The organism is Pelagerythrobacter marinus (genome assembly GCF_009827515.1).
Taxonomy (GTDB): domain Bacteria; phylum Pseudomonadota; class Alphaproteobacteria; order Sphingomonadales; family Sphingomonadaceae; genus Pelagerythrobacter; species Pelagerythrobacter marinus.
The window spans coordinates 110513-164975 of sequence record NZ_WTYO01000002.1 but is presented as its reverse complement, the minus strand read 5'-3'; the positions used below and the strand labels follow the sequence as shown (position 1 = coordinate 164975).

Here is a 54463-nt window from a genome sequence, read left to right as displayed (position 1 = left end):
GCGGTCCCCTGCCCGGCATTGTCGTAGAGCGTGGCGAAGGCGCTGGCGAAATGCGGGGCCACGGCCAGGATCTCGGCCATCTCGTCGCGGTCGATCGCGAAAGGGGCGAAGCGTTCGTCGGCAAGGCGCCGCGCGAGGCCGTCCACCCCGCCGACATTCTCCGCCTCGCGCAAGCTGCGCGGATCGAAATCGAACCGCTCGACCACCTGCATCATGACGCGCGCGGTCAGCGGGCGCTGGTTGCGTTCGATCAGGTTGAGGTAACTGGGCGATATGCCCAGCTGCCCGGCCATGGCCGCCTGGGTCAGCCCCTCGCGCCGCCGCAACCGGCGCAGGGCCGGGCCGGCAAAGACCGCTTCATCCGCCATATGTAAATACCTTTACAACTTTACACTTCAGATTGCCACATTCAGCGCAATTGGACAACAAAGTGTGTAAGTTTTCCTGTCCGCTCCGCTTGTCGGCTGCCATCAAAGGTCCCGAGGCGACCGCCGACATTTTCAGGAGACCGAGACGTGACGTACCAGGGCAAGATCGACGAGTTTCGCAGCACCATCGGCAGCCGCGGCGCCCCGTGGGATGCGATCGATCCCGAGTCGGCGGCCCGGATGAAGATCCAGAACCGCTTCCCCACCGGGCTCGACATCGCGCGCCATACCGCGCGGATCATGCGCGAAGACATGGCGGCCTACGACGCCGATCCCGCCGCCTACACCCAGTCGCTGGGTTGCTGGCACGGGTTCATCGGCCAGCAGAAGATGATCTCGATCAAGAAGCACTTCGGCAGCACCAAGGGCCGTTACCTCTACCTGTCGGGCTGGATGGTCGCCGCGCTGCGCAGCGAGTTCGGGCCCCTGCCCGACCAGTCGATGCACGAGAAGACGAGCGTGCCCGCGCTGATCGAGGAGCTCTATACCTTCCTGCGCCAGGCCGACGCGCGCGAACTGGGCATGATGTTCCGCGATCTCGATGCCGCGCGCGAACGCGGCGACGCGGTCGAAACCAAGCGGCTCGAACACGCGATCGAGAACCACGAGACGCACGTCGTGCCGATCATCGCCGACATCGACGCCGGCTTCGGCAATGCCGAGGCGACTTACCTGCTCGCCCGCAAGATGATCGAGGCCGGGGCCTGCGCGCTCCAGATCGAAAACCAGGTGAGCGACGAGAAGCAATGCGGCCACCAGGACGGCAAGGTCACCGTCCCGCACGAGGACTTCCTGCAGAAGATCCGCGCGATCCGCTATGCCTTCCTCGAACTCGGCGTCGAAGACGGGATCATCGTCGCCCGCACCGACAGCCTCGGCGCCGGCCTGACCAAGCAGATCGCCTATAGCAGCGAGCCGGGCGACCTGGGCGACCAGTACAACGCCTTCCTCGATTGCGACGAGGTGGAACCGGGCTCGATCGGCAACGGCGAGGTCCTGATCACGCGCGACGGCAAGCTCATGCGGCCCAAGCGCCTGCCGAGCAACCTCTACCAGTTCCGCCAGGGAACCGGCGAAGACCGCTGCGTGCTGGACTGCATCACCGCGCTCCAGAACGGGGCCGACCTGCTGTGGATCGAGACCGAGAAGCCCCACATCGGCCAGATCGGCGGGATGGTCAGCCGGATCCGCGAGGTGATCCCCGATGCGAAGCTGGTCTACAACAACTCGCCCAGCTTCAACTGGACGCTCAACTTCCGCCAGCAGGTCTACGACGCCTGGGCGGAGGAAGGCCGCGACCTCTCGGCCTACGACCGGGACAAGCTGATGAGCGTGGATTACGACGGCACCGACCTGGCTGCCGAGGCCGACGAGCGCATCCGCACGTTCCAGAAGGACGCATCGCGCGAGGCAGGCATCTTCCACCACCTGATCACCCTGCCGACCTATCACACGGCGGCGCTGAGCACGGACAACCTCGCCAAGCGTTACTTCGGCGAAGAAGGGATGCTCGGCTACGTCCGCCAGGTCCAGCGCGAGGAGATCCGCCAGGGCATCGCCTGCGTGAAGCACCAGAACATGGCCGGGAGCGACATCGGCGACGACCACAAGGAGTACTTCGCCGGCGAAGCCGCCCTGAAGGCCGGCGGCGAGCACAACACGATGAACCAGTTCGCGGCCGCCTGACCGGCGTTCGCAACCCGATCGCGGCGGCACCGTCCCCCGCCGCCGCGACACCGCCTGAAGGAGAGGCACGATGACGACCACCGAAGCCCCGCCCCGCGAACCGGGCCGCGCCCGCGCCCTGTTCTCGACCGCCGATTTCAAGCTCCTGCGCGCCGCGCTGGCCAGCCACGCCCGCACGGTCGAGGATCGCGACGAGCTCGCCCGCATCAACGCATTGCACCACCGGCTCGGCACCTACAGCTGAGCCTGCTCACAGTCTCCTGGGGAGGAGAGCACGGCCGTCGGGGTCCTTCGGGGCTTCGGCGGTCGTCTTGTATCGGCGGCGGGTGGCGGCGGCCCGCGTTGCGGCGATCTTAACCTTTCCCCCCTAGGCGGACGCAATGGCACGTCGCGCACGCCCGACCGGACTGAATGCCAAGGTATACAGGCACTTCGCGGTGATCACCGTGTGCCTGACGGGCACCCTGGCGATCTTCGCCGACGGGGAGAACCGCGCCGCGGTCGCCGAGACGATCGACGACCGCGAGGAGCAGACCCGCCTGGCCGAGGCCGAGGCCCGCAAGTACGGCAAGCCCCGCCTGATCAACGCCGCCGGGGCCCGGCCGCGCCAGCGCCCCGCGCGTTTCGACCACGGCGATGCCGGCGGCGAGTTCGGCGCGCCGATGGACCGGGTCGCGGTGACCGAACTGGGCAGCGGCCGGCAGCCCGCCCGCGGCGGCGGCGCGGTGGGCGGCGCGGGGGCCGGCCCGGTCGTCGATTACACCGCGCTGGGCATGACGCGCGCGGAGTTCGAGAGCCTTTCGCCGAGCCAGCAGCGCGCCCTGCTGGAGCAGCTGCGGGACCGCCGCGCGCGCCAGGCGCGCGCCCTGCTCGAACGCTCGGCCGAACGCGGCGGAACCCGGCTGGAGCTCTAGCGCCCCGCCCCGGCGCCGCTCAGCCCCCCGCTGCCGGCATCAGGTCGAGCGTCGCCGCGGTCAGCGCCTCGGCCGCGGTCGCGATCACTTTCTCCGCGTCGGGCGCCCAGAACGGGCTGTGCAGCGAAGGCAGCGTGGCCTCGCCCCGCTGCGCGGCATCGAACTGTTCCTGCGGCACGCCGCCGACCCAGAAGATCAGCGACTTCACCCCCTCGGGATCGGCGCGCAGGTACTGGCTGAAGTCCTCCCCGCCCATGACCGAGGGCACCTGTTGCACCCGGTCCTGGCCGAAGCGTTCGCGGAAGGCGGCCATCACGTCCTCGGTGAAGTCGGGCGAGTTGTAGGTCGCCGGGGTATAGGGTTCCTGCACCGTCACCTCCGGCATCCGGTCTTCCGGCATCCCGGCGGCGATCGCTTCCCCGCGCGCGATCCGCGCGATCCCGTCGAGCAGCAGCTTGCGCGATTCGTCGGTGTAGGAGCGCACGGTGAGCTGGAGCCGCGCCTCGTCGGAGATGATGTTGTGCTTCGCGCCCGAATGGAAGCTGCCGACCGTCACCACCGCCGGTTCGAGCGGGCTCGATTCGCGGCTGACCAGCGTCTGCAGCTTCATCACGATCGCGCTGGCGAGCACGATCGGGTCGCGCGTCGTGTGCGGATAGGCGCCGTGGCCGCCGACGCCGGGGATGACGACGTCCACGCTGTCCACGTTGGCCAGCGCGAAGCCGGGGGAATAGCCGATCATCCCGGCGGGGAACTGCGCCGCGTCGTGGAAGGCGATCACGTAATCGGGCTTGGGGAAGCGGGTGTAGAGGCCGTCCTCGATCATCGCGAGCGCGCCTTCGCCCAGTTCCTCGGCCGGCTGGAGGATCATGACCAGCGTGCCCGACCAGCTATCGCGCCGTTCGACCAGTTGCATCGCCGCGCCGTACCAGGCCGCCATGTGGGTATCGTGCCCGCAGGCATGCATGACCCCGGTCTCCACGCCCGAGGCCGGTACCGCGACCTCTTTCGAAGCGAAGGGCAGGCCCGTCTGTTCGACCACCGGCAGCCCGTCCATGTCCGCGCGCAGCATGACGGTGGGGCCTTCGCCGTTCTCCAGCACGGCGACGACGCCGGTGCGGCCGACCTGCTCGGTCACGGTGAAGCCCAGTTCGCGCATGCGCGCCGCCAGCTTGGCCGCGGTCTTCACTTCCTGGAAGCTGAGTTCGGGGTGGGCGTGGAGATCGCGGTACAGTTCCATCAGGCCCGGCATGTCGGCCGCGACCGCGTCGCGCAGTTCGTCGGCCTGGGCCGGGACAGCCATCATCATGGCCCCGGCAAAGAGCGAGACCCGTGACGCAAAACGCCTTGCACGTTTGCTGGAAATGCCTGCGATCATTGAACGATTCCCTCCTGCTCGTGACCTTTCGCCCGGCCTGCCGCGCGCGCCGTGACCTTTCGTCCCCGCCGCGCCTGCCGCCGCACCGCCCCCGGGGGCGACCCCCGCGGGCAACCCCGGAGCTGCAACCATTGCAGATCGCGCGCGTGTAGGAAAGCGGTCGCGCTTACATCCCGTAAGTCGTCACCAGCAGGACCGAGAGCGTCGCCACCATCAGCAGGACGAGCGGCACGCCGGTGCGGATGTAGTCTTTGAACTCGTAGTTCCCCTCCGCCATGATCAGCATGTTCGTCTGGTAGGCGATCGGCGTGGCGTAACACAGGTTGCACCCGAACAGGACCGCCAGGATCAGCGGTTCGGGCGGCAGGCCGAGCTGCTGCGCGATGCTGAAGGCGATCGGGGTGCCGACCGTCGCCGCGGTGGCGTTGGAGGCGAAATTGGTCAGGAACGTCACGAAGAGCATGATCGTGGCGAGGACCGCGGCGGGCGGCAGGAACTGCAGCCCCGATGCCAGCGCCTCGCCCAGCCAGGCCGCCGCCCCGCTTTCGAGCACGATCCGGCCGACCGCGATGCTGGCCGCGACCAGCACGATGACCTTGGCCGACAGCGCGCGGCCCACGCGGTCGAACTTCACGCAGCCGGTCACGAACATCAGGATCGCCCCGGCCAGCGCCGAGATGGCGATCGGCAGAAGCCCGATCGACGCCAGCCCGACCGAACCGAGCATGATCGCGCCCGCCAGCACCGCCTTCGAGCGGCGCGGAAGCTCGCGCATGCCCTCCAGCGTCAGGAGGCTGTCGGCGCGGGCGAAATCGTTGAGATCCTCCCCCAGTCCCATGACCAGCAGGACGTCGCCTTCGGCGATCCGCAGGTCGCCCCCTTCGCTGTAACGGTCTTTCTCCCCCACAAGCCGGTCGGGCCGGTGGATGCCGAGCACCGCGACGCCGTAGAGATCGGCAATGCCCGATGTCGGCAGGGTGCGGTTGATGAGGCGCGAATCGGCCGTGACCGTCATTTCGACGACCGCGATATCGGCCCCGGTTTCCGAGGAGCGCCGCCGGATCCGGTCGAGCACCCAGGCCGGGGCGACTTCGCCCTTGAGCGTGCGCATCGCCTCTTCCAGCGCCTCGTGCGTGCCCGAGATCGTCAACTGCTGCTGCGGCTGGATCGGCCCGGCGGGCGCGTCGTGGAAGGCGATGTCCGCCGGCAGCCGCGGGAGGATGGAGGCGAGGACCTGGCCGTTCAGCGCGCTGTCGTCGCCGATCCGCAGGCGGGTCTGGAACCGGCGGGGGACATAGGCCTCGGCCACCGTGTTGTCGCGCAGGAGGCGCGGCATGACGAGCCAGAGATAGGGCAGCGCGATCAGCGAGGCGGCGAGGACGATCGGCGTGTAGTGGAACACGCCCATCGGCGGCATTCCCAGGTCGCGCGCGATCGAGACGACGAGGATGTTGGTCGACGTGCCGATCGTGGTCGCCATGCCGCCGATCAGCACGGCGGCGTTGAGCGGGATCAGCGTCTTCGATGCCGGCATCGCCCCGCGCGCGGCGAGGCTGACGAAGATCGGCAGGAGGAGGACGAGAACCGGCGTGTCGTTGACGCCCATCGACAGGGCGAAAGCGATCAGCAGCGATACCAGCAGGCCGAGCTGGACGTTGAGCTTGAACACGCGTTCGAGGAACCGGGCCGCCGGCTCCAGCGCGCCGGTGACCACCAGCCCGCGGCCCATGATCATCAGCGCGCAGATCGTTATCAGCGCGTAGTGGCCGAAGCCCGAGAAGGCGAGTTGCAGCCCGTCGGTCGGGCCCGTCCCCTCGAGCGGGAAGAAGTAGAGACCGACCGCGATCACCGCGATCGTCAACAGCGAGATGATCTCCACCGGCATGCGCCCGCGCGCGAAGGCGACGAACATGACGACCGTGATCGCCATCGCCGCAATCGCGTGGAAAGAAGGAACCCCCGGCAACATTCGCTGCCGAATTCCCAGAGGTGCGCCGCAATATCAAGCGAATATCGCCGATGCGGTCTGTCGTGGAGTGGGGAGATGCCGGGCAACGGGGCTACGGTGTAAGGTGAAAGTGGCGGCGGGCCGCGCGTTATTCCGATGATGCCCAGGGTAAGGGTGCAGGAATTCCATGGAATCAGCGCTTTGCTGATGTCCAACTTATCTGGCGGCCCGCGGTAAGCCGCCGCAAGCAGCAAGCCGATGCCCAACTGTCTGCGTGTGCGATTTCGCCCATCGTCAGACCGGAAACCGAAACGCCGCCGTTCCCGCAGACAGCGATGCTGGTCTTTTGACCGAAATCGGGTGGCTTGCGGACGGGACTCAATTCCGTGGGTGACAATGACGAGGAATAAGGGAGATCTAAGGCCTGGTTGGGCACCTAAGCTAGGGCAGTCCTAACTCGATTGCATCCTTAGCCGAGTGGATGGACCAACTCCCTTCTCCACTTTTCATGATATTTTCTACACAGTCGGACTCTACATCATTCATTTCGTCCCAAAAAACAGCAACAAACGGACTTGAATGAAGGCCTTGAGAAGGGACGAAGTGCAATTCGATTACACCGCAATTTCTCAGTTTTTTGCCTATAGATGCTACACCTAACTCATAAGCGGAAGCTGAATGGTAATATTCTTCCGATTTCTCACCATCGAAAAATAAGATGACTGTCCTTTCTTCATGGCTTTTTTCTTGAGACAGAAATTCTCCGACAATGAAAGAAAGAGTGCTCGCTGCCGCACCCAGTGTAATTCCAACAAGAAGTCGCCTCATTCCAAAGCCCCCACGGAATCTTGGACACGTTGTCTCTGCCGATAGCTTGAAGTTGACGCCTTCTGATTTGTCCGCAAAGTCGTCGCTAGCGGAAATCCGGCATTTAGCCCAGGTTGGAGCGATTCTGCCAACACGCGGCCAGATCAAGGTTCGACATGGCTGCGCCTCAAGTCGATTGCCCAACCTTTAGAAAACGGGCGAAAGATAGGGCGACATCAAACTCTGGTGCCCCTGGCCGGACTCGAACCGGCACTTCCGTGGAAATTCGATTTTGAGTCGAACGCGTCTACCAATTCCGCCACAGGGGCACTGGTGCGGGAGAGCGGCGGATAGCCGCGCGCGGGCCGGGGTTCAAGCGGCAGCGACGCGCGCGCCCCGCGGCGCCGCCCCTGCCCGGGCGGCGCGGATCGTCAGGCCTTGAGCGCGCCCGCCAGCAGCTTGTGGAGCTTGGAATGGAGCGTGTCGTTCGCGGCCAGGACCTGCTTCGCGTGGATCGGCTGCGTACGCCCGCGATAGTCGCTGACGAAGCCGCCCGCCTCGCGCACCAGCAGGCAGCCGGCGGCGGTGTCCCACAGCGCGAGGTCGCTTTCCCAGAAGCCGTCGAACCGGCCCGCGGCCAGCCAAGCGAGGTCGAGCGAGGCCGCGCCGTAGCGGCGGATGCCGGCGACCTGCGGCCCGATCGCGGCGAAGATCCGGCCCCATTCGCCGAAATCGCCGTGGCCGCCATAGGGAATGCCGGTCGCGATCAGCGATTCGGGCAGGCGCGAGCGCGACGAGACCCGCAGGCGCGCGTCCTGCAGCCAGGCGCCGCGCGATTTCTCGGCCCAGAACGTCTCGTCGGTGATCGGCTGGTAGACGACCCCGGCCGTCACCTCTCCCCAGCCCGAACCGTCCGGCCCCTTCCCGTCCAGCGCAGGCTCCTGCACTGCGATCGAGATCGCGAAGTGCGGAATGCCGTGGAGGAAGTTGCTGGTGCCGTCGAGCGGATCGACGATCCAGCGCGGCTTGCCCAGATCGCCCTCGATCGTGCCGGCCTCCTCCATCACGAAGCCCCAGTCGGGGCGGGCATGGATCAGCTCGTCGTAGATCGTGCGTTCGGCCGCGCGGTCGGCCTTGGAAACGAAGTCCGAAGGCCCCTTGCGGCTGACCTGGAGGTGCTCGATCTCGCCGAAGTCGCGGCGCAGGCGGCCGCCGGCCTTGCGCGCGGCGCGCTCCATTACGCGGATCAGTCCGGAAAGGGCCATCGTCTTGTCAGTCCTGTCAGTCGAGCGCGATCTGGATCGATTGCGCGGTCAGTTCGATTTCGCCCCACCCGCTCGATATATTGGCATAGTCGCCGTCGATCGTGGCCGAGTAGATATCGGAATAATCGACCTCGCGCCCGTCTTCGGGCCGGGCCTTGCGCAGGCGAAGGTCGTCGAGGTCGGCGAAGCGGATGAAGCCCTTGCGATAGCAGCCGTCCTCGCCGTCGGCGGGAGCCTGGTAACGCGGGTGGGCGTCGAGCAGGTGGAAATCCATCTCCAGCGTGAGCGACTCGTCGTCGTAGATCACGCCGAGGATATAGCTGGTGGCCAGGTCGATCCCGGCCAGTCTCGGATCGCCCCCTTCGCCCATGTCAGCCCGCCTTGCCCACGTAAGTGCGTTCGTAGACGTCGACCACGATGCGCGTCCCGCTCTCGATATGGGGCGGCACCATCACGCGCACGCCGTTGTCGAGCACCGCGGGCTTGTAGCTGGAGGAAGCGGTCTGCCCCTTCACCACCGCGTCCGCTTCGACGATCGTCGCCTCGACCTGTTCGGGCAGCGCGACCGAGATCGGCTTCTCCTCCCACAGCTCCAGCGTCACCTGCATACCGTCCTGCAGGAAGGCCTTGGCCTCGCCCAGCAGGTCCGACGGCAGGTGGATCTGTTCGTAGTTTTCCTGGTCCATGAAGACCAGCATGTCGCCGTCTTCGTAGAGGTACTGGAATTCCTTGGTGTCGAGCCGGACGCGCTCGACCGTGTCGGCGCTGCGGAAGCGGACGTTCGTCTTGCGGCCATCCTGCAGGTTCTTCATCTCGACCTGCATGTAGGCACCGCCCTTGCCGGGCTGCGTGTGCTGGATCTTGGCGACTTTCCAGATGCCGCCTTCGTATTCGAGGATGTTGCCGGGACGGATGTCCACGCCGCTGATTTTCATGGTTCAAGGAGCCTTCGTCTGATGGGCGGAGCAGCCCGCCCGCAATCGCGCGCCGCGCCTTAACCCAGCGGCCCTGTTCGGGCAAGGTCGCTGGCGCGGGGGCGGCGCGAATGCTAAGGGGCGCGCCGATGCCCCGTTCCTCCGCCATTTCCCGCGCCCCGCGCGCGGTCGTCGCCGGCCTGGCGATCGCCGCCGGCGCGCTTGCCGTCGGGCCGGGCGCCGCCGCGCCGGGGGGCAAGCTCGGCACGCTGCCGCACGGCATCTACCGCTGCGCCACGCCCGGCGACGCGGCGGGCCAGCCCTGGCGCCCGATCGCGGGGGACGCGTTCGCGATCAACACCGCCTCCACCTACCGCGCGCAGGGCGACACCGGGACGTACCTGCTCACCGGCGACAGCGTGGTCTTCACGCGCGGGCCGTTGAAGGGGCGGCGCTTCGTGCGCACCGGCACCGGGACCCTGCGCGAACTGGGCGCCAACGGCGTGCCGGGGCGCGTGCGCTGCGTGCGCGGGGGGGGTCGGCCGGCCCTGAAACCCCGCGCTAGCGCGCGCCGGTCAGCAGCGGATAGGGATTGATCGCATTGGCCGGCTCCCACCACTCGGCATCGGCGGTGGTCCGCAGCATCGCGAAATGCAGGTGCGGCGTCTCGCCCGAGGCGCTGCCCGTGCTGCCGACCGCGCCCAGCCGCTGGCCGCGCCGGATGCGCTGCCCCTCGGTCAGGCCGGGCGCATATTGCTGGAGATGGGCGTAGTAGTAGATCGTCTCCCCGTCGGTGGAGCGGACGTAGATCGTGTTGCCCCCGGCCTCGGAGCGGAACAGCTTCTCGATCGTGCCCGGCGCGGCCGCGACCACGCTGGTGCCTTCCGGGGCCATGATGTCGATCGCCTCGTGCAGCCCTGCGCCCTCGTCGCGGCTGTCGGTAAACGTGTCGCTCAGGTCGCGCGCGCGCACGTTGAGCACGGGAATGATCAGGTCGCGCGTCGACGTGCCGGGCGTCGCCGCCGGGGCCGGTTCCAGCGGCGCGGCGCGCAAGGCGCCGCCGGCCGGGCCCGCCAGATCGTCGGTCGCGACCGGTGTCGGGCTGGGGCTCGGCGCGGCCTCGGCCGGCCGGGTCGTCTCGCGCTGCCCCTCGCTGTCGGCGAGTTCGATCAGGCTGCCCCCCGCGACGATCCACACGGCGGACGTCAGCGTGGCGGTGACCACCACGGTGAGGGTGCGATCGAGGAAGTCGAGGGCCATAGCCACTTGGAATAGCACGCTTTCGGCGCGGCAGCCATAGACCTGACACACCCCGCCCGCGGGCCGATCAGTCCCCGCCGGCCGCCGCGATCGCGCGGTGGAAGTCGCCGACGGCCGCGCCCGGATCCGCCGCGCCCCAGACCGCGTGGCTCACGGCGAGGAAATCGGCCCCTGCGGCGACCAGCGGGGCGCAGTTGCCCGGCGTGATGCCGCCGATCGCGACGCAGGGGATCTCGAACAGCGATTGCCACCAGGCCAGCAGTTCCGGCCCGGGCCGGTGCTCGCTCGCCTTTGTCTCGCTGGGGAAGAAGCTGCCGAAGGCGACGTAGTCGGCCCCGGCCTCCCCCGCCTCCATCGCCAGGTGCTTCGACGCATGGCACGTCACCCCGATCTGCGCCTCGCGCCCCAGCGCCTCGCGCGCCTCGCGCGGGGAGCCGTCGGCCTGCCCCAGGTGCACGCCGTCGGCGCCAAGGCGCCTGGCCAGCGGAACCGAATCGTTGACGATGAAGGCGCATTCGCGCGCGGCGCAGATCTCCTGCAAGGGCGCGGCGAGGCGCGCGGCCTCGTGCTGGTCGATGCCTTTCACGCGCAGCTGGAACGCGGCCACCGGGCCGCCGGCGAGCGCGGTTTCGAGCCGGGCCGGAAAATCGCCCCCCACGTCGAGGGGGGAGATCAGATAGAGCTGCGTGGGCGGGTTGGTTGCTGTCATGAGGCGGCTAGGTAATGGCCCGGCACGGATTCGTCACGCGTTCAGGCACCCGAAAGGGCGGCTGCGCGTTATGGCCGGCATGGCTGCCGCAATCTCGCCCTTCGCCGCCGCACCGCTCGCCCTCGTCGCCTTGGCGCTGGGCGGGTGCGTGCTCGTGCCCGATGCGCCGAACGTCGAAGGCACCCCCGCGCCCGAAGGGCACGGCGTGCCGATCGACCGGCCGGTGCGCGTCGGCGACCTCGTCGTCACGCCCAGGGCCGTGGTCGAGGACAGCCGCTGTCCCGAAACCGCGCGCTGCGTCTGGCCGGGGCGGCTGATCGTGCGGACGCGGATCGACGGGGCGGGCTGGCGCGACACGGCCGACCTGACGCTGGGGCAGACATACGGCACGCACGGGCGCGTCATCGCGCTCGTTTCCGCGACCCCCGGGCGCCAGGCCGAAAGCGAGATCGAAACCCGCGCGTACCGCTTCGTCTACGCGGCGCGCTAGCCCGCGCGGATCAGGCCATGCTGGCGGCGTGGATCCGGTCGATCGCCGCGCCCAGCGTCGCGTCGAATTCCTCGTCGCTCTGCGTCGCGCGCAGATCCTGCAGCAGGCCGCGGCTGAAGCTGGCGATCATGCCCGGGTTCTGCGCCAGCTTCTCGCACGCCTCGTCGGTCGAATAGCCGCCCGACAGCGCGACGACGCGCAGGACGCGCGGATGATCGACGAGCCCGGAGTAGAGCCCCGCCTCGGCCGGGATCGAGAGCTTGAGCATGACCTTCTGGTCCGCCGGCAGGGCGTCGAGACCCTCCTCGATCGCTTCGAGCAGGATCTTTTCGCCCTCGGCACGGTCTTCGGCCTTGATGTCGTATTCGGGCTCGATGATCGGGACCAGCCCGGCGGCGAGAATGCGCGCGCCCTCGGCGAACTGCTGGCGCACGATCGCCTTGATCCCCGCCGGTTCGTTGCGCTTGATGACCGAACGCATCTTGGTGCCGAAGATCCCCTTGGCCTTCGCGCGTTCGAGCAGGCTTTCGAGGTCGGGCATCGGCTTCATCATCTGGACGCCGTTCGCTTCGTCCTCCAGCCCCTTGTCGACCTTGAGGAAAGGCACGATCCCGCGTTCCTTCAGCCGGTCGGGCACCGGCTTGCCGCCGCTTTCGCCGTCCATCGTCTTCTCGAACAGGATCGCGCCCAGCACTTTGCCGCAGCCGAAGCACGGGCTTTCGACGATCCGGCTGCGCATGGCGTGGATCCGGGCAAACATCTCGTCCTCGTTCGACCAGGAATCGTCGGAAACCCCGTATCCGCGCAGCGCCTTCGGCGTGGAGCCGCCGGACTGGTCCAGCGCGGCGATAAAGCCCTGCCCGTTGGCAATGCGGTCGGTCATTTCCTGGTGGTTCATCGACAGTGTCCTCATGTCCGGTGCATACGAATGCGTCGGGCGGGCTTTAGCCAGCCCGCCGGGCCGCCGCAACCGCGCGCGGACCGGCGGCCGGCCGGCGTCAGTCGCGCCGCCCCGAAACCTTGCGAATAATGCCGTTGAGCCGCAGGACCGGCTGGCCGTCGGCCGTGACCAGCCCCTGGACGAAGACGGTCTTTCCCCCCGCCCGCACGACTTCGCCGCGCGCTTCGATCAGCTGGCCCACGCGCGCGGGATCGAGGAAATCGGCCCCGAGATGCAGCGTGACCCCGTGGCTGCCGCCCATCGCCTTGCGCGCGATGGTGAAGATCGCCGAATCGGCGAATGTCATCAGGCAGCCGCCGTGCATGAAGCCCGCGCCGTTCATGTGCCGCCGCTCGGCGCGGAAGGCGGTGACCATCGTCCCGTCTTCCAGCTCCTTCTCGTAGAACGGGCCGGTCCGCTCCTCGAAAGGATCGCCCTGCCAGCGCCACCACCCGGCCCACTCGCCTTCGGTCACCTCGACCAGGCCGTTATCGTCGCCGACAACCGGTGCTTCGCTCATCGCGTCTATCCCCGCCGGCTCAGCGCGCCAGGGCCGCCACGCCGGGCAGTTCCTTGCCTTCCATCCATTCGAGGAAGGCACCGCCGGCGGTCGAAACGTAGCTGAAGCCATCGGCGACGCCGGCGTGGTTCAGCGCCGCGACCGTGTCGCCGCCCCCGGCGACCGAGGTCAGCGAGCCGTCCTGCGTCAGCGCCGCAGCGGTCTTCGCCAGGGCGACGGTGGCGGTGTCGAACGGCTCGGTCTCGAACGCGCCCAGCGGGCCGTTCCACACCAGCGTGCGGCAGGTCTTGAGCACGTCGGCCAGGGCCTCGGTCGCCTGCGGGCCGATGTCGAGGATCATCTCGTCCGACCCCACCTCGTGCACGTTGCAGGTGCGCAGCGAAGGCGGGTTGGCGGCGAACTCGGTCGCCACGACCACGTCGTAGGGCAGGTGGATCGTGCAGCCGGCATGGTCGGCCTTGTCCATGATCGCATTGGCGGTGGCGGTCAGGTCGTGCTCGCACAGCGACTTGCCGACATCGACGCCCCGCGCGGCGAGGAAGGTGTTGGCCATCCCCCCGCCGATGATCAGGTGCTGGACCCGCCCGACGAGGTTTTCCAGCACGTCGAGCTTGGTCGAGACTTTCGCCCCGCCAACGACCGCGGCCACCGGGGTTGCCGGGTTGCCGAGCGCCTTGTCGAGCGCGGTCAGTTCCTTTTCCATCGCCCGCCCGGCAAAGGCGGGCAGCAGGTGCGCCAGCCCCTCGGTCGAGGCATGGGCGCGGTGCGCGGCGGAAAAGGCGTCGTTGACGTAGAAATCGCCGAGCGTCGCGATCGCGCGGGCGAAATCGGGATCGTTGGCCTCTTCCCCCGGCCAGAAGCGAACGTTGTCGAGCAGGCCGATGTCGCCGTTGCGCAGGATCGACAGCGACTGTTCGACCACCGGGCCGGCGACTTCGGAAATGAACATGATCTCGCGGCCCAGCACCCGCTCGACGTCACCCTGGACGAAGCTCGTGCTCAGGGTCGAGTGGCGTTCCCCCTTCGGACGGCCGAAATGGGCGAGCAGAAGGACTTTCGCGCCCGCGTCCGCCAGTTCGAGGATCGTCGGCATGCTGGCTTCCACCCGCGTCACGTCGGTCGCGGAGCCATCCTTCATCGGCAGGTTGAGATCGACCCGCACCAGCGCGACCTTGCCGGTCACGTCTCCCAGGTCGTCGAGCGTCTTGAATTCGGGCATTCGGCGAACTCCGGTCCTTGCCCCCGGTTGCGGACAGGGGCTCGCGCACGGCGGCGCGGGGTGGAAGGGCACTGGTGAAACGTTGCGGGCGGCGGCGGGTGCCCTTCCGCCGGCCGCCGGCCGGCCCCTCCCCCGCGATCGGGGGAGGGATCGTGCCTTACAGCAGGCCCGCCATGACACCGGCGGTGTCGATCATGCGGTTGGAAAAGCCCCACTCGTTGTCGTACCAGCTGACCACGCGCGCCAGCTTGCCTTCCATGACCGAAGTCTCGAGGCTGTCGACGGTCGAGCTGGCGGGGTAGTGGTTGAAGTCGCTCGAGACCAGCGGCTGGTCGGTATAGTCGAGCACGCCCTTCATCGCCCCGTCGGCCGCGGCCTTGAGCGCGGCGTTCAGCTCCTCCGCGCTGGTGTCGCGGCCCGGCGTGAACACCAGATCGACGAGGCTGACGTTCGGCGTCGGCACGCGGACAGAAGACCCGTCGAGCTTGCCCTTCAGCTCGGGCAGGACCAGGCCGACCGCGCGCGCGGCGCCGGTCGTCGTCGGGATCATGTTCTGCGCGCCGGCGCGGGCGCGGCGCAGGTCCTTGTGGATCTGGTCCAGCATCCGCTGGTCGTTGGTGTAGCTGTGGATCGTGGTCATGAAACCACGCTCGATCCCCACCGCGTCGTTCAGCACCTTGGCCACCGGGGCCAGGCAGTTGGTGGTGCAGCTGGCGTTGGAAACGATGTCGTCGTCGGCGGTCAGCGTGTCCTGGTTGACGCCGAACACGATCGTCTTCGACACGCCGCTGGCCGGGGCGGAGATCAATACGCGCTTGGCGCCCGCCTCGATATGGGGGCGGCTGGCCTCGTCCGACTGGAAGAAGCCGGTGCATTCCAGGACGATGTCGATCCCGTTCTCGCGGTGCGGCAGCTTGCCCGGCTCGCGCTCGGCCGTGACGTGGATCCGCTTGCCGTTGACGACCAGGTCGTTGCCCTCGGTCTCCACCGTGCCGGGGAAGCGGCCGTGCGTGCTGTCGAAACCGAACAGCAGGGCGTTGGACGCGGTGTCGGCCAGGTCGTTGATCGAGACAAGTTCGAGATCGTGGTCGTCACGCTCCAGGATGGCCCGCGCGACGAGGCGCCCGATACGTCCGAATCCGTTGATCGCAACCTTGGTCGCCATATGACAAGCTCCTGCTAGCGGCCCAGGCGGGCCTTGATTTGGGGGACAATGGCTTCTGCGGTGAAGCCGAACTTTTCGAACAGGTCGGCCGCGGGGGCCGAGGCGCCGAACCGGTCGAGCCCGATCTGCAGCCCGTCGGTCCCGGTATAGCGTTCCCAGCCCAGCGTCGATCCGGCCTCGATCGAGACTTTCAGCGCATCGGCGGGGAGGAGATCGCTGCGATAGCTCTCGTCCTGCTCGGCGAAGAGCTCCATGCACGGCATCGAGACGACGTCGGCGCCGATCCCTTCCGCCTCCAGCGCATCGGCAGTGGCGCAGGCGACCTGGACTTCCGAACCGGTCGCGACCAGCACGACCTTGCGCCCGGCCTGCGCCGCGCGCAGGCGGTAGGCGCCGCGCGCGCTGAGCATCCCTTCGCCCGAATTCTCGGCGTTGCGCAGCTGCGGCAGGCCCTGGCGGGTGAGCGCGAGGACCGAAGGCGTTTCCTTCGCCTGGAGCGCGAGCTTCCAGCACTCGGCCGTCTCGATCACGTCTGCCGGGCGGAAGACGTTGAGGTTCGGGATCAGCCGCAGGCTCATCAGCTGTTCCACCGGCTGGTGGGTCGGCCCGTCTTCGCCCAGCCCGATCGAATCGTGGGTGAAGACATAGATCGCGCGCGTCTGCTGCAGCGCCGACAGGCGCACCGCGTTGCGGCAATAGTCGCTGAAGATCAGGAACGTCCCGCCATAAGGGATCACCCCGCCGTGCAGCGCCATGCCGTTCATCGCCGCGGCCATGCCGAATTCGCGAATGCCGTAATAGAGATAGCGCCCGCCGTAATCGTCGGCGGTCAGCGGCTGCATGGCCTTGGTCTTGGTGTTGTTCGATCCCGTGAGGTCCGCCGATCCGCCGATCATTTCCGGCACAAGCGGGGTCAGGACTTCCAGCGTCATCTCCGACGCCTTGCGGGTCGCGACGGTCAGGTCCTGCGCGAGCCATTCGGTGAAGGCCTGCCCGGCCTTGTCGCCTTCGGGCAGGTCGCCGGCCATGCGCCGCACGAATTCCGCCTTGCAGTCGGACGCCTCAAGCCGGGCGTTCCATTCGTTGCGCGCGGCCGCGCCGCGTTCGCCGGTGGCGCGCCAGTCTTCGAGGATGTCGTCCGGCACCTCGAACGGGGCGGCGGCCCAGCCCATGGCCTCGCGCGCGGCGGCCACTTCCTCGGGCCCGAGCGGCGCGCCGTGGACCGCGCTGGTGCCTTCCTTGTTCGGCGCACCCTTGCCGATCACCGTGCGGCAGGCGACGAGCGAGGGCCGCTCGTCGGCCAGCGCCTCGTCGATCGCGCGCTCGATATCTTCCGGGTCGTGCCCGTCGCAGGTCACCGTGTGCCAGCCGGTCGCGGCATAGCGGGCGCGGATGTCCTCGCTGGTGGACAGGTCGGTCGAGCCGTCGATGGTGATCGCGTTATCGTCCCACAGCACGATCATCCGGCCCAGCTTCAGGTGGCCGGCAATACCGATCGCCTCGTGGTTGATGCCTTCCATCAGGCACCCGTCGCCGGCGACCACCCAGGTGCGGTGATCGACCAGGTCGTTGCCGAATTCGGCATTCAGGTGCCGTTCGGCGATCGCCATGCCGACCGCCATGGCCAGCCCCTGGCCGAGCGGCCCGGTCGTGCATTCGACGCCGTCGAGCAGGAAGTTTTCCGGGTGGCCGGCGCAGGGGCTGCCCAGCTGCCGGAACTTGGAAATGTCTTCCATCGTCGGCTTGGCATAGCCCGACAGGTGCAGCAGCGAATAGAGCAGCATCGATCCGTGCCCCGCGCTCAGCACGAAGCGGTCGCGGTCGGCCCAGTCGGGCGCGGCGGGATCGAAGCGCAGGTATTTCGACCACAGCACGGCGGCGACGTCGGCCATGCCCATCGGCATTCCCGGGTGCCCCGACTTGGCTGCCTGCACCGCGTCCATGGACAGGGCGCGGATGGCATTGGCCATCGGCGCGAGGCGGGTCGGGTCGAGGCTCATGCGGGGTGGGCTCCTGCGGGCAAGTATTGTCGGTCTGCGCCCGTGACGATTCGGGCGCGAAACCCTTTGCGGACGCGGGGGCGCAGGTCAACAGCGGCCCGGCCGGCACACACCGGGCCGGCCGCGCCCGCAGCCCGGCCCGCAGACGCGGCGAGTTATCAACAGGCAGCGACAAGGCTTTGCGCGGTCACGCATTTGCGATATTTTGGTCTTATGGCCGACCCGCGGATCGAAAGCGCCGTGCAGCGAATTGAAGCCGCCCTGGCGCGGATCGCCGCCGTGGCCGAAGACGGGCCTTTGTCCAGTTCCGAACCGGCCTGTTCCGAACCGGCCAGTTCCGAGCCGGCCAGTTCCGAACCGGCCGATCCCGAAGGCATCGATCTCGCCGCGCGCCACGAACGGCTGACCGGTGCGGCGACGCGCGCGCTGGCGGAGCTCGATTCGATCATCGGGGCACTCGAACGATGAGCGAGGTGACGCTCACGATCGGCGGGCGCGACTACGCGGTGTCGTGCGCCGACGGGGAAGAAGCGCACGTCGCTCGCCTGGGCGCGGCAATTGACCGGAAATTTCAACAACTTGGCAGGAATGTCTCGACCAAGGACGCGCAGAACATGCTGTTCGCCGCGCTCCTGCTGGCCGACGAACTCCACGAAGCGCGCAAGGAGGGTGAGGCGCTTCGTTCGCAGGTGGAAGAAGCGGGGGCCGAGCGCGAGACCCTCGCCGCGCAAGTCGCCGAGGCCCGGCGCGCGGTCGAGGCGGCGCGGGTCGAGGCGGCGCGGGTCGAGGCTGCGGGGACCCAGCCGGCCGCGGCCCCACCGGCAGACGCCGCGCCCACCCTGTTCGACGACCCGGAGCTGGGCCCGGCCCTCGAACGTTTCGCCGACCTGCTCGAAACATGCGCCGACAAGCTTGAGGGCAAGGGGCCGAGCACCTAGATAGACCTCGGCGGGACTGCCCGGCACGAGCCGTTTGAATATCCCTGAGGCTATAAGCAATCCAACGGGAGCTGTCCCTGCCCTGGTTCACTGGTTCGTCCGGGGGGCCGGGGCATACGGCGCCCACCTGACGTTTAGGCGTCAGAGGATTTCCCGGAAAACGACCCATGGTGGTTCCGCCACCCCATTTCCCCGTTATGAGGCGAGGCATGACGAAGGCCGAACTCAGAAAGGCGCTGCGCGCCGCCCGGCGCGACCATGTCGCGGCCCTGCCCGAACAGGTCCGCGCGCTGGTGTTCCACCGGCCGCCCGCGCCCCTGCTGGACATGATCGCCGACCACGCCGTGATCGGCCTCTACCACGCCCGCGAGGCGGAAGCGCCGGCAGCATCATACGCCCGTTTCTTCGCCGAACGCGGGCACCGGATCGCCCTGCCCCGTTTCGGCGGCGAGACGGCGGCGATGGAATTCGCGCTGCATGGCGACCCTTTCGGCGAAAGCGACCTCGTCACCGGGCCGTTCGGCCTGCAGCAACCGGAAGAAGGCGCCGGGATCGTCGAACCGGATGTGCTGTTCATGCCGCTGGTGGGCTTTACCGCGCAGGGCCAGCGCCTCGGCCAGGGCGGCGGCCATTACGACCGCTGGCTCGCCTCGCGGCCCGCGACTGTGCGCATCGGCCTGGCGTGGGATGCCCAGTTGGTCGAAGAGCTGCCGGTCGAGCCGCACGATATGGCCTTGAACGCGATCGTCACGCCGACCCGCCTCTACGGGCCGTTCTGATGCGCGACCAACCGAGCTGGCGCCTCCCGGTCGGCATTCTCGCGCTCCTGGCCGGGCTGACCGTCTATGGCCTGCTGATCGCGCGCTACGTCCCCGACCTGATCGGCCACTGGCCGGCCTGGGGGCAGGGGCCCGTCTACCTGGCGCTGGGTGTCGCCTGGCTCCTGCCGCTGCGCCGCTTTCTCATCTGGATGGAAACCGGGCGCTGGGGATAGCGCCGGCGGGCATCGTCGCCTGACCGCGCCGGCGGGCATCGCCCCCTGACCACGACGTGCGTCGGCGCGCGCGCGGGTCCGCGCGCCAGGGCGGCGGCGGTTGCGAGCGTCGATGTGCAAGAGAAAATCCCAAGTGGCGCGAGTGACGGGACTCGAACCCGCGACCTCCGGCGTGACAGGCCGGCGCTCTAACCAACTGAGCTACACCCGCGCATTCTCGGGCGGTGCGCCGCTTGGGAGCCGCGCCACTAGGGCAGGCCGCGGGGGCTGTCAATGCACTTGCGCGCGCCTTTTTCACAAGCGCGAAAAATGCCCTCGACAGCGCCCCCGAACCGCCGCCTGTGGCGACGCGGACGGCCCCGGCAGGAACGCGATCGTCCGCCCGGGGGAGGTCGCCGGTGCGCCCGGCGCACCCCGAATCGCAGCCCCGGCGGCGTGGCCGCGATTCGCCTGCGCCAGGCCTATTGCGCGCCGGCCATGACCAGGATCTTCGCCCATTCGTCGGGCCGGACCTCGGAAACCGACAGGCGCGACAGCCGCACCAGTTCCATCTCCTCCAGCGCGGGTTCGGCCTTCACTTCCTTCAGCGTCACCGGGCGCGGCAGCTTCTCGACCGGCTTGACCTTCACCGCCGCCCACTTGCCTTCCGGGTCGGTCGGGTCGGTAATGCCGGCCACGCTGATCTCGACGATGCCGACGATCTCCAGCCCGATGTTCGAATGGTAGAAGAAGGCCTTGTCGCCCACTTCCATCGCGGCGAGGTTGTTCTTGGCCCGGTGGTTGCGCACCCCGTCCCAGGTGCCCTCCCCCTCGGCCAGGAGATCGTCCCAGCTATAGACGTCGGGTTCGGATTTCATCAGCCAATAACGCGGCACCTCGTGCGCTCCTGTCCTTGTTTCGTGAAAGCAGTCGGCCTGCGGCGATAGCGGACCGGCCCTGTCGAGGCCAGCCGGCCGCCGCGTGGCGCCGCCCCGGCGTGGTTAACCGATATTTCAGCCCCTGCGGCCATAAGCCATCGGCAGGAACAACGAGGGGCTGGAGCGGCCGGGTGCCGCTGACACTATGGCGGCACGAGAGAACAACCGGCAGAACAGCCCGCGGGCGGAACGCGATCTGATAGCGATCGGCATCGCCGCGGCGGCCATCATCATGTTCGTCGGCACCGGCGGATCGGTCTTTCCCCAGGCGCTGCGCTCGTGGCTCGGATCGGGCGAGGCGCCCGACGTGCTGCTGGTCAACGCCCTGCTGCTCAACATCGCGCTGATCATCTTCGGCTGGCGCCGCTACAACGAGCTGATGGCCGAGATCCGCCAGCGCCGGGCGGCGGAGGAGAAAGCCCGCCAGCTGGCCCAGACCGACCCGCTGACCGGATGCCTCAACCGCCGCAGCCTGCCCCCGGCGACCGACGCGCTTGTCGCGCGGCACCATTCGGACGACCAGGCCGTCGCCTTCACGATGATCGACCTCGACAATTTCAAGCGGATCAACGACGTCAACGGGCACCTCGCCGGCGACGAGGTCCTGCGCGAGACCGCCCGCCGGATCGTCGCCCTGGCCCCGGCCGAGGCGCTGGTCGCGCGGCTGGGCGGGGACGAATTCGCCTGCGTCGTGCCTTACGACGCGGCGCAGCCCGAGCGGCTCGACCGGCTGGTGCAGCGCATGATCGAGACGATCGCGGAGCCGATCGCGGTTTCGGAGCACGAAGTGGAGGCGACCGTTTCGGTGGGGATAGCGACCACCCGCGCCGGCCACCCCGACGCCGCGGAGGCGCTGGACGGGCAGGAGCTGATGCACCGCGCCGACATCGCGATGTACAATGCCAAGAAATGCGGCAAGAACGGCTATTGCTGGTTCGAACCGCAGATGGAAAACGAGCTGCAGTTCCGCAACGCGCTGGAAACCGGCATCCGCGAAGGCCTCGTGAACGGGGAATTCGTCCCCTATTACGAACAGCAGATCGACCTCGAGAACGGCGAGCTGACCGGTTTCGAGATGCTGGCCCGCTGGCACTCCCCCCGCCTCGGCGTGGTCGCGCCCGACGTGTTCATCCCGATCGCCGAGAGCATGGGCCTGATCGCCGAGCTTTCCGAACAGCTGATCGAACAGGCGCTGGAAGACGCGAAGGAATGGGACGCGGACCTGACCCTGTCGGTCAACATCTCCCCGCTCCAGTTCAACGACCCCTGGTTCCCGCAGCGGCTGCTGAAGCTGCTGGTCAAGGCGAACTTCCCGCCCCAGCGGTTCGAGATCGAGATTACCGAGAGCTGCCTGCACGACAATGTCGCGCTGGTGCGTTCGATGATCGTCAGCCTCCGCAACCAGGGCATCAAAGTCAACCTCGACGATTTCGGCACCGGCTATTCCAGCTTCGCCCAGCTGCGTTCGCTGCCGTTCGACCGGATCAAGATCGATCGCAGTTTCGTGTCGGCGATCGGCCGCGAAGGCGGGGCCTCGCAGATCGTCAACGCCATCGTCTCGCTCGGCCAGGGGCTGGGAATGCCGATCACGGCCGAGGGGATCGAGGACGACGAGACGCTCGACAACCTGCGCGCGCTGGGCCAGCTCAAGGGCCAGGGCTATATCTACGGCCGGCCCGAGACGATCGAGCAGGTGCGCGAGCGCCTGGAAGGCCTCGGCCGCCTGGCCCGGCCGGCCGAGCCGGTCGATGGCGCGGGCGCCGCCGAACTGGCCAGGGAGGCCGCGCGCAAGAAGGCCTGACCGGGCCCATGGCACTGGACGCGCCCTCGCGCGACGCATAGATGCGCGGGAAATGCGCGTACCGTTCATCAAGATGCATGGCCTGGGCAACGATTTCGTCGTGCTCGACGCGCGGCGCGATACCCTGCCGGCGATGACGGGCGCGCTGGCCGCGCGCATCGCGGACCGGCGCACCGGGATCGGCTGCGACCAGCTCATCCTGCTCGAACCTTCCGATTCCGCCGATTTCCGGATGCGGATCGTCAACGCCGACGGCAGCGAAGTCGGCGCCTGCGGCAATGCGACCCGCGCGGTCGTCCTGCTCCACGGCGCCCCGGCACGGATCGAGACCGACGGGGGCCTGCTCGCGGCCGAGCCGCGCGATGGCGGGGCCACGGTGGACATGGGCCGGCCCCGGTTCGGCTGGGACGAGATCCCCCTCGCCTACGCGATGGACACCCTGTCGATGCCGGTCGGCTGGGACGGGCTGAAAACGCCCGCCGCGGTGAACGTGGGCAACCCCCACGCGGTCTTCTTCGTCCCCGATTGCGACGCGGTGGCGCTGGAATCGCTTGGCCCCCGGATCGAGAACGACCCGCTGTTCCCCGAGCGGGTCAACGTCAACGTCGCCACGGTCGAATCGCGCAGCCGCATTCGCCTGCGGGTGTGGGAACGCGGCGCGGGGCTGACGCGGGCCTGCGGCACCGGCGCCTGCGCCACCGCGGTCGCGGCGATGCGCCGGGGGCTGGCCGACCGCGCGGTCGAGGTGGTCCTGCCCGGCGGCCCGCTGGATATCCGCTGGGGCGAAGACGGCCGCATCGCGATGACCGGGCCGGCGCGCGAGGCCTATCGCGGCACGTTCGAATGGGACGATTTCGCATGACGGGCGGCGCGCAGGTCATCTCGCTCGGTTGCCGGCTGAACATTGCCGAGAGCGAGCGCATCCGCGCCATGCTGTCGGGCGAGCGCGACGTCGTGGTGGTCAACAGCTGCGCCGTCACGGCAGAGGCGGTCCGCACGACCCGCCAGGCGATCCGGCGCGCCCGGCGCGAGCGGCCCGACGCCCGGCTGCTGGTGACCGGCTGCGCCGCCGATGTCGAGCGCGACCAGCTTTCCGCCATGCCCGAGGTGGACGGGCTGGTGGCGAACCGCAGCAAGCTGGACCCGCGGGCCTGGAACGCGCCCGAACGCACCGAACCGGTGCCTGCGCGCCGCACGCGCGCCTTCGTCGCCGTCCAGAACGGCTGCGACCATGCCTGCACGTTCTGCATCATCCCGCAGGGCCGCGGGCCGAGCCGCTCGCTCACCGTGCCCCAGGTCCTGCGCGAGGTGGAACGCCACGTCGAACAGGGCGCGCCCGAAGTGGTCCTGACCGGGGTGGACGTCACGTCGTGGGGCCACGACCTGCCCGACCGGCCGCCGCTGGGCCGGCTCGTGGCGGCGATCCTCGAGGCTTTTCCCGAGCTGCCGCGCCTGCGCATGTCCTCGCTCGACGGGGTCGAAATCGACGCGGAGCTGTTCGACCTCTTCGCCGGCGAGCCGCGGTTGATGCCGCACCTGCACCTCTCGCTCCAGCACGGGAACGACCTGATCCTCAAGCGCATGAAACGCCGCCACTTGCGCGCCGACGCACTGGCCCTGGTCTGCCGGCTGAAGCGCGCGCGGCCCGAGATCGCGATCGGGGCGGACCTGATCGCCGGCTTCCCGACCGAGACGCAGGCCGCGCACGAAGACAACCTGTCGATCGTGCGCGAGCTGGAGATCGTGCACGGCCACGTCTTCCCCTATTCGCCCCGCCCCGGCACCCCGGCCGCGCGAATGCCGCAAGTTGCGCGCGAGACCGTGAAGCAGCGCGCGGCGCAGTTGCGCGCACAAGTCGCCGCGGTGCGCGATGCCTGGCTGGACCGGCTGGTCGGCACCGAACAGGTCGTCCTGGCCGAGAGCGACGGCACCGGCCACGCCGCCAATTTCGCGCGCCATGCCCTGCCCGCCGGAACGGCCGGCGGCGAGATCGTAACCCTGACACCCCGGCATCACGAGAAAGGCCTGCTCCTATGAGCGAGACGAGCTGGAGCGAGCGGCTCTTCGCGGGTTTCCGCAAGACATCCGACCGCCTTTCCACCAACTTGACCGGCGCGGTCGGCACGGCCCGGCTCGACGATGCGACGCTCGACGACGTCGAGGACGCGCTGATCCTGTCGGACCTCGGCCCCTCGGCCGCGGCGCGCATCCGCGCCCGCCTGGCGGACAAGCGTTTCGGGCTGGAGATTTCCGAGCGCGAACTGAAGGAAGCCGTGGCGGAGGAGATCGCCGCCATCCTGCGCCCCGTGGCGCGGCCGCTGGAAGTCGTGGCCTTTCCGCGCCCGCAGGTGATCCTGGTGATCGGCGTCAACGGCAGCGGCAAGACGACCACGATCGCCAAGCTGGCGCACTGGTTCCAGGAAGACGATTACGAGGTCATGCTGGCCGCCGGCGACACTTTCCGCGCCGCCGCGATCGGCCAGCTGGCCACCTGGGCCGAGCGGATCGACGCGCCGATCGTGCGCGGACCGGAAGGCGGCGATCCGGCATCGGTCGTGTTCGACGGGGTCAAGGCGGCAACCGATCGGGGGACCGACGCCCTGATCGTCGACACCGCCGGCCGCCTGCAGAACAAGCGCGAGCTGATGGACGAGCTGAGCAAGATCCGCCGCGTGCTCGGCCGCCTCAACCCCGAGGCGCCGCACGACGTCGTCCTGGTGCTCGATGCGACCAACGGCCAGAACGCGCTGAGCCAGATCGACGTGTTCAAGGAAGTTGCCGGCGTCACCGGCCTGATCATGACCAAGCTCGACGGGACGGCCCGCGGCGGCGTGCTGGTCGCGGCGGCCGAACAATATGGCCTGCCGATCCACGCGATCGGCGTGGGCGAGAAGATATCCGACCTGAGGCCGTTCGATCCCGACCTGGTCGCGCGGGTCATTGCAGGAGTGGCCTGATGGGCGAACAGAAACAGAAATCCGGCTGGCTCAACATCCTGGTCGATTACGGCCCGCTGCTGGTGTTCCTCGGCGTCTACAAGTTCAATGCCCCCGCCGAATCGAGCGCGCTGGGCGAAATCGCGGCGGTGATCCGCGGCACGATCGCCTTCATGGTCGCGGCGGTCGTGGCGCTCGCGTTCTCGAAATGGAAATTCGGTCGCGTCTCGCCGATGCTCTGGCTCTCGACCGCGCTGATCGTCGGCTTCGGCGCGCTCACCATCTGGCTGCGCGATGAAAGCTTCATCCAGATCAAGCCGACGGTGATCTACCTGCTGTTCGGAACCGCGCTGCTCATCGGCTGGCTGCGGGGCAAGGCCCTGCTCGAAATCCTGCTCGGCGCCGCGTTCGAGGGGCTCGACGCGCAGGGCTGGCTCAAGCTGTCGCGCAACTGGGCGTTCTTCTTCTTCGCTCTTGCCGGCCTCAACGAAGTGCTGCGCGCCAGCCTGTCGTTCGAATCCTGGCTCTGGGCCAAGCTCTGGGTGTTCCTGCCGCTGACGTTCCTGTTCACCTTCACCCAGATCCCGATGCTGCTGCGCCACGGGCTGGCGGCCGAGGGGGTGAAGGAAGAGGAACGGACCCCGCCGCCGACCGCCTGACCGGGGCCATCGCCGGGCTGCGCCGCAACGGCCGCCCCCGGGGATCGGATCTCGTCCCCGGCGATCAGATCTCGACCTGGCTGCCCAGTTCAACCACGCGGTTGGTCGGCAGGCGGAAGAACTCCATCGCCGTCGCCGCGTTGCGCAGCATCCACGAGAAGATCTTTTCGCGCCAGATCATCATGCTCGGGTTCTTCGACGGCAGCAGCGTCTGCCGGCTGAGGAAGAAGCTGGTGTTCATCATGTCGAAGGCGCCGCCGCAGCCGTTCACCTGCTTCAGCGCGGCCGGCACGTCGGTTTCCTCCATGAAGCCGTAATGCAGCACCATGCGGTAGAACCCGTCGCCCAGGTCGTGAAACTCGATCCGGCGTTCCGGATCGACGTAGGGTTCCTCGGCGATCTCGACCGTCAGGATCACGACCCGTTCGTGCAGGACCCGGTTGTGCTTGATGTTGTGCAGCAGGGCCGATGGCACGCCCGCCGTGCTCGACGCCATGAAGATCGCCGTGCCCGGCACGCGGATGGCGCTGTTCTTGGCCGACTTGGCGAAGATCTCGATCGGCAGGGCGACTTCGCTCATCCGCTCGCGCATCAGCTTGCGCCCGCGCGACCAGGTGGTGAGGAAGGTGAAGGCGATTGCGCCGACCAGCAGCGGGAACCACCCGCCATCGGGCACTTTCGTCAGGTTCGCCCCGAAGAACGCCCCGTCGAACACGAAGAAAAGCGCGGCGGCGGGGATCACGATCCACATCTTCCACCGCCAGACCGCGATGAACAGGACCGCCATCAGGCAGGTATCGATCAGCATCGCTCCGGTCACCGCGATGCCGTAGGCGCTGGCGAGGTTCGACGAGTTGCGGAACGTCAGCACCAGCAGGATGACGGCGATCATCAGCACCCAGTTAACGAAGGGGATGTAGATCTGGCCGTGCTCGGTCTCGCTCGTGTGCAGGATCGACAGGCGCGGGACGTAGCCGAGCTGGATCGCCTGGTGCGTGACCGAGAAGGCCCCGGTGATGACCGCCTGGCTGGCAATGAAGGTCGCGCATGTCGCCAGCAGGACGAGCGGAAGGCGATAGGCGTCGGGCGCCATCAGGAAGAACGGGTTGCGGATCGCGTCGGCCGCCGCGGCCGCTTCCAGCCCCATGATCATCGCCGCCTGCCCGAAATAGTTGAGCAGGAGGCACGGCATGACGAACCCGAACCACCCGATCCGCAGCGCGCCGCGGCCGAAATGGCCCATGTCGGCATAGAGCGCCTCCGCCCCCGTCACCGCCAGCACGACCGAACCGAGCGCCAGGAAGGCCAGGAGCTTGTCGGTCAGGAAGAACTGGACCGCGTACCACGGGTTGAGCGCGGCCAGCACGCCCGGGTTCTGGACGATCTGGATCAGGCCGAGGATTGCGAGCACGCTGAAATAGACCAGCATGACCGGTGCGAAGAGCCGCCCGACCTTGGCCGTGCCGCGCCGTTGCAGCAGGAACAGCCCGATCAGAAGGACCAGCGCGATCGGCACGACGAAAGGTTCGAAGCTGTCTTCCACCGTCGTCAGCCCTTCCACCGCGGAAAGGACCGAGATGGCCGGCGTGATCATGCTGTCGCCGTAGAACAGCGCGGTCGCGAAGACCCCCAGCATGACGGCGACCCAGCCATAGCCGGTTCGCCCCACCCGGCCGGAAATCAGCGCGACGAGGGCCAGGGTGCCGCCCTGCCCCTTGTTGTCGGCCCGCATCATGATCGTGACGTACTGGATCGAGACGATGATCGTCATCGACCAGAAGATCAGGCTGAGCACGCCGAGAAGATGGAGCGTGTCGAGCGCCAGCGGGTGCGGACCGACGAAAGTTTCGCGAAAGGCGTAGATCGGGCTGGTGCCGATATCGCCGAAGACGACGCCGATCGCGCCAACGGCCAGCGCGGCCTTGGACGAGGATGCGCCGTGGGCGCCCGCCTGCCTGCCGCCCGAAGGCACAGGATCCTGTGAAACGGAAGTCTCGCTCATAAAATCGGCGTTCCCGAATCTACCCGGTGCTGCCTTCGACGCGCCATGTAAAGGCGGCGGCGCTTAGCACCGTCCCTTCGCGCCTGCAACATGGCCCGGGAACGGCCATTACCGTGCGGAGAGCGCGGCGATCAGCGCGTCGAGCCGTTCGAGCCGCTGCTGCATCGCAGGCAGCCACTCGGCCCCTTCCGGCGCGTTCTCCACCGCCTGCGCCCAGAGCCTGCGCGTTTCGTCGGGCTCGCCGGCGCGCAGCAGGGCCAGCCCGTGGAAATAGGGTGCGGCAGGGTGGCCGGGCGCGGCGCGCGCCGCGCGGTCGTAGGCGTAAGTCGCCGCCGGGGTCAGGTTGCCCTGCGCATGCTCGACCAGGGCATTGCCCAGCGCCACCCATGCCTCCGCATTGCCCGGGTCCTTGCGGACTTCGCCGCGCAGGATCTTGGCCGCGTCGGCATATTGCCCCCGCCGGGCGAAACCGTCGGCCACGATCACGAAATTGCTGGGCGGAACGAGGGCATCGAACATCGTGCGCCGGGCCTCGATCATCGCCTCGCCCGCCTCGCTCGGCCGGGGGACGGCAGCGCGCGGGGCCGACGCGATATCGGGGCGCGCCTGGAAGGCATAGCCGGCCAGGCCGAACAGCAGGGCCGAGCCGAAGGCCGCCCAGCCCGCGCGCGGCAGGCGCAGCGCGAAAGCCGCGACCAGGAACAGCGCGAGCGCCAGTGCGAGGGCGGGCAGCCAGGTCACCGGGCGCCCCTCAGCCGCCGCCAGAGGATCGCCCCGGCCACCAGCAGCAACGCCAGCGGCACAGCGAAAAGCGGCCAGGTCGTCTCGCCGATCACCGGTGCGTAGCTGACGTAATCGCCGTAACGCCGGACCAGCCAGGCGCGGATTTCCTCCGGCTCCTCGCCCGCGGCGATGCGGGTGCGCACCTGGTGGCGCATGTCGCCCGCCATCGGCGCATCGCTGTCGGCGATCGACTGGCTCTGGCACTTGAGGCAGCGCAGCGTCTCCATCAGCGCCTGTGCCTCGGCCTCCTGCGCCGGGTCGTCGAGCTGGCGGTAGGCATAGGGCGCGGGCGGCATGTCCTGCTGCGCCGCCGCCAGTACAGGCACCAGCGCGAGCGCCGCGAGAGCCGCGAGGGCCGCGAGGATGCCGCCGCCCCTCATCGACCGGCCTTCCGCAATTCCTCCAGCAGGCGCGGGACATGCTCTGCGCGAATGTCGCCGATATGCTGGTGCGTGATCCGCCCTTCGCCGTCGATCACGAACGTCTCGGGCACGCCGGAAGAACCGATGGCGAGCTGGACCTGCGACAGGTCGTCCGCGCCGATCCGCGTATAGGGATTGCCGTAACGGTCGAGGAAGGCGGCGACGTCTTCCGGCCGGTCGCGAATCGCAACGCCGACGATCTCCGCCCCTTCCTCGCGCAGCCGCTCGAGCTGCGGTGCCTCGGCAATGCAGGGCACGCACCAGCTCGCCCAGATGTTCAGCAGGCGCGGCTTGCCGTCGCGGAAATCGGCGCTGGAAACGCCCGGCACGCCGTCCAGCGCGGGCGGCAGGTCGAACGCCGGCAGGGGCTCGCCGATCATCGCGCTGGGGACAAAATCGTCCTTCGGCTGGTTCAGCTGATAGGCGGCAACGCCCAGGAACAGCGCGAAAAGCAGCAAGGGAATCCACCACCAGCGCATCACTCGATCACCTCCGCCCGGCGCTCTGCGGCCCGCGCGCGGACCGTCCGGCGTTTCACGTCCGCCGCAACCCGCCCGACCAGCGCCAGCGCGCTGCCCAGCGCGACCAGGATGCCGCCGTACCAGATGAAGGTCACGAACGGTTTCCACCACAGCCGGAGCTGCCAGCGCCGCACGTCGCCCTCGGTCACGGCGCCGACATCGCCGGCCGTGCCGACGACGGCATAGAGCTGCCCGTTCCAGCGGGTGGCCAGCGCGCTCTCGGTCGTCTCCTGCACCGGGGCCCAGAAACTGCGCGACTGCGGATCGAGCGCGACCGGATCCCCGTCGCGGTAACTGGCGACGAGGTGGCCTTCGATCGCGGTCCAGTTCGGCCCGGCATTGGGCAGGACCTCGGCCAGGGTGACGGACCAGGGGCCGACCCGCACGGTCTCGCCGGGCGCGACAGCGGCCAGGCGTTCGTCGGAAAAGGCCGTCTCGCTCGCCATGCCGAACACCGCGACGGCCAGCCCGAAATGAGCCACGACCATGCCCCAGACCGACAGCGGGACCCGGTGAAGCCGGCGCCGGCGCAGCGGCATGAGGCTGGCGAGAGCGAGCGCGGCCGAAAGCGCCAGGCCCAGCAGCGGCAGAAGATCGACGCCGCCGATCGCCAGCGCCGCGGCGGCCGCCGCGAGCAGGATCACGCCGATCAGCACGACCGGCCGCTGGATGCGGGCGATGCTGTCGCGCCGCCAGCGCAGCAGCGGGCCGACCGCCATGACCAGCAGCATCGGCACGGCGAAGATCGCGCCGACCGGGTTGAAGTAAGGCGGCCCGACCGAAACGCGCACGTCGAAGGCTTCGGTCAGCAGCGGGTAGAGCGTGCCCAGCAGGACGATGGCCAGGATCGCGCTCAGCATCACGTTGTTGAACACCAGCGCGCCCTCGCGGCTCGTCGCGGCGAAGCGCTGGCCTTCGCTGACCGATCCGGCGCGCAGCGCGAACAGCGCCAGCGCCCCGCCGATATAGAGCGCGAGCAGGACCAGGATGAACGCCCCGCGCTGGGGATCGACGGCGAAAGCGTGGACGCTGGTGAGAATGCCCGAGCGGACGAGGAACGTGCCGAGCATCGACATCGAGAACGCGACGACGCCGAGCATGATCGTCCATGCGCGCAAGGCGTCGCGCGCGGCCAGCACGCTGGCCGAATGAAGCAGCGCGGTCGCCGCCAGCCAGGGCATCAGCGAGGCGTTCTCCACCGGGTCCCAGAACCACCAGCCGCCCCAGCCGAGTTCGTAATAGGCCCAGTACGACCCGGCCGTGATGCCGAGCGTCAGGAAGACCCAGGCACCCAGGACCCAGGGCCGCATGACGCGCGCGAACTCCGGCGTGACCTGCCGCGTCAACAGCGCGCCGACGGCGAAGCTGAAGGCGACCGAGAGGCCGACATAGCCGAAATAGAGCGTCGGCGGGTGGAGCGCGAGGCCGATGTCCTGCAGCAGCGGGTTGAGGCCGAGCCCCTCGGCCGGAGGCTGGGGCAGGCGCTCGAACGGGTTGGAGCTGAAGATCAGGAAGGCATAGAAGCCGAGCCCGACGAAGGCCTGCGCGGCGAGCGTGGCCAGCATCGTGCGTTCGGGCAGGCGCCGTTCGACCAGTGCGATCAAGCTGCCGGAAAGCGCCATCACGGCGACCCACAGCAGCATCGAGCCTTCGTGGTTGCCCCAGGCACCGGTCAGCTTGTAGATCAAGGGCTTGGCCGAATGCGAATTGGTCGCCACCAGCTTGACCGAGAGGTCGGTCACCGCGAACAGCCACAGCAGCATGACGAAGGCGAAGGCGCAGGCCAGCCCCTGCACCACCGCCGCCGGCCGGACCAGCGCGGCCGCCGCGCCGCCGCCGTCGCGCTGCGCCATCGCGCCGGCATAGAGCTGCAGGGCGGCGAGCGCCGCTGCCAGCCACAGTGCCGCCAGGCCGAGCCCGGCGATCAAGCGCCGTCCTCCGCCTCGGCCACGAGGTCGCGCCGCTGGTGCTCGGTCATTTCCTGCAGCTCGCGCGGGACGTAGTTCTCGTCGTGCTTGGCCAGGAGGTTGTCGGCCACGAAAGTCCCGTCACCGCCGAGGCGCCCCTCGGCCACGACGCCCGATCCCTCGACGAAAAGGTCGGGCAGGATGCCGGAAAAGCGCACCGGGACGCGCGCCTTGCCGTCGCCGACGACGAAGGCGATCGTCACCCCGTCGGGCATCGTGCGGATCGATCCTTCCTCCACCATTCCGCCCAGGCGGACTGCGCGGCCCGGCTCCGGCGGTTCGGAGACGAATTGTTCGGGAACGTAGAAATAGCTCGCCTGGCTGCGCAGGGCCCACGCGGCGAGCAGGCCCGCGCCGACGAGCGCGACCAGCGCGATGATCACGAGCACGAGCCGCTGGTGCTTGGCCTTGATCCGGTCGGCAGGGGCGGTCACTTGCGGCGTGCCTCTTCCCGCCGCCGCTCGGCCCGGCGCATGTCCCACCATGCCCAGGCGACGAGCGCCAGGGTGGCGGCAATGCCCAGGGCATAGGCCGCGATCACGAAAGTCCACTGGTCCAGCGCCTCGCGCATCAGGCTGCCTCCCCCGCCTTGCGCCGCAGCCGCGCATCGGCCTGGATGTCGCCCAGCAGCGCGCGCATCCGGGCGAGGACGACCCCGCCGAAGACCAGCGAGAAGCCGAGCACCGCGACCAGCAGCGGGGCGAGGAACTGCGGATCGATCGCGCTTTTGCCCACCGTGATGCTGGGCGGCTGGTGGAGCGAGTTCCACCACACGACCGAGCGGTTGATGATCGGGATGTTGATAGCCCCGACGAGGCCGAAGATCGCCGGGATGCGGCTCGACCCGCCTTCGCGCGCCACGGCCTGGGCCAGCGCGAGATAGCCGAAATAGAGGAACAGCAGGACCAGCATCGACGTCAGCCGCCCGTCCCATACCCACCAGGTGCCCCAGGTCGGCCGGCCCCAGATCGATCCCGTCGCCAGGCACACGGCGGTAAAGACCATGCCCGGCACCGCCGCGGCGCGCGCGGCCAGGGCGGCCAGCGGATGGCGCCATACCAGGAACGCGGCGCTGGCGACGGCGATCGCCGCCCATCCCCCCATGCCGAGCCAGGCGGCGGGAACGTGCAGGAAGAGGATGCGCACCGTCTCGCCCATCAGGCGGTCGGGCGGCACGAACCACAGCCCCCAGGCGAGGGCGACGGCGGCCAGCACCAGCCCGCTCGCGAGCATCGTCGGGGTCAGCCAGCGCACGAGGGAGAGGAACCGCTTGGGATTGGCGAAGCCATGCATCGATCAGGTCCGTTCGCGAGGCGCAATGGCAGGAGAGCCCGCGCGGGGCAAGCGTTTCGCGCCCTGCCCCGCCCGCGAGCGATCGCGTCGCCGGACGGTCAGCCGCGCCCGATCAGTTCCTGCGCCATGCGATCGGCCACGACGTCGGGCGACTGCCCGCTTTCGTCGCTCTTGCGCCAGACTTCCTCGAGCCGCTCGGGGATCCGCGCGATCCGCTTGCGCACTTCGTTGATGTCGCTCGGCGTGCCGTTGCGGCGGGCCAGGTATTCCAGCGTCACGCTGATGATGCCGCCGGCATTGATAACGTAATCGGGCGCGTAGAGAATGCCGCGTTCCGCCAGCATCCGGCCGTGGTGGGCACGGGCGAGCTGGTTGTTCGCCCCGCCCGCCACGATCGGCGTGTCGAGCCGCGCGATCCCGTCTTCGTCGAGGATGGCGCCGAGGGCATTGGGGCTGAAGACGTCGCAGGCGACGCCCATGATCGCATCGGGCGCGGCCGTCTGCGCACCCAGTTCTTCCGCCAGTTCGGCGGCGCGAGCCTGGTTGATGTCCGACAGGGTCAGGCGCGCGCCGTCCTTCGCCAGCAGGCGGGCAACGCCGCCGCCCACGCTGCCGGTGCCCTGGATCGCGACATGGACGCCCTCGACGCTGTCCTTGCCCAGCTTGTACCGCACGGCGGCCTTGATGCCGTGATAGATGCCCATCGCGGTGAACGGCCCGGGATCGCCCCCTGCCGCCCCTTCGCCGCTGACCGGCAGGCCGGATACGTAATCGGTCCGCTGCGACACGGCGACCATGTCGCTTTCGCCGATTCCCACGTCTTCGGCCGTGACGTAGCGGCCGCCCAGTGCCTCCACCGCGTCGCCGAAGGCCGCCAGCATGTCGGGCGTCTTCGCCTTGTCCTCACCGGCCAGGATCACCGCCTTGCCGCCGCCCATCGGCAGGCCGGCCATGGCGTTCTTGTAGCTCATCCCGCGGCTGAGGCGCAGGGCATCGCGCATGGCCTCCCCCGCATCGGCATAGTGCCAGAAGCGCGTGCCGCCCGCTGCCGGGCCGAGATGGGTCGAATGAAGCGCGATGATCGCGGTCAGGCCCGACCGGCGATCCCTGACAAGCTGCACCAGTTCGTGATCGTCGAAGTCCGCTTCGGTCCAGAAAGCCGTCATGTCCGTGAGAAAGCCCCGCTGTGATCAACGGCAAGAAACTGGGAAAATGGGGCGATCGACGGGGTTCGAACCCGCGACCTCCGGTACCACAAACCGGCGCTCTAACCAACTGAGCTACGATCGCCACATGCCCGGCCCGACCTGGGCCTGCCGTGTTAAAGCGGGGCTGATACGCCCCTGCGCCACGCGGTCAAGCCGCGAACCGCCAAGGCGCGCGCCTGTTGCACAAGCGCGCCGGTTTGCAAAGCGAAAACTGCGCCCCGCCCTTGCCGGCGCAAGAAAATTTCGCCTGCCTCCGAAGGCATGGCCCCGAGACCGGGAAATGGCGCGCCCTCGCCCCGAATCCGCGCGATTGGTGCGCGCGTGGGCGAGCCGGACAAACGAAAAAGGGCGGCCCATGCGGACCGCCCCGATTCTTCCGGCGCGGCGCGACCGGCGCCGCCGATCGCCGGCGAAATCAGCCCTTCTTGAGCGAGAGGCCGCCGAAACGCTTGTTGAACGCAGCCACGCGGCCGCCTTCCTGGATCTGCTGCTTGCCGCCCGTCCAGGCCGGGTGGCTGGTGGGATCGATATCGAGCGTGAGCGTGTCGCCTTCGCTGCCCCAGGTCGAGCGGGTCTGGAATTCGGTGCCATCGGTCATCTTGACCGTGATGGTGTGGTAATCGGGATGTGCGTCGGCCTTCATGGCTCAAAGATCCTTGTGCATATGACCGGTTCCGACCGGTCGGCAGTGTCGGGAAAGGCGCGCGCCTAGGCGTGTTTCGCGCGAAAAGCAAGCCCGCTCGCGCCCGGGTGGTTCGCCGGGCAGGTGGCCGGCCCCGGCGTGCCCTCAGCCGGCGGGCGGGTCGGCGATCATCGCGGTGAATTCCGCTTCCGAGGTCGTCTTGCCTTCCACGCTGGCCCGGCCCTTGAACTTGTAGACCCGGCTGCGTTTCTGGAGGAACTCCACTTCCAGATCGAGCAGACACCCCGGGGTCACCGGTGCGCGGAACTTCGCGTTGTCTATCCCCATGAAATAGACCAGCTTTCCGCTCCCGGCCAGCTCGAGCGTCTCGATCCCCAGGATAGCGGCCGCCTGGGCCATCGCCTCGACCTGCAGGACCCCGGGCATGATCGGCGCACCGGGAAAGTGGCCCTGGAAGAAATCCTCGTTGAAGGTGACCGCCTTCACCGCGTGAATGCGCTCGCCCAGCTCGATCGAGCGGACCCTGTCCACCAGCAGGAGGGGGTAACGGTGCGGCAGGGCGGCCAGCACCTTGCGGATATCGTAATCGGACCGTGCGCCCGTGTCGTCGCTCATCGCCCTGCCTTCTTCACCCTGTGCTTCTTACCGTTCGATCAGCGGCCGGTCGGCTGCTGCGGCTGCGCGGCCTGCTGGGCCTGGGCCGCCTGCGCGGCGGCCTGCTGCTGCTGCCGGATCTCGCGCGGAACCCAGCCTTCGGGCGGGGTGATCTGCACGCTGGGCACCAGCGTGTTGAGCTCGTTCAGCACGTCCTGCGTCAGGTTGTGCTGCGCGCCGGCGAAGATGACCTGGCCCGAGGTTGCATCGAGGATCAGCGTGACGTTGCGCTTGGCAGCGGCGGCCTGCACGGCCTCGTCCAAGCGGTCTTCGATCTGCTCGGTCACGTAGGCGCGGCTGAGCGCGACCGGTGCGAGGATCGTCTGCAGTTCGCGCTGGCCCGCCTGCTCGATCTGCTGGATCTGCGCGGCCTGCTGCTGCAGCGCCTGCTGGTCCGGATTGGCGCCCTGGCGCGCGGTGTTGAACGCCTGGATCATCGGGGTCAGCTGCGCCTCGATCTGCTGCCGGCGCGATTCGGCCTGGCTGATCTGCGCCTGGTAGGTCGTCTGGCGCTGCTGTTCCGCGGTGCGATAGGCGTTGGAATTGGCGATCACGGCCGGCAGGCTGACGACGCCGATACCGCGCGCATCCTGGGCCACGGCCGGCGCGGCGAGCATGGGCGCCGCCGAAGCAGTCAGCATGAGGCCGGCAGCGAGAACCGGCTTGAAAAGCGTTTTCATCAGAACTGTGTCCCTACGTTGAAGGTGAATTTCTTGGTGTCGTCGCCCGGCTCCTTCCTGAGCACGTGGGCGAAGTCGATGCGGAACGGCCCGAAGGGCGAGTTCCAGTTGACGCCGATACCCACGGAAACGCGCGGGCTGGCGGAATCACCCAGGAAGACTTCCTGGAAAGGCGCGGCCACCTGGTACATCCACGGATCGTTCGGGTTGCCCGAACCGTCGGTCGGGTCGGTGGTCCACTGCGTCGGATCGTCGGGGTCGACGTAGAGCGGGTTGCCGTCGTTATCGAACAACTGCCTCTGGATACCGTCAGGGAACGGCGAGCTCTGCAGCACCGGCCGGGTCACGTTGAACAGCGCCCCGACGTCGACGAAGATCGAGGGGCGCAGCCCCATCTCGCGCGCGCCCGAGCCCAGCGGGATCTCCAGCTCGGCACGGCCGAGGTAATAGGCATTGCCGCCCAGGGCGTCGTCGCCCACCTGGTCGCGATCGGTGATCAGTTCGCCGACCCCGTCGCCGTCGGTATCGCGGATCGGCTGGCGCAGGACGCGCGGGCCCACGCCGCGGATGTCGAAGCCGCGGAACTGCGGCTCGCCGAGGAAGAAGCGGTCGGTCAGGCGCACGTCGTCCACCCCCGGGCCGCGATCTTCCAGTCCCTTGATCACGCCGCCTTCGCCCTGGAGCGAGAAGATGAAGCCGCCGAACACCGGCCAGTACTTCGCCCCTTTGGCCCGCAGCCGCAGGTATTTCACGTCGCCGCCGAGCCCGGCGAACTCGGTGCTGAGCGAGAGCGTGTGCCCGCGCGTCGGGCGATAGGGATTGTCGATCGTCCGCATCGACACGGTGAGCCCGAGGATCGAGCTGAGCCGCGTCCCGACCGCCTCGCACAAGTAACGCCCCGCGAGCACCGGGTCGCATTCCGCCACCCCGTCGCCGTCGATGTCGCTGTAATAGGTGAACTCGTCGAGCGAGACGTCGTCGTAGTTCAGCGTATAGCTGCCGATGGCCGAGATATATTCGGTCAGCGGCACGCCGAGGCGCAGCGAGAAACCGGTGGTCGATTGCTCGAACGTCCGGTTCCGGTCGTTGTTGGTGAAGTTGAAGCTGTTGTAGTCCTTGCGGTAGATATCGATCCCGGTCGAGATGTTCCGATCGAAGACGTAAGGCTCGGTGAAGCTCAGCGCCGCGGACCGCGAATAACGCGAGTAATTGACCGATGCGCCGACCGTCTGGCCGCGCCCGCGGAAATTGTTCTGCTTGATCGAGCCGGCGAGGATGAAGTTCTCGATCGACGAGAAGCCCGCCGAAAGCTGCAGCTCGCCGGTCGGCTGCTCTTCCACGTTCGCTTCCAGCACGATGCGGTCGGGGGCGCTGCCCTCCTTCTGCTCGATCTCGAAGTTTTCCTGGAAATAGCCGAGCGACTTGATCCGGTTGGTCGAACGCTTGACCTGCAGCGAGTTGAACGCATCGCCTTCGGCCACGCGGAATTCGCGACGAATGACCTTGTCCTGCGTCAGCGTATTGCCGTTGACATCGACCCGCTCGACATAGACGCGTGGCGCCTCGCGCAGGACGAACGTCACGTCCATCGTCAGGTCTTCAGGGTTGCGCACGAACTGCGGCTGCGTGTCGGCAAAGGCATAGCCGAACGTGCCGGCCAGCTCGTTCATCTGCTCGACCGTATCCTCGACCAGCTTGGCGTTGTACCAGTCCCCGCTCTTGATCGCGAGGTTGCTGGTCATGCGTTCGCTGTCGAAGTCGCGGATCTGGCTGTCCACCTCGACATCCCCGAAGCGGTAACGATCGCCTTCCTCGACCACGTACGTGATGATGAAGTCGCGCTTGTCGGGGGTAAGCTCCGCGACGGCGGACACCACCCGAAAATCGGTGTAGCCTTCGGTGAGATAGAACTGGCGCAGCTTCTGCTGGTCGAAGGCCAGCCGGTCCGGGTCGTAGCTGGTGTTGGAGCTGAAGAAGCGGAAGAAGCGCGCTTCCTTGGTCACCATCTCGCTCTTCAGCTCGCCGTCATCGAATTCCTCGTTGCCGAGAATATTGATCTGGCGGACTTTCGACTTCGGCCCTTCGCTGATCTCGAACACGATGTCGACGCGGTTCTGGCTCAGCTCGACCGTCTTCGGCTCCACCGAAGCGGCGAACCGGCCCTGGCGCTTGTACAGCTCGATGATCCGCGCCGTGTCGGCCCGGACCTTGGAACGGGTGAAGATCTGCCGGGGCGCGAGGCGGATTTCGGGCAGGATCTTGTCGTTCTTGATCCGCTTGTTGCCCTCCAGGATGATGCGGTTGATCACCGGGTTCTCGGTCACCGAGATGACCACGGTGCCGGCGTCGTTGCGGATGCTGGCGTCGGAGAACAGCTCGGTCGCGTAGAGATCCTTCAGCGCCTGGTCGGCGAGAGCCTGCGTGTACGTATCGCCCGCGCGCATTTCGATATAGGACAGGATCGTTCCCGCCTCCAGCCGCTGGGCCCCGACCACGGTGATCGACTGGATCGTGTCGCCGCTGGGCGCCGGTGCCGGCTGCTGCGCGGCGGCAGGCTGCGCCGGGGCCCCCGCGTCCTGTGCCAGCGAAGGCGCCGGCACGCCGGCCAGCATGGTGCCCCCCAGGAGGGCTAGCGCGAAACGTGCGCCGGTCTTGCCGAATGCGCCGGCGGCTTTCTCGCGTTCTGTCATCGCCACGGTGATCCCGTCCATCCTTATCCATTGCACCAATGGGCCGCAGCCCATCATCGGGCGCTGCGGCAAATGCCGCCCTTGCCCGATGCAGTGCCCCCGATCAAGCAAAGGAAGGAACGAGTCCCCCGCGCTCTATAGTCCCCCCGGATCGGTCAGCTGCCGAATATCGGCAGCGAAACCAGGTCGTTGATCGTGACGAACACCATCAATCCCAGCACCAGCGCCAGGCCGGTGCGAAAAGCCAGTTCCTGCCCCCGCGGTCCCACCGGCTTCCGGCGAACCGCCTCCAGCGCGTAGAACGCCAGGTGGCCGCCGTCGAGCGCCGGGATTGGCAAGAGGTTGATGAATGCCAAATTAAGCGAGATCAGCGCGATGAAGTTGATGAAGGCCAGCGGGCCCAGGCTGAACTGCTCGCCGGAAAACTTGGCGATCTTGATCGGGCCGCCCAGTTCCTGGACCGAGCGTTCGCCCGACAGGATCTGCCCCACCCCGGTGATCATCATCCGCCCGATGTCGATGCTGTGATCCACTGCCAGGCCGAGCGAGGCCAGCGGACCCTGGCGGACGAAATCGTGTTCGACCGCCGCCGGGGCGATGCCGATCAGGCCGATCGTCGACACGTTGCCGAAATTGTCCTCGATCTCCAGCGGGCGGGCGGTCACCTCCAGTTCGAGTGCCCGGCCGCCGCGGTCCACCGCGATCTCGAACGTGCGCCCGGGATAGAGCATGACGGCATCCTGCACGTCGCGAAAACCGTTCATCGGCTCGCCGTCGATGGCCACGATGCGATCGCCGATCTTCATCCCCGCCGACCGGGCGGCCGATTCCTCGGAGAAACCGGCGACCGTCAGCTGACTTTCCGCCTCCACCGGAACCGGTTTGCCGACCACCATGAAGAAGGCGGCAAAAATGCCGAGGGCGACGATCACGTTGGTCGCCGGGCCGGCGAAGACGATCAGCGCCCGTTGCCACAATGGCTTGAAGTGGAAGGCCCCGGCCCGGTCGCGCTCGGGGATCGCGGCCAGCCCCTCGTCGTCGGGAATGCTGGCGGGGTTCATGTCGCCGCGAAACTGGACATAGCCGCCCAGCGGCAGGGCCGAGAGCTTCCAGCGAGTCCCCCGGCGGTCGGTCCAGCCGGCGATTTCCTTGCCGAAACCGATCGAGAAAGCCTCCGCGTGAACGCCGAACAGGCGCCCGACCAGGTAATGGCCGAACTCGTGGATCGTGATCAGCGGCCCCAGCACCAGCAGGAAGCCGACGACGTACATCCAGAATGAAGGGCTATCGGCCACTTGCGGCGTTCTCCATGATTTCGCGGGCACGGCGCCGCGCCTCGGCATCGACGGCGAGCACGTCGTCGAGAGTCGCGGGCGGCGGCGGGTCAAGGCGTTCGAGGGTCTGCTCCACCACTAGGGCAATCCGGGTGAACGCGATCTGACCGGCCAGGAAAGCTTCCACGGCGGTTTCGTTCGCCGCGTTGAGCACGGCGGCCGCGGCCCCGCCGGCATGGGCGGCCTCGCGCGCCAGCCGCGTGGCGGGGAAGCGTCCCTCGTCAGGGCGTTCGAACGTCAGCGCCCCGATCACCGCGAGGTCCAGCGGGTCGCAAGGGGTATCCATCCGTTCCGGCCAGGCGAGGCACGAGGCGATCGGCACGCGCATGTCCGACGGGCCGAGCTGGGCCAGCGTCGATCCGTCACGGTATTCGACCATCGAATGGACCACGCTTTGCGGATGAACGACGATGCGCAGCGCCTCCAGCCCCACGGGGAACAGGTGGTGCGCCTCGATGAATTCGAGGCCCTTGTTCATCATCGTCGCCGAATCGACGCTGATCTTCGCGCCCATGTCCCAGTTGGGATGGGCGACCGCCTCGGCCGGAGTGGCGCGGGCCAGCCGCTCCGCGCTCCAGGTGCGGAACGGGCCGCCGCTGGCGGTCAGCGTGATCGAGCGGACATCGGCCAGGCGGCCGCCCTGCAGGCACTGGAATATCGCGTTGTGTTCCGAATCGACCGGCAGCAGGGTCGCGCCGTGCTCCGCCACGGCCGCGGTCATCACCGGGCCGGCGGACACGAGCGCTTCCTTGTTGGCGAGCGCGATCGCCCCGCCCCGGCGGATTGCCGTCATCGTCGGGCGCAGCCCGGCGCAGCCGACGATCGCGGCCACCGTGATATCGGCCGCCCGGGCAGCCGCATCGCACAGCGCCGGCCTGCCGCCGGCCGCCTCGACCGCCGACCCGGCCAGCGCGGCGCGTAAGTCGCCGAGGCACGATTCGTCGGCCACGACGGCGATTTCCGCGTCGAATTCGCGGGCCAGCGCGGCGAGTTCCCCGGCGCTGCAGTTCGCGGTCAGCGCGACCACGCGCCATTGCTCGCGGTTGCGACGCACGAGGTCCAGCGTCGAGGCCCCGACCGAACCGGTCGCGCCGAGGATCGAGATCGCGCGGGTCACGCGGCCACCGATGCGGCCAAGCCGCCGATGGCGAGCGCGACGGGCAGGAGGCCGTCGACGCGGTCGAACACGCCGCCGTGGCCGGGGATCAGCCGCGAGCTGTCCTTCACCCCGGCACGGCGCTTGAGCCAGCTTTCGAGGAAATCGCCCGCCTGGGCGAGCACGGCCAGCCCGGCCCCCAGCGCGGCATAGGCCGGCAGCGCGTCGCCCCACGGCAGCGCGGGCGGCGCCCCGGGGCCGAGGCCGGCAAAGCCGCGGTCGATCGCCCAGGCCCAGGCACCGGTCCATAGCGCGGAAGCGACCATCCCCCCGCCGAGCCCCGCCCAGGTCTTGGACGGGCTGATCCGCGGCGCGATGCGCGGCCCGCCGATCGCGCGGCCGGCGAAATAGGCGCCGCTGTCGGTGAAGATCGTGACCCCCAGGATCAGCACCAGTATCGGCTCGCTCGCGCCGACGAGCACCGCGGCTGCCCCGCCGATGTAGAGCGCGCCGGCAATCAGCGCGGCCAGGCGATAGGGGATATTGGCGGTCGCGCGCGCGACGAGCACCGTGAACTCGGCAAGGCAGGCGAAGGCGACGAGGCCGATGAACAGGTCGAGCACCCGCCCACCCTGCCACAGGGCGAGCCCGGCCAGCGCGAGCATGACCGCCGCCGACGCCAGCCGGACCGGCAGGTCGGAGCGCCCGGCCCCCGGCGACGCGCCCGCCGGGGCACGCTTGTCACCGTCCGCCATATCGCCTCTCCCGCCGGGCGAATTCCTCCAGCGCATCGGCCAGGTGGCCGAGGGTGAAATCGGGCCACAGCGTGTCGACGAAGATCATCTCGGCATAGGCGCATTGCCAGAGGAGGAAATTGGACAGGCGCACTTCCCCGCTGGTGCGGATCAGCAGGTCGAGCGGGGGCAGGTCCGCGGTGTCGAGATGGGCGGCGATCGTCTCGGTCGTCACCTCCCCTTCCCGCGCGGCCCGGGCGGCGGCACGGGCGATTTCCTGCTGCGACCCGTAGTTGAGCGCCACCGCCAGGGTGCGCGTGCCCTCGCGCGTGCGGTCCAGCGCATCTTCGAGCATCTCGACGATGTCGGGGGCGAGCGAGCGCCAGTCGCCGATGATCTTCAGCCTGACGTCGTTGGCGATGAACTCGGGCAGGTCCGATTTCACGAACTTGCGCATCAGGTTCATCAGGTCGTCGACTTCCTCGCCCGGCCGCTTCCAGTTCTCCGAGCTGAAAGCGTAGAGCGTGAGGCACTCGATCCCCGTGCCGGCCAGGCCCCGCACCAGCGCGCGCACGGCCTCCACGCCGCGCTGGTGGCCCATCGCGCGCGGCAGGTGGCGGCGCTTGGCCCAGCGGCCATTGCCGTCCATGATGATGGCCACGTGGCGGGGGGTCGTCATCGCGCGGCTTTCGGGCGGCAGCGGCCTGACATGACAGCGGCGGGCACGACAATGGCGGGCACGAACGCCTTTCCTGAGCCCGGGTCGATCACTGGGTCAGGATTTCCTTTTCCTTCTGCGCGGCGGCGGCATCGGCTTCGGCGACGTACTTGTCGGTCAGCTTCTGGACCTCCTCCTCGCTGCGCTTGCGGTCGTCCTCGGAAATTTCCTTCTTCTTCTCGTCTTCCTTCAGGGCTTCCATCCCGTCGCGGCGGACGTTGCGGATCGCGATCTTCGCGTTCTCCGCGTACTTCCCGGCGAGCTTGGCCAGTTCGCGGCGACGCTCTTCGGTCAGGTCGGGCATCGGCAGGCGAATCGTCTGCCCGTCGGTCATCGGGTTGAGGCCCAGGTTGGCATGGGCGATGCCCTTCTCGACCGCGGTCACGTTCGCCTTGTCCCACACCTGCACCGCGAGCATCCGCGGTTCGGGCGCGTTGACCGTCGCCACCTGGTTGAGCGGCATCATCGCGCCGTAGACTTCGACCTGAACCGGGTCGAGCAGGCTGGTGTTGGCGCGCCCGGTCCGCAGGCCCGACAGGTCGCCCTTCAGGCTTTCCACCGCGCCCTGCATCCGGCGCTCGATATCGCTCTTGTCGTATTTGGCCATTGTCAGGCTTCCTCTTTCACTACCGTCTGGACGCCCTGGCCGGCGAGCACGCGCGCGAGATTGCCCTTTTCGCGGATCGAGAAGACCACGATCGGGATCCCGTTATCGCGGCAGAGCGCAACGGCCGATGCATCCATAACCTTGAGGTTGTTCGCCAGCACCTTGTCGTAGCTGACGGTTTCGAAACGTTTTGCGGCGGGATTCTTCTTCGGGTCGCTGTCATAGACCCCGTCCACGCTCGTCCCCTTGAACAGCGCGTCGCAGCGCATCTCGGCCGCTCGCAGCGCCGCGCCGCTGTCGGTGGTGAAATAAGGCGCGCCGACACCGGCGGCGAAGATCACCACGCGCCCTTTTTCCAGGTGGCGTTCGGCGCGGCGCCGGATCACCGGCTCGCACACCTGGTCCATCTGTACCGCCGACTGGACGCGGGTCTGCACGCCGAGCTGTTCGAGCGCGTTCTGCATCGCCAGCGCGTTCATCACCGTCGCCAGCATTCCCATGTAGTCGGCCTGCGCCCGGTCCATCCCCTGCGCCGCGCCGGCCATGCCGCGGAAGATATTGCCGCCCCCGATCACCAGGCAGATTTCCAGCCCGGTATCCTTGGCCGCCTTCACTTCCTGCGCCAGTTCCGCGACGAAGGCGGGGTCGATCCCGAACTGCTGGTCGCCCATCAGCACCTCGCCCGAGAGTTTCAGGAGTATGCGCTTGTATTCCGGGGAAGACATGGGCTGGCTGGTTTCCGAGAAAGTTGCGAGGGTTGCCGGCGTCCTTAGCCGCCCCGCCCCTTGCGCGCAAAGGGAAAGCCGGGGCCGGGCCGCCGAACGAAAACGGCCGCCGAACCGGGGTTCGACGGCCGCACGTTCGTGCGCTGCGAAAAGTCAGCCGGCGACGGCCGCGGCAACCTCTGCCGCGAAGTCGCTTTCTTCCTTCTCGATGCCTTCGCCAAGCTGGAAGCGGACATAGTCCTTCAGGACGATCGGCGTGCCTGCGTCCTTGCCCGCCTTGGCAACGACGTCCGCCACCGGGGTCTTGTTGTCCATCACGAAGACCTGGCTCAGCAGCGCGTTTTCCTTGGCGAACTTCTTCACCGCGCCTTCGACCATCTTTTCCTGGACCTCGGCCGGCTTGCCGCTTTCGGCGGCCTTTTCCGCGGCGACCTTGCGCTCGCGCTCGATCACCTCGGGGTCGAGCCCCTCGGCATCAAGGGCCTGCGGGAAGGCGGCGGCGATGTGCATCGCCAGCTGCTTGCCCAGCCCTTCGAGCGTCGCCTTGTCGGCCTCGCTCTCGAGCGCGACGAGCACGCCGATCTTGCCCAGGTTGGGCGCGGCGGCGTTGTGGACGTAAGGAACGACGACGCCGTTCTCGACCGAGACGGTCTTCATCCGGCGAACCTGCTGGTTCTCGCCGATGGTCGCGACGTTGTCGGTCAGCTTGTCGGCCACGGTCCCGCCCTCGGGATAGGCGGCGGCCTTGAGCGCCTCGACGTCGTCGCTTTCGACCGACAGCGCGGCCTCGGTGGTCTTGCGGACGAAGTCCTGGAACTTGTCGTTCTTGGCCACGAAGTCGGTTTCGGAGTTCACCTCGACCGCCACGCCGCGAGTGCCCGCGACGGCAACGCCGACGAGGCCTTCGGCCGCGGTGCGGCTGGACTTCTTCTGCGCGGTGGCCAGGCCCTTGGCGCGCAGCGCGTCGACCGCGGCCTCGATATCGCCGTCCGCGGCCTCGAGCGCCTTCTTGGCGTCCATCATGCCCGCGCCGGTCTTCTCGCGCAGGGTCTTCACGTCAGCGGCAGTGAATGCAGCCATGATCGTTTCCTCTGTAAATCTGGGGCGCCGGGCCCGAGGGTCAGGCCCGGCGCGCTAGGTCATGTTTGTGACAGTCGCCTGAAATCAGGCCGCGGTTTCGACCGGCGGCTGTTCCATCGCGCCGACGTCGTCACCGCTTTCGGCGACCTTGCCGCCGCGGCCGGCGGCCGCCGCATCGCGCACGGCCTCGCAATAGAGGCGCACGGCGCGGCTGGCGTCGTCGTTGCCCGGAACCGGGAAGGCGATGCCGCTGGGATCGACATTGGTGTCGAGCACGGCGACGACCGGGATGCCGAGCACGTTGGCTTCCTTGATCGCCAGGTCTTCCTTGTTCGCGTCGATCACGAACATCACGTCGGGAATGCCGCCCATGTCGCGGATACCGCCGAGCGAAAGCTCCAGCTTGTCCCGCTCGCGCGTGAGCTGGAGGACTTCCTTCTTGGTCAGGCCCGAGGTGTCGCCCGAAAGCTGCTCTTCCAGCGACTTGAGGCGCTTGATCGACTGGGAGATCGTCTTCCAGTTGGTCAGCATCCCGCCCAGCCAGCGGTGGTTGACGAAGTGCTGGCCGGCGGCGCGGGCCGCCTCGGCGATCGGTTCCTGGGCCTGGCGCTTGGTGCCGACGAACAGGACCTTGCCGCCCGAACGCACGGTCTGCTCGATGAAGTCGAGCGCGCGCGAGAACAGCGGAACGGTCTGCGACAGGTCGATGATGTGCACACCGTTGCGGGCGCCGAAGATGTACGGCTTCATCCGCGGGTTCCAGCGGTGGGTCTGGTGGCCGAAGTGCGCGCCGGCCTCGATCAATTGCTGCATGGTGACGGTGGAAGCCGCCATAGGTATTTCCTTTCCGGTTGAGCCTCTGGAGAGCTGGAACCCGTGCGGAGATCCCGCGGCAGGCACCGGTATGTGGCGCTCTCCATGTGGATTTGCGTGGGGTTCGAACCCGGCGGAAATGCCCGCGGATTCGCCACGCGGCCGCGCCCCTAGACCGGTTCTGACCGAAAATCCAGCCCCCGTTTGCCGCAGGAAAAACGCCGCTCACCCCATTCGGCGCTTGACAGGCAGGAACAAATAGGGAACACCCGGCTCGTCACCCGGAACAAAGGGGCGACAAAGGGTTTATCCACTTCTCATCCACAGGCTGTCAACAGCCGGGATCGGCAACGGAAGGATTCGCGTCATGCTCGGCATTGCACTGGTGGGATTGTTCGTCCTCGCGGCAACGGCTTCCGCGCTCGTGCTGGCAGACAGCTTCGTGCGCGGGCGCGCTGCATGGCGCCGCCTTCGGCGCGAAAGGTCCGCGCCCGCGGGGCCGGCCGGGGTCAGGGTAACGATCGTCGCGGGGCCGCGGGCCATCTGCCCGCGGGACGGCGGCTCTCGCCCGGTCAGCCGACCGGGTCGTGCGGCGCGTCGTCCGGCTCCGGCCGCATCCCGCCCGCACCCGCTTCCCGTAGCCGCCTGACGCGGGCGTAACGGACCAGCGCATAAGGCATCAGGGCGAGATAACCGGCGCAGATCGCGACCAGCGTCCACCAGGGTTCGAGGAGGAGCGCGGCGAACAGGATGCCCACGCCGGCAATGAGTTCGAGGCGCACGGTCCGCCGCGGCCGGATCGAGGTCCAGCTGAGCGTCGCGATGTTGGAAATCATCAGGAAGGCCATGGCGACCATCCAGATCGCGCAGACGATCGGCTCGCGGAATTCTTCCCACCCGGTGGCCATCCACAGGTAGAACGGAAGGAAAGCCAGCCCGGCACCGACCGGGGCCGGCACGCCGGTGAGGAAGCCGGCCGACTTGTGCGGCTGGTCGTCCACGTCGATCTGCGCGTTGAACCGCGCCAGTCGCAGCGCGCAGCAGATCGCGAAGGCCAGCGCGGCGAACCAGCCCAGCCGGGGCAGGTCCTGCAGTGTCCAGAGATAGAAGATGATCGCCGGCGCCATGCCGAACGAAAGCGAATCGGCCAGGCTGTCCAGCTCCGCCCCGAAGCGCGACTGCGCCTTCAGCAGGCGCGCGATGCGGCCGTCGATCCCGTCGAGCAGGCCGGCCAGAATCACCGCAAAGATCGCGAGGCTCCAGTTTTCGGCGATCGCAAAGCGAATCCCGGTCAGGCCCGAACAGAGCGCGGCCGCCGTGATCGCATTGGGCAGGACGGCGCGCAGCGACAGCCCCCTCACCCGCCCTGCAGGCAGCGGAACCTCGTCTTCCGCGGCCTTCGGCCCCAGGCGGGGATAATCGTCGTTCACTGGGCAATGCCCTCGATCAGGCGGCGTTCGCCCACTTCGGCGAGGATCGTTTCACCCGCGACGACCTTCTGCCCGACCAGGACTTTCGGATCGGTACCTGCCGGCAGGTAGACATCGACCCGGCTGCCGAAACGGATCAGGCCGACGCGCCCGCCGGCCGCAACTGTGTCGCCCGGCTTGACGAAAGGCACGATCCGGCGCGCGACCAGCCCGGCGATCTGCGTGAAGCCGAGCATCAGGCCGTCGTGCCGCTCGATCAGGATATGCTGCCGCTCGTTGTCCTCGCTCGCCTTGTCGAGATCGGCGTTCATGAACTTGCCCGGGATATAGACCAGGCGCCGCACGGTGCCGGCGATCGGCGCGCGGTTGATGTGCACGTCGAACACGCTCATGAAAATCGACACCCGCGTCACCGGCTCGCGCGCGAGCGAGGGCGTGCCGCTGCCGTCGTCCATCGTCAGCTCGGCCGGCGGCTCGACTTGCGCGATCAGCGAGACGAGGCCATCGGCAGGCGAGACGATGAAGGCATCGTCCTGCGGCACGACCCGTTCCGGGTCGCGGAAGAAAGCGAACACGCCGAGCGAGAGGAACGCCATCGGCCAGGCGATCGTCTCCCACGCCATGAACGCCGCCGCCAGGCTGATGCCCACGGCGATCAGCCCGAATTTGCGCCCTTCGGGATGGATCGGCGGCCAATGCCAACCGACATCGCCGCGTCCCTTGTTATCGACCAGTTCGCCTGCCATGCCTGCCATCTAGGGCCTCGGCGCAAAGCAAACAAGCGGATCGCGACATGCGCCGCGCGTTAGGGCGATCCTTACCATATCGCCTTATCCGCCCCGGCGTGGACACCCGCGGTTCCCTCCTGCGGCGCTGGACCGGCGAAATGCCGGTCTACGGCGTGACGCTGGCGCTCTTCGCGCTCTGCACCGCCCTGCTCGCGAGCCGCGGAATCGGGCTCGACGCCGGGCCGGTGCTCGCCAATGCGCGGATCTACCTCGTATCGATCGTCGCCTGGATGGCGCTCGACGCCGGCCTGCACCTCGCCCGCCACCGCCCGCGCGAACCCTTCGCGGCGCTCCACCGGCGTTACGCCGGCCCGGGCGCGATCCGGCGCTGGATCGCCGGCGCGCCCCTGCTGGCGCTGTGCATCCTGCTGATGCCGTTCTTCTCCAAGATGAAGGCGGCGATCCCGCTGTTCAGCGCCTATACCTGGGATGCGACCTTCATCGCCTGGGACCGGGCGATCTTCTTCGGGTACGACGCCTGGCAGGTGCTCCAGCCGCTGGTCGGCTATCCGCCGGTCACCGCACTGCTCGGCCTGCTGTACCAGGCCTGGTTCCTGCTGCTCTACGCCGGCTGTCTCTACATGGCTTTCGCCGCGATCGACCCGGCGCTGCGGCGGCAGTTCTTCCTCGGCTATGCCCTGTCGTGGTCGGTCATCGGTGGCGGCGCGGCCACGCTGCTGGCTTCGGTCGGGCCGTGTTTCCTTGGCCCGCTGATGGGCGATCCCACTTTCGACGCGCAGATGGCCTACCTGCGGGCCGCCGATGCCCAGATACCGGTCATGCCCCTGGCGGTTCAGCAGATGCTGCTCGACTGGCACGCCGCCGATGCCGACGGGCTCGGCAGCGGGATAACCGCGATGCCGAGCATGCATGTCGCGATCGCGTTCCTCTACTGGCTCGCCGTGCGCCGCATATCGGCGCGCGCCGGGCGCTGGATGTTCGCCTTCTTCGTCGTCACCTGGATCGGCTCGGTCCACCTTGCCTATCACTACGCCGTCGACGGGCTGGTCTCGATCGTCATGGTCGCGCTGCTCTGGCGTCTTTCGGGCGCGGTCATCGCGTGGTGGGACGCGCGCCTGGCCGGCAGCGCCCCGCGCCTTCAGCCCGCCTTGCGAACGAAGACCGTCCCCGCCGAATAGCCCGCCCCGAAGCTGCAGATCAGCCCGGTGTCGCCTTCGCGCAGGTCCGCGCTGTGCAGGTGGAAGGCGATGATCGATCCGGCGCTCGACGTATTGCCATAAGTGTCGAGGACCGTCGGGCTCTCGTCCGCGCTGGCCTCGTGCCCCAGCACGCGCTGGGCGATCAGGCGGTTCATCCCCGCATTGGCCTGGTGCAGCCACAGCCGGCGCAGCGCCTGCGGATCGATCCCCAGCCGCCCCGCCTCGTCCACGATCATCTGCGCCACCATCGGCACGACTTCCTTGAAGACCTTGCGCCCTTCCTGGACGAAAAGCTTGTCCGGCGTGTCGGCGGTGTCCGGGTGCGCGCGGTTGAGAAAGCCGAAATTGTTGCGGATGTTGTTGGAGAAAACCGTCTTCAGCCGGGTGCCGAGAATGTCCCAGTGGGCGGCCGGGGCCAGGTCCGCCTCCTCCACCAGCACGGCGGTGGCGACGTCGCCGAAGATGAAATGGCTGTCGCGGTCGCGCCAGTTCAGGTGGCCGCTGGTGATTTCCGGGCTGACGACCAGGACCGAGCGCGCATGGCCGGCGCGGATATAGTCGGCCGCGGTCTGGATCCCGAAGGTTGCGGACGAGCAGGCGACATTCATGTCGAAGGCGAACCCGTCGATGCCCAGCGCCTGCTGGATCTCGATCGCCATCGCCGGATAGGGGCGCTGCATGTTCGATGCGGCGCACAGGACGGCATCGACATCGCGTGCCTCGCGCCCCGCCCGCGCCAGTGCATCGCGCGCCGCGGCCACGCCGATCTCGGCCAGGATCGACAGGTCTTCGTCGGCGCGCTCTTCCCAGCGCGGGGCCATGATCTCGGGATCGAGCACCGGCGCCTTGGCCATGACATGGCGCGACTTGATCCCGCTCGCCTTCTCGATGAACTCGACCGAGCTGGGCTCGAGCGGGCGAACCTCTCCCGCCTCGATCGCGGCGGCGTTCGAGGCATTGAAGCGCTCGACGTAAGCGTTGAAGCTGGCGACCAGCTCCTCGTTGGAAATGCTCTCTTCCGGCGTGAACAGGCCGGTCGCGGAAATCACGGGGCGCGGTGCAGTGTCCATCGCCGCCGATTAGAGCGGCCGAACCGACAGGGCAAGTTTGCCGGGAACGACGGCGCCGATTGAGAAGGGATGGCAGGTGGTGGACAGGGCTGGATTCGAACCAGCGTACGCTTGCGCGGGCAGATTTACAGTCTGCTGCCTTTAACCACTCGGCCACCTGTCCACATGCCTTGGCCTGCGTGAAACGGCGCCGCCAACCGGGGCGCCCCTTGCCGAGAGGCGCCCCTTTGGCGAAGCGGCGCTTGCCTGTCAATGGGGCCGCTGGCATGGGCGGGGCAACGAAGGTGGCACATGACCACAAGGGGATTTTCGATTGGCCAAGGGTGATCGCAAGCGGGCACTGCGCGGGCGCGCCGGGCGGATGCAGGGCGGGCGCGGCAGCGGCCGGGCCGGCACCGGCCAGGTGCGCCTCTGGGGCCGCCACGCGGTGGAGGCTGCGCTGCGCAATCCCGCGCGCAGCCATCGCAAGCTGTGGGCGACGCGCGAAGGCATCGAATCGCTGGACGGCGAGTTGCCGCCCGATTTCCCGGTCGAATATGCCGACGTGCAGGACCTGGCCCGGCTGGTGGCGCGCGACGCGCCGCACCAGGGCCTCGTGCTCGAATGCGCGCCGCTGGAGGATCTCCTGCTCGACGAAGTCCTGGCGCAGGACGGCGCGGGGCCGCTGGTCTTCCTCGACCAGGTGACCGACCCGCACAACGTCGGCGCGATCCTGCGCTCCGCCGCGGCGTTCGATGCGCGGGCCATCGTCACCCAGGATCGCCATGCCCCGCCCGAATCGGGGGTTATCGCCAAGTCCGCCTCGGGCGCGCTCGAGATCGTTCCCTGGGTCCGCGTGGTCAACCTGGCCCGCGCGCTCGAGAGCGCGGCCGAGGCGGGATACTGGCGCATCGGCCTCACCGGCGAAGCGGACGCGAGCCTGGCGGAGGCGCTGCCCGCGGGCCCGGTCGCGCTCGTGCTCGGCGCAGAAGGCGAAGGCATGCGGCCCAATATCGCCGCGCATTGCGATGCCCTCGCCCGGCTGCCGATCAGTCAGCGCATGGAAAGCCTCAATGTTTCAAACGCAGCTGCGATCGCGCTTTACGCGCTGGCATCGCGCTGACACGCATCGACGCAAGACGGGGGAAAACGACATGACGATCTTTACCAGGCCGCGACGCGCGGCGGCAGGCCTTGCCGCGGCGCTCGCGCTCGTGCTGGGCGGCTGCATGCTCGCGCCGGGCACCTTCACCTCGCAGCTGGAACTGCGCCAGGGCGGCACGTTCAGCTACACCTACCAGGGCGAGATATACATCCTCGCGATGGGCCAGCTGGCGGAAATGGGCGAGGCGCTGGAGGACGGGGACGAGACGTTCGAGGCCGCGTGCTTCGACGAAGACACCCTCGAAGGCCGCGACTGCACCGAGGAAGAACGCGCCGAGCAACTGGCCGCGTGGGAGGAAGAGCAGGCCGAGAAGCGGCGCGACCGCGAACAGGGCGCGGAGATGATGCGCGCGATGCTGGGCGGGATCGATCCGAGCGACCCGGAAGCGGCCGCGGAATTCGCCAGCCGGCTGGAGCGCCAGGCCGGGTGGGAGCGCGTCGAGTACAAGGGCGACGGGCTGTTCGATGTCGATTTCCGCATCGCCGGCCGGCTCGACCACGATTTCCTGTTCCCGACGATGGAACGGATGCAGATGGCCAACTTCTTCCTCCTCGCCGCCAACCGCGACGACGGGACGGTGCGGGTCGAAGCCCCCGGCTTCACGAAGGCGGCGACCGCCAACCCGTTCCAGGGCATGATCTCGGGCTTTGCCGAGGGCATGGCCAGCGCCGGAGACGGCGAAGCCGCCCCCGCGCCCGGCGTGCCCGAGCTCAACGGCACCTTCCGCATCGTGACCGACGGGGAGATCCTGGCCAACAACACCGACGAAGGGGCGGTGGAAACGGCCGATGGCAAAGTGCTGGAGTGGGAAGTCAACAGCCGGACCCAGGCGGCGCCGACCGCGCTGGTGCGGATCGGCGACTGACGAGGCGGGCCGGGCCGGCCCGGCCGGCCTGCTGCCCCGGAAAAGCGAAACGCCGCGCCTGCCCCCGGCAGACGCGGCGTTTTCGCGTGGGCCGCCTGCGCCGTATGCGGCAGGCGGCCCCGGTGAACCGGCTTCAGTTGACGCTGTCCTTCAGGCCCTTGCCGGCCTTGAACTTCGGCTGGTTCGACGCCTTGATCGTCATCGGTTCGCCGGTGCGCGGGTTGCGCCCGGTCGAGGCCTTGCGCCGCGCCACGGAGAAAGTCCCGAACCCGACCAGCCGCACTTCGTCGCCCTTCGACAGCGCCTTGGTAATGGCATCGAAAACACCCTCGACCGCGTTGGCGCTATCGCTCTTGGAAAGCCCGCTGGAATCCGCGACGGCGCTGATCAGATCGTTCTTGTTCATTCTGGGAACCCCCTAAAAGTTCGCGTTTGAGACCGGTTTCGGTGAATCGCCTCTCCGAAAGGGCGGGATTTGAACGCCTTTTTGCCCGGGCTGTCAAAGGCAAATCCGGCCGGAGCGGCCCGACCGGTAACCTTCCGGCAAGATTTGCCCGCGCCGGCCGCCCGCCCCCCGGGCCGTAGCGGCACGCGCGCGGCGGCGGCGATCAGTGCGCGGTCGGCGCCTGTTCGCCCAGCGCCTGCGCTGGATGGCCCGGCTGGCTGGCAATATCGTCCGCCTCGGTCCACTCGATCGGGTCGGGCTGCGAAACCAGTGCCTTTTCAAGCACCTGATCGACATGGCTGACCGGCACGATCTCCAGCCCATCCTTCACGTTTGCGGGGATTTCGGCCAGGTCTTTCACGTTCTCTTCCGGGATCAGCACGGTCTTGATCCCGCCGCGCAGGGCCGCGAGCAGCTTCTCCTTCAGTCCGCCGATCGCCAGAACCCGCCCGCGCAGCGTGACCTCGCCGGTCATCGCCACGTCGGGCCGCACCGCGATCCCGGTCAGGGTCGAAACGATCGAGGTGACCATGCCGATGCCCGCGCTCGGCCCGTCCTTGGGCACCGCGCCTTCGGGCAGGTGGATGTGGATGTTCTTGCGCTGGAAGATGCTCGGCTTGATGCCATAGGCCGGCGCGCGCGCCTTGACGAAGCTGAAGGCCGCGGCGACCGATTCGTTCATCACCTCGCCCAGCTTGCCGGTCGTCTTGATCTCTCCCCGCCCCCCGCCGACGGCGGGCGTGGTCACGCTCTCGATCGTCAGCAGTTCGCCGCCCACCTCGGTCCAGGCGAGGCCGGTGACGGCGCCGACCTGCGGCTCCTCTTCCGACATGCCGTGCTTGAACTTGCGCACCCCGGCGAAGTCGCCGAGGTTGTCGGGCGTGATCTGCACGCTCCCGGCCTTGTTCTCGAGGATGCGGCGCAGCGACTTGCGCGCCAGCCGCGCGATCTCGCGCTCCAGCGTGCGCACGCCCGCCTCGCGCGTGTAGTGGCGGATCAGGGCGCGCAGCCCGTCCTCGGTCAGTTCGAACTCGCCTTCCTTCAGGCCGTGCGCCTCGATCTGCTTGGGGATCAGGTGCCGCTGGGCGATCTCGACCTTCTCGTCCTCCGTATAGCCTTCGAGCCGGATGATCTCCATCCGGTCCAGCAGCGGCTGCGGGAGGTTGAGGCTGTTCGCCGTGGTGACGAACATGATGTCCGACAGGTCGATGTCCAGTTCCAGGTAGTGGTCCTGGAACTTGCTGTTCTGTTCCGGGTCGAGCACCTCGAGCAGGGCCGAGGCCGGGTCGCCGCGGAAGTCCTGCCCCAGCTTGTCGATCTCGTCGAGCAGGAAGAGCGGGTTGTTGGCCCCCGCCTTCTTGAGGTTGGTGACGATCTTGCCCGGCAGCGAGCCGATGTAGGTGCGCCGGTGGCCGCGGATCTCCGCCTCGTCGCGCACGCCGCCCAGGCTCTGGCGGATGAACTCGCGCCCCGTGGCGCGCGCGATCGACTTGCCGAGCGAGGTCTTGCCGACCCCGGGCGGGCCGACGAGGCACAGGATCGGCCCCTTCAGCTTGTCGGTCCGCGCCTGGACCGCGAGGTATTCGACGATCCGGTCCTTCACTTTCTCCAGCGCGTAGTGATCCTCGTCGAGGATCGCCTGCGCCTCGCCGATGTCCTTCTTCAGCTCCGATGCCTTGCCCCAGGGCAGGCCGAGCAGGACG

The 54463-nt window shown here is 68.4% G+C and carries 58 protein-coding genes, 4 tRNA genes and 1 other RNA gene (2 of these 63 cut by a window edge); 18 read left to right on the top strand and 45 right to left on the bottom strand.

The window, feature by feature from the left end; translation table 11 throughout:
* Positions 1-368: the 5' end (the start) of a helix-turn-helix domain-containing protein gene (locus GRI72_RS04665; RefSeq protein ID WP_160732777.1), read on the bottom strand. Its footprint begins 1048 nt before the window's first position; the window shows 368 of its 1416 coding nt (coding positions 1-368); the start codon lies at positions 366-368; the stop codon falls past the left edge of the window.
* Positions 369-515: 147 nt separating this feature from the next.
* Between GRI72_RS04665 and GRI72_RS04660 the strand changes: the two genes are divergently transcribed.
* The 3 genes from GRI72_RS04660 to GRI72_RS04655 all read left to right on the top strand — a co-directional run bounded on the left by GRI72_RS04660 (position 516) and on the right by GRI72_RS04655 (position 3028).
* On the top strand, positions 516-2114 hold the full coding sequence (locus GRI72_RS04660; RefSeq protein WP_160732776.1) for an isocitrate lyase: 1599 nt from the start codon (positions 516-518) through the stop codon (positions 2112-2114).
* Positions 2115-2184: 70 nt separating this feature from the next.
* The gene (locus tag GRI72_RS14550; protein WP_202388934.1) at positions 2185-2358 is read left to right on the top strand and encodes a hypothetical protein; all 174 of its coding nucleotides are present in this window, start codon (positions 2185-2187) and stop codon (positions 2356-2358) included.
* A 136-nt stretch (positions 2359-2494) separates the two neighbouring features.
* Positions 2495-3028, top strand: a complete 534-nt coding sequence (locus tag GRI72_RS04655; RefSeq protein WP_160732775.1) for a hypothetical protein — start codon at positions 2495-2497, stop codon at positions 3026-3028.
* Positions 3029-3047: 19 nt separating this feature from the next.
* Here the strand turns inward: GRI72_RS04655 and GRI72_RS04650 are convergent, their stop codons facing one another.
* From GRI72_RS04650 to efp, 7 genes are all read right to left on the bottom strand, one after another.
* Entirely contained in the window at positions 3048-4331 is a 1284-nt protein-coding gene (locus GRI72_RS04650) for an amidohydrolase (RefSeq protein ID WP_419880235.1), read from the bottom strand.
* A gap of 241 nt (positions 4332-4572) precedes the next feature.
* Positions 4573-6336 (bottom strand): SLC13 family permease, encoded by a 1764-nt coding sequence (locus GRI72_RS04645; RefSeq protein ID WP_160732773.1) that lies wholly within the window; start codon positions 6334-6336, stop codon positions 4573-4575.
* Positions 6337-6795: 459 nt separating this feature from the next.
* On the bottom strand, positions 6796-7329 hold the full coding sequence (locus tag GRI72_RS04640; RefSeq protein ID WP_160732772.1) for a hypothetical protein: 534 nt from the start codon (positions 7327-7329) through the stop codon (positions 6796-6798).
* A gap of 76 nt (positions 7330-7405) precedes the next feature.
* Positions 7406-7490: transfer RNA gene (locus GRI72_RS04635), tRNA-Leu, on the bottom strand.
* A 102-nt stretch (positions 7491-7592) separates the two neighbouring features.
* Complete coding sequence (locus GRI72_RS04630; protein ID WP_160732771.1) at positions 7593-8426, bottom strand: inositol monophosphatase family protein; 834 nt, start codon at positions 8424-8426, stop codon at positions 7593-7595.
* Between the two features lie 16 nt (positions 8427-8442).
* On the bottom strand, positions 8443-8796 hold the full coding sequence (locus tag GRI72_RS04625; RefSeq protein WP_160732770.1) for a hypothetical protein: 354 nt from the start codon (positions 8794-8796) through the stop codon (positions 8443-8445).
* A 1-nt stretch (position 8797) separates the two neighbouring features.
* On the bottom strand, positions 8798-9361 hold the full coding sequence (efp, locus tag GRI72_RS04620; RefSeq protein ID WP_160732769.1) for an elongation factor P: 564 nt from the start codon (positions 9359-9361) through the stop codon (positions 8798-8800).
* A 128-nt stretch (positions 9362-9489) separates the two neighbouring features.
* Here efp and GRI72_RS04615 point away from each other — a divergent pair, with 128 nt between their 5' ends.
* A complete protein-coding gene (locus GRI72_RS04615) occupies positions 9490-9936 on the top strand; it encodes an elongation factor P (RefSeq protein WP_160732768.1) in 447 nt (148 codons plus the stop codon).
* Here the strand turns inward: GRI72_RS04615 and GRI72_RS04610 are convergent.
* Entirely contained in the window at positions 9902-10600 is a 699-nt protein-coding gene (locus tag GRI72_RS04610; RefSeq protein ID WP_160732767.1) for a M23 family metallopeptidase, read from the bottom strand. The two genes, GRI72_RS04615 and GRI72_RS04610, sit on opposite strands and share 35 nt — an antisense overlap.
* A gap of 67 nt (positions 10601-10667) precedes the next feature.
* The gene (gene thiE / locus GRI72_RS04605; RefSeq protein WP_160732766.1) at positions 10668-11309 is read right to left on the bottom strand and encodes a thiamine phosphate synthase; all 642 of its coding nucleotides are present in this window, start codon (positions 11307-11309) and stop codon (positions 10668-10670) included.
* 79 nt (positions 11310-11388) lie between these two features.
* Between thiE and GRI72_RS04600 the strand changes: the two genes are divergently transcribed.
* Entirely contained in the window at positions 11389-11799 is a 411-nt protein-coding gene (locus tag GRI72_RS04600; RefSeq protein WP_160732765.1) for a hypothetical protein, read from the top strand.
* Between the two features lie 10 nt (positions 11800-11809).
* On the opposite strand, the gene GRI72_RS04595 is transcribed toward GRI72_RS04600, so the two are convergent.
* From GRI72_RS04595 to tkt, 5 genes are all read right to left on the bottom strand, one after another.
* Entirely contained in the window at positions 11810-12712 is a 903-nt protein-coding gene (locus tag GRI72_RS04595) for a fructose bisphosphate aldolase (RefSeq protein ID WP_419880234.1), read from the bottom strand.
* An 85-nt stretch (positions 12713-12797) separates the two neighbouring features.
* Positions 12798-13259, bottom strand: coding sequence for a PaaI family thioesterase (locus GRI72_RS04590; RefSeq protein ID WP_160732764.1), 462 nt, complete (start codon positions 13257-13259; stop codon positions 12798-12800).
* Between the two features lie 19 nt (positions 13260-13278).
* On the bottom strand, positions 13279-14478 hold the full coding sequence (locus GRI72_RS04585; protein ID WP_160732763.1) for a phosphoglycerate kinase: 1200 nt from the start codon (positions 14476-14478) through the stop codon (positions 13279-13281).
* 157 nt (positions 14479-14635) lie between these two features.
* Positions 14636-15643, bottom strand: coding sequence for a type I glyceraldehyde-3-phosphate dehydrogenase (gap, locus tag GRI72_RS04580; RefSeq protein ID WP_160732762.1), 1008 nt, complete (start codon positions 15641-15643; stop codon positions 14636-14638).
* Positions 15644-15657: 14 nt separating this feature from the next.
* Entirely contained in the window at positions 15658-17643 is a 1986-nt protein-coding gene (gene tkt, locus GRI72_RS04575) for a transketolase (protein ID WP_160732761.1), read from the bottom strand.
* 213 nt (positions 17644-17856) lie between these two features.
* Here tkt and GRI72_RS04570 point away from each other — a divergent pair, with 213 nt between their 5' ends.
* The 5 genes from GRI72_RS04570 to GRI72_RS04550 all read left to right on the top strand — a co-directional run bounded on the left by GRI72_RS04570 (position 17857) and on the right by GRI72_RS04550 (position 19575).
* A complete protein-coding gene (locus tag GRI72_RS04570; RefSeq protein WP_160732760.1) occupies positions 17857-18111 on the top strand; it encodes a hypothetical protein in 255 nt (84 codons plus the stop codon).
* The gene (locus tag GRI72_RS04565) at positions 18108-18581 is read left to right on the top strand and encodes a cell division protein ZapA (protein ID WP_160732759.1); all 474 of its coding nucleotides are present in this window, start codon (positions 18108-18110) and stop codon (positions 18579-18581) included. The genes GRI72_RS04570 and GRI72_RS04565 overlap by 4 nt, the downstream gene beginning before the upstream one ends.
* A 10-nt stretch (positions 18582-18591) precedes the next feature.
* Positions 18592-18762, top strand: a non-coding RNA gene (gene ssrS, locus GRI72_RS04560) — 6S RNA.
* Positions 18763-18790: 28 nt separating this feature from the next.
* Entirely contained in the window at positions 18791-19360 is a 570-nt protein-coding gene (locus GRI72_RS04555; protein ID WP_160732758.1) for a 5-formyltetrahydrofolate cyclo-ligase, read from the top strand.
* The gene (locus GRI72_RS04550; RefSeq protein WP_160732757.1) at positions 19360-19575 is read left to right on the top strand and encodes a DUF2842 domain-containing protein; all 216 of its coding nucleotides are present in this window, start codon (positions 19360-19362) and stop codon (positions 19573-19575) included. Before GRI72_RS04555 ends, GRI72_RS04550 begins: the two co-directional genes overlap by 1 nt.
* Positions 19576-19709: 134 nt before the next feature.
* On the opposite strand, the gene GRI72_RS04545 is transcribed toward GRI72_RS04550, so the two are convergent.
* Together GRI72_RS04545 and GRI72_RS04540 are read right to left on the bottom strand one after the other, a co-directional pair.
* Positions 19710-19786, bottom strand: a tRNA-Asp gene (locus tag GRI72_RS04545).
* A gap of 250 nt (positions 19787-20036) precedes the next feature.
* Positions 20037-20432, bottom strand: coding sequence for an EVE domain-containing protein (locus GRI72_RS04540; RefSeq protein ID WP_160732756.1), 396 nt, complete (start codon positions 20430-20432; stop codon positions 20037-20039).
* Between the two features lie 205 nt (positions 20433-20637).
* Between GRI72_RS04540 and GRI72_RS04535 the strand changes: the two genes are divergently transcribed.
* From GRI72_RS04535 to GRI72_RS04515, 5 genes are read left to right on the top strand one after another with little or no spacing between them, the layout of a single operon-like run.
* Positions 20638-22293: a putative bifunctional diguanylate cyclase/phosphodiesterase gene (locus GRI72_RS04535; protein WP_160732755.1), complete on the top strand. Its 1656-nt coding sequence runs from the start codon at positions 20638-20640 to the stop codon at positions 22291-22293.
* Between the two features lie 52 nt (positions 22294-22345).
* Positions 22346-23155 (top strand): diaminopimelate epimerase, encoded by an 810-nt coding sequence (dapF, locus tag GRI72_RS04530; protein WP_160732754.1) that lies wholly within the window; start codon positions 22346-22348, stop codon positions 23153-23155.
* On the top strand, positions 23152-24330 hold the full coding sequence (locus tag GRI72_RS04525) for a MiaB/RimO family radical SAM methylthiotransferase (protein WP_160732753.1): 1179 nt from the start codon (positions 23152-23154) through the stop codon (positions 24328-24330). The genes dapF and GRI72_RS04525 overlap by 4 nt, the downstream gene beginning before the upstream one ends.
* Complete coding sequence (ftsY, locus tag GRI72_RS04520; protein WP_160732752.1) at positions 24327-25250, top strand: signal recognition particle-docking protein FtsY; 924 nt, start codon at positions 24327-24329, stop codon at positions 25248-25250. Before GRI72_RS04525 ends, ftsY begins: the two co-directional genes overlap by 4 nt.
* The gene (locus GRI72_RS04515) at positions 25250-25888 is read left to right on the top strand and encodes an inner membrane-spanning protein YciB (protein WP_160732751.1); all 639 of its coding nucleotides are present in this window, start codon (positions 25250-25252) and stop codon (positions 25886-25888) included. Before ftsY ends, GRI72_RS04515 begins: the two co-directional genes overlap by 1 nt.
* 64 nt (positions 25889-25952) lie before the next feature.
* Here GRI72_RS04515 and GRI72_RS04510 read toward each other — a convergent pair whose 3' ends face one another.
* From GRI72_RS04510 to GRI72_RS04400, 24 genes are all read right to left on the bottom strand, one after another.
* Positions 25953-27890 carry a potassium transporter Kup gene (locus tag GRI72_RS04510; RefSeq protein ID WP_160732750.1) on the bottom strand — a complete coding sequence of 646 codons (1938 nt, stop codon included), beginning with the start codon at positions 27888-27890 and terminating at the stop codon, positions 25953-25955.
* A gap of 108 nt (positions 27891-27998) precedes the next feature.
* Positions 27999-28631, bottom strand: coding sequence for a tetratricopeptide repeat protein (locus GRI72_RS04505; protein ID WP_160732749.1), 633 nt, complete (start codon positions 28629-28631; stop codon positions 27999-28001).
* The gene (locus tag GRI72_RS04500; RefSeq protein WP_160732748.1) at positions 28628-29053 is read right to left on the bottom strand and encodes a cytochrome c-type biogenesis protein; all 426 of its coding nucleotides are present in this window, start codon (positions 29051-29053) and stop codon (positions 28628-28630) included. Before GRI72_RS04500 ends, GRI72_RS04505 begins: the two co-directional genes overlap by 4 nt.
* Entirely contained in the window at positions 29050-29574 is a 525-nt protein-coding gene (locus GRI72_RS04495; protein ID WP_160732747.1) for a DsbE family thiol:disulfide interchange protein, read from the bottom strand. Before GRI72_RS04495 ends, GRI72_RS04500 begins: the two co-directional genes overlap by 4 nt.
* The gene (locus GRI72_RS04490) at positions 29574-31544 is read right to left on the bottom strand and encodes a heme lyase CcmF/NrfE family subunit (RefSeq protein WP_160732746.1); all 1971 of its coding nucleotides are present in this window, start codon (positions 31542-31544) and stop codon (positions 29574-29576) included. Before GRI72_RS04490 ends, GRI72_RS04495 begins: the two co-directional genes overlap by 1 nt.
* Positions 31541-32017: a cytochrome c maturation protein CcmE gene (ccmE, locus tag GRI72_RS04485; protein ID WP_337191130.1), complete on the bottom strand. Its 477-nt coding sequence runs from the start codon at positions 32015-32017 to the stop codon at positions 31541-31543. The genes GRI72_RS04490 and ccmE overlap by 4 nt, the downstream gene beginning before the upstream one ends.
* Positions 32014-32154 carry a hypothetical protein gene (locus GRI72_RS14545; RefSeq protein WP_202388933.1) on the bottom strand — a complete coding sequence of 47 codons (141 nt, stop codon included), beginning with the start codon at positions 32152-32154 and terminating at the stop codon, positions 32014-32016. Before GRI72_RS14545 ends, ccmE begins: the two co-directional genes overlap by 4 nt.
* Positions 32154-32876 (bottom strand): heme ABC transporter permease CcmC, encoded by a 723-nt coding sequence (ccmC, locus tag GRI72_RS04480; RefSeq protein ID WP_160732744.1) that lies wholly within the window; start codon positions 32874-32876, stop codon positions 32154-32156. Before ccmC ends, GRI72_RS14545 begins: the two co-directional genes overlap by 1 nt.
* A 98-nt stretch (positions 32877-32974) precedes the next feature.
* On the bottom strand, positions 32975-34042 hold the full coding sequence (locus GRI72_RS04475) for a Leu/Phe/Val dehydrogenase (protein ID WP_160732743.1): 1068 nt from the start codon (positions 34040-34042) through the stop codon (positions 32975-32977).
* A gap of 47 nt (positions 34043-34089) precedes the next feature.
* Positions 34090-34166 (bottom strand) — tRNA-His (locus GRI72_RS04470).
* 333 nt (positions 34167-34499) lie between these two features.
* Positions 34500-34727, bottom strand: coding sequence for a 50S ribosomal protein L31 (gene rpmE, locus GRI72_RS04465; protein WP_047805932.1), 228 nt, complete (start codon positions 34725-34727; stop codon positions 34500-34502).
* 144 nt (positions 34728-34871) lie between these two features.
* Positions 34872-35342, bottom strand: coding sequence for a 3-hydroxyacyl-ACP dehydratase FabZ (gene fabZ / locus GRI72_RS04460; RefSeq protein ID WP_160732742.1), 471 nt, complete (start codon positions 35340-35342; stop codon positions 34872-34874).
* Positions 35343-35380: 38 nt separating this feature from the next.
* Positions 35381-36061, bottom strand: a complete 681-nt coding sequence (locus tag GRI72_RS04455; RefSeq protein WP_160732741.1) for an OmpH family outer membrane protein — start codon at positions 36059-36061, stop codon at positions 35381-35383.
* The gene (gene bamA / locus GRI72_RS04450; RefSeq protein ID WP_160733217.1) at positions 36061-38751 is read right to left on the bottom strand and encodes an outer membrane protein assembly factor BamA; all 2691 of its coding nucleotides are present in this window, start codon (positions 38749-38751) and stop codon (positions 36061-36063) included. Before bamA ends, GRI72_RS04455 begins: the two co-directional genes overlap by 1 nt.
* A gap of 155 nt (positions 38752-38906) precedes the next feature.
* On the bottom strand, positions 38907-40046 hold the full coding sequence (rseP, locus tag GRI72_RS04445; protein ID WP_337191129.1) for an RIP metalloprotease RseP: 1140 nt from the start codon (positions 40044-40046) through the stop codon (positions 38907-38909).
* Complete coding sequence (locus tag GRI72_RS04440) at positions 40036-41202, bottom strand: 1-deoxy-D-xylulose-5-phosphate reductoisomerase (protein WP_160732740.1); 1167 nt, start codon at positions 41200-41202, stop codon at positions 40036-40038. The genes rseP and GRI72_RS04440 overlap by 11 nt, the downstream gene beginning before the upstream one ends.
* The gene (locus GRI72_RS04435; protein ID WP_160732739.1) at positions 41199-41936 is read right to left on the bottom strand and encodes a phosphatidate cytidylyltransferase; all 738 of its coding nucleotides are present in this window, start codon (positions 41934-41936) and stop codon (positions 41199-41201) included. Before GRI72_RS04435 ends, GRI72_RS04440 begins: the two co-directional genes overlap by 4 nt.
* The gene (uppS, locus tag GRI72_RS04430) at positions 41923-42594 is read right to left on the bottom strand and encodes a polyprenyl diphosphate synthase (protein ID WP_160732738.1); all 672 of its coding nucleotides are present in this window, start codon (positions 42592-42594) and stop codon (positions 41923-41925) included. Before uppS ends, GRI72_RS04435 begins: the two co-directional genes overlap by 14 nt.
* Positions 42595-42682: 88 nt before the next feature.
* Complete coding sequence (frr, locus tag GRI72_RS04425) at positions 42683-43240, bottom strand: ribosome recycling factor (RefSeq protein WP_160732737.1); 558 nt, start codon at positions 43238-43240, stop codon at positions 42683-42685.
* Between the two features lie 2 nt (positions 43241-43242).
* Positions 43243-43965: a UMP kinase gene (gene pyrH, locus GRI72_RS04420; protein ID WP_160732736.1), complete on the bottom strand. Its 723-nt coding sequence runs from the start codon at positions 43963-43965 to the stop codon at positions 43243-43245.
* 153 nt (positions 43966-44118) lie between these two features.
* Positions 44119-45045 (bottom strand): translation elongation factor Ts, encoded by a 927-nt coding sequence (gene tsf, locus GRI72_RS04415; protein WP_160732735.1) that lies wholly within the window; start codon positions 45043-45045, stop codon positions 44119-44121.
* Between the two features lie 84 nt (positions 45046-45129).
* Positions 45130-45879, bottom strand: coding sequence for a 30S ribosomal protein S2 (gene rpsB, locus GRI72_RS04410; protein ID WP_160732734.1), 750 nt, complete (start codon positions 45877-45879; stop codon positions 45130-45132).
* Positions 45880-46430: 551 nt separating this feature from the next.
* Complete coding sequence (locus tag GRI72_RS04405; RefSeq protein ID WP_160732733.1) at positions 46431-47288, bottom strand: CDP-alcohol phosphatidyltransferase family protein; 858 nt, start codon at positions 47286-47288, stop codon at positions 46431-46433.
* Positions 47285-48034 (bottom strand): phosphatidylserine decarboxylase, encoded by a 750-nt coding sequence (locus GRI72_RS04400; RefSeq protein WP_160733215.1) that lies wholly within the window; start codon positions 48032-48034, stop codon positions 47285-47287. Before GRI72_RS04400 ends, GRI72_RS04405 begins: the two co-directional genes overlap by 4 nt.
* Positions 48035-48132: 98 nt before the next feature.
* Here GRI72_RS04400 and GRI72_RS04395 point away from each other — a divergent pair, with 98 nt between their 5' ends.
* Positions 48133-49215: a phosphatase PAP2 family protein gene (locus GRI72_RS04395; protein WP_160732732.1), complete on the top strand. Its 1083-nt coding sequence runs from the start codon at positions 48133-48135 to the stop codon at positions 49213-49215.
* On the opposite strand, the gene GRI72_RS04390 is transcribed toward GRI72_RS04395, so the two are convergent.
* On the bottom strand, positions 49176-50306 hold the full coding sequence (locus tag GRI72_RS04390) for a beta-ketoacyl-ACP synthase III (RefSeq protein ID WP_160732731.1): 1131 nt from the start codon (positions 50304-50306) through the stop codon (positions 49176-49178). The two genes, GRI72_RS04395 and GRI72_RS04390, sit on opposite strands and share 40 nt — an antisense overlap.
* 77 nt (positions 50307-50383) lie before the next feature.
* A tRNA-Tyr gene (locus tag GRI72_RS04385) sits at positions 50384-50469 on the bottom strand.
* Between the two features lie 150 nt (positions 50470-50619).
* On the opposite strand from GRI72_RS04385, the gene rlmB reads away from it, so the two are divergent.
* Positions 50620-51408: a 23S rRNA (guanosine(2251)-2'-O)-methyltransferase RlmB gene (gene rlmB, locus GRI72_RS04380; protein WP_237486793.1), complete on the top strand. Its 789-nt coding sequence runs from the start codon at positions 50620-50622 to the stop codon at positions 51406-51408.
* A gap of 31 nt (positions 51409-51439) precedes the next feature.
* Entirely contained in the window at positions 51440-52315 is an 876-nt protein-coding gene (locus GRI72_RS04375; RefSeq protein ID WP_160732730.1) for a hypothetical protein, read from the top strand.
* 133 nt (positions 52316-52448) lie between these two features.
* On the opposite strand, the gene GRI72_RS04370 is transcribed toward GRI72_RS04375, so the two are convergent.
* Together GRI72_RS04370 and lon are read right to left on the bottom strand one after the other, a co-directional pair.
* Positions 52449-52721: an HU family DNA-binding protein gene (locus GRI72_RS04370; RefSeq protein ID WP_160732729.1), complete on the bottom strand. Its 273-nt coding sequence runs from the start codon at positions 52719-52721 to the stop codon at positions 52449-52451.
* A 202-nt stretch (positions 52722-52923) separates the two neighbouring features.
* Positions 52924-54463, bottom strand: partial view of an endopeptidase La gene (gene lon, locus GRI72_RS04365; RefSeq protein ID WP_160732728.1) — the 3' portion only. It continues 887 nt past the right edge of the window; only the last 1540 of its 2427 coding nucleotides appear in the window; its start codon lies beyond the right edge, outside the window; its stop codon occupies positions 52924-52926.

What these genes read in the sequence shown, in the direction of transcription:
- GRI72_RS04375 (WP_160732730.1), top strand. Translation starts at nt 51,440, where the DNA reads ATGACGATCTTTACCAGGCCGCGACGCGCGGCGGCAGGCCTTGCCGCG.
- GRI72_RS04585 (WP_160732763.1), bottom strand. Translation starts at nt 14,478, where the DNA reads ATGCCCGAATTCAAGACGCTCGACGACCTGGGAGACGTGACCGGCAAG.
- GRI72_RS04610 (WP_160732767.1), bottom strand. Translation starts at nt 10,600, where the DNA reads ATGGCCCTCGACTTCCTCGATCGCACCCTCACCGTGGTGGTCACCGCC.
- GRI72_RS14545 (WP_202388933.1), bottom strand. Translation starts at nt 32,154, where the DNA reads ATGCGCGAGGCGCTGGACCAGTGGACTTTCGTGATCGCGGCCTATGCC.
- GRI72_RS04650 (WP_419880235.1), bottom strand. Translation starts at nt 4,331, where the DNA reads ATGGCTGTCCCGGCCCAGGCCGACGAACTGCGCGACGCGGTCGCGGCC.
- GRI72_RS04400 (WP_160733215.1), bottom strand. Translation starts at nt 48,034, where the DNA reads ATGGCAGGCGAACTGGTCGATAACAAGGGACGCGGCGATGTCGGTTGG.
- GRI72_RS04435 (WP_160732739.1), bottom strand. Translation starts at nt 41,936, where the DNA reads ATGGCGGACGGTGACAAGCGTGCCCCGGCGGGCGCGTCGCCGGGGGCC.
- GRI72_RS04390 (WP_160732731.1), bottom strand. Translation starts at nt 50,306, where the DNA reads ATGGACACTGCACCGCGCCCCGTGATTTCCGCGACCGGCCTGTTCACG.
- fabZ (WP_160732742.1), bottom strand. Translation starts at nt 35,342, where the DNA reads ATGAGCGACGACACGGGCGCACGGTCCGATTACGATATCCGCAAGGTG.
- GRI72_RS04500 (WP_160732748.1), bottom strand. Translation starts at nt 29,053, where the DNA reads ATGAGGGGCGGCGGCATCCTCGCGGCCCTCGCGGCTCTCGCGGCGCTC.
- GRI72_RS04475 (WP_160732743.1), bottom strand. Translation starts at nt 34,042, where the DNA reads ATGACGGCTTTCTGGACCGAAGCGGACTTCGACGATCACGAACTGGTG.
- dapF (WP_160732754.1), top strand. Translation starts at nt 22,346, where the DNA reads ATGCGCGTACCGTTCATCAAGATGCATGGCCTGGGCAACGATTTCGTC.
- GRI72_RS04655 (WP_160732775.1), top strand. Translation starts at nt 2,495, where the DNA reads ATGGCACGTCGCGCACGCCCGACCGGACTGAATGCCAAGGTATACAGG.
- GRI72_RS04370 (WP_160732729.1), bottom strand. Translation starts at nt 52,721, where the DNA reads ATGAACAAGAACGATCTGATCAGCGCCGTCGCGGATTCCAGCGGGCTT.
- GRI72_RS04495 (WP_160732747.1), bottom strand. Translation starts at nt 29,574, where the DNA reads ATGCGCTGGTGGTGGATTCCCTTGCTGCTTTTCGCGCTGTTCCTGGGC.
- efp (WP_160732769.1), bottom strand. Translation starts at nt 9,361, where the DNA reads ATGAAAATCAGCGGCGTGGACATCCGTCCCGGCAACATCCTCGAATAC.
- GRI72_RS04600 (WP_160732765.1), top strand. Translation starts at nt 11,389, where the DNA reads ATGGCTGCCGCAATCTCGCCCTTCGCCGCCGCACCGCTCGCCCTCGTC.
- gap (WP_160732762.1), bottom strand. Translation starts at nt 15,643, where the DNA reads ATGGCGACCAAGGTTGCGATCAACGGATTCGGACGTATCGGGCGCCTC.
- GRI72_RS04565 (WP_160732759.1), top strand. Translation starts at nt 18,108, where the DNA reads ATGAGCGAGGTGACGCTCACGATCGGCGGGCGCGACTACGCGGTGTCG.
- GRI72_RS04625 (WP_160732770.1), bottom strand. Translation starts at nt 8,796, where the DNA reads ATGGGCGAAGGGGGCGATCCGAGACTGGCCGGGATCGACCTGGCCACC.
- GRI72_RS04535 (WP_160732755.1), top strand. Translation starts at nt 20,638, where the DNA reads ATGGCGGCACGAGAGAACAACCGGCAGAACAGCCCGCGGGCGGAACGC.
- GRI72_RS04555 (WP_160732758.1), top strand. Translation starts at nt 18,791, where the DNA reads ATGACGAAGGCCGAACTCAGAAAGGCGCTGCGCGCCGCCCGGCGCGAC.
- GRI72_RS04595 (WP_419880234.1), bottom strand. Translation starts at nt 12,712, where the DNA reads ATGAGGACACTGTCGATGAACCACCAGGAAATGACCGACCGCATTGCC.
- thiE (WP_160732766.1), bottom strand. Translation starts at nt 11,309, where the DNA reads ATGACAGCAACCAACCCGCCCACGCAGCTCTATCTGATCTCCCCCCTC.
- GRI72_RS04510 (WP_160732750.1), bottom strand. Translation starts at nt 27,890, where the DNA reads ATGAGCGAGACTTCCGTTTCACAGGATCCTGTGCCTTCGGGCGGCAGG.
- tsf (WP_160732735.1), bottom strand. Translation starts at nt 45,045, where the DNA reads ATGGCTGCATTCACTGCCGCTGACGTGAAGACCCTGCGCGAGAAGACC.
- GRI72_RS04550 (WP_160732757.1), top strand. Translation starts at nt 19,360, where the DNA reads ATGCGCGACCAACCGAGCTGGCGCCTCCCGGTCGGCATTCTCGCGCTC.
- GRI72_RS04570 (WP_160732760.1), top strand. Translation starts at nt 17,857, where the DNA reads ATGGCCGACCCGCGGATCGAAAGCGCCGTGCAGCGAATTGAAGCCGCC.
- ccmC (WP_160732744.1), bottom strand. Translation starts at nt 32,876, where the DNA reads ATGCATGGCTTCGCCAATCCCAAGCGGTTCCTCTCCCTCGTGCGCTGG.
- frr (WP_160732737.1), bottom strand. Translation starts at nt 43,240, where the DNA reads ATGGCCAAATACGACAAGAGCGATATCGAGCGCCGGATGCAGGGCGCG.
- GRI72_RS14550 (WP_202388934.1), top strand. Translation starts at nt 2,185, where the DNA reads ATGACGACCACCGAAGCCCCGCCCCGCGAACCGGGCCGCGCCCGCGCC.
- GRI72_RS04540 (WP_160732756.1), bottom strand. Translation starts at nt 20,432, where the DNA reads ATGAAATCCGAACCCGACGTCTATAGCTGGGACGATCTCCTGGCCGAG.
- uppS (WP_160732738.1), bottom strand. Translation starts at nt 42,594, where the DNA reads ATGACGACCCCCCGCCACGTGGCCATCATCATGGACGGCAATGGCCGC.
- rpsB (WP_160732734.1), bottom strand. Translation starts at nt 45,879, where the DNA reads ATGGCGGCTTCCACCGTCACCATGCAGCAATTGATCGAGGCCGGCGCG.
- tkt (WP_160732761.1), bottom strand. Translation starts at nt 17,643, where the DNA reads ATGAGCCTCGACCCGACCCGCCTCGCGCCGATGGCCAATGCCATCCGC.
- GRI72_RS04615 (WP_160732768.1), top strand. Translation starts at nt 9,490, where the DNA reads ATGCCCCGTTCCTCCGCCATTTCCCGCGCCCCGCGCGCGGTCGTCGCC.
- GRI72_RS04515 (WP_160732751.1), top strand. Translation starts at nt 25,250, where the DNA reads ATGGGCGAACAGAAACAGAAATCCGGCTGGCTCAACATCCTGGTCGAT.
- GRI72_RS04525 (WP_160732753.1), top strand. Translation starts at nt 23,152, where the DNA reads ATGACGGGCGGCGCGCAGGTCATCTCGCTCGGTTGCCGGCTGAACATT.
- GRI72_RS04645 (WP_160732773.1), bottom strand. Translation starts at nt 6,336, where the DNA reads ATGGCGATCACGGTCGTCATGTTCGTCGCCTTCGCGCGCGGGCGCATG.
- GRI72_RS04630 (WP_160732771.1), bottom strand. Translation starts at nt 8,426, where the DNA reads ATGGCCCTTTCCGGACTGATCCGCGTAATGGAGCGCGCCGCGCGCAAG.
- GRI72_RS04455 (WP_160732741.1), bottom strand. Translation starts at nt 36,061, where the DNA reads ATGAAAACGCTTTTCAAGCCGGTTCTCGCTGCCGGCCTCATGCTGACT.
- ftsY (WP_160732752.1), top strand. Translation starts at nt 24,327, where the DNA reads ATGAGCGAGACGAGCTGGAGCGAGCGGCTCTTCGCGGGTTTCCGCAAG.
- pyrH (WP_160732736.1), bottom strand. Translation starts at nt 43,965, where the DNA reads ATGTCTTCCCCGGAATACAAGCGCATACTCCTGAAACTCTCGGGCGAG.
- rpmE (WP_047805932.1), bottom strand. Translation starts at nt 34,727, where the DNA reads ATGAAGGCCGACGCACATCCCGATTACCACACCATCACGGTCAAGATG.
- GRI72_RS04590 (WP_160732764.1), bottom strand. Translation starts at nt 13,259, where the DNA reads ATGAGCGAAGCACCGGTTGTCGGCGACGATAACGGCCTGGTCGAGGTG.
- bamA (WP_160733217.1), bottom strand. Translation starts at nt 38,751, where the DNA reads ATGACAGAACGCGAGAAAGCCGCCGGCGCATTCGGCAAGACCGGCGCA.